The organism is Sphingobium terrigena (assembly GCF_003591655.1).
GTDB lineage: Bacteria > Pseudomonadota > Alphaproteobacteria > Sphingomonadales > Sphingomonadaceae > Sphingobium > Sphingobium terrigena.
Genome location: NZ_QVRA01000005.1, coordinates 162,414 through 219,310 on the forward strand (window position 1 = coordinate 162,414; position 56,897 = coordinate 219,310).

The 56,897-nt window shown below is 63.1% G+C and carries 52 protein-coding genes, 1 tRNA gene and 1 pseudogene (2 of these 54 cut by a window edge); 24 read left to right on the forward strand and 30 right to left on the reverse strand.

The genetic code is table 11. The features are described from left to right. Nucleotides 1-552, reverse strand: the 5' end (the start) of a protein-coding gene (locus D0Z70_RS07515) for a TonB-dependent receptor (RefSeq protein ID WP_119744964.1). Its footprint begins 1,968 nt before the window's first position; the window shows 552 of its 2,520 coding nt (coding positions 1-552); the start codon lies at nt 550-552; its stop codon lies beyond the left edge, outside the window. Nucleotides 553-702: 150 nt separating this feature from the next. Here D0Z70_RS07515 and D0Z70_RS07520 point away from each other — a divergent pair, with 150 nt between their 5' ends. The 6 genes from D0Z70_RS07520 to D0Z70_RS07545 all read left to right on the forward strand — a co-directional run bounded on the left by D0Z70_RS07520 (nt 703) and on the right by D0Z70_RS07545 (nt 6,742). Next, on the forward strand, nt 703-1,914 hold the full coding sequence (locus D0Z70_RS07520) for a Rieske 2Fe-2S domain-containing protein (protein ID WP_119744967.1): 1,212 nt from the start codon (nt 703-705) through the stop codon (nt 1,912-1,914). Further along, nucleotides 1,911-2,783, forward strand: coding sequence for an alpha/beta fold hydrolase (locus tag D0Z70_RS07525; RefSeq protein WP_220475629.1), 873 nt, complete (start codon nt 1,911-1,913; stop codon nt 2,781-2,783). Before D0Z70_RS07520 ends, D0Z70_RS07525 begins: the two co-directional genes overlap by 4 nt. A 172-nt stretch (nt 2,784-2,955) precedes the next feature. After that, nucleotides 2,956-4,173, forward strand: coding sequence for a peptidase dimerization domain-containing protein (locus D0Z70_RS07530; RefSeq protein WP_220475630.1), 1,218 nt, complete (start codon nt 2,956-2,958; stop codon nt 4,171-4,173). After that, nucleotides 4,166-5,107: a DODA-type extradiol aromatic ring-opening family dioxygenase gene (locus D0Z70_RS07535; protein WP_119744971.1), complete on the forward strand. Its 942-nt coding sequence runs from the start codon at nt 4,166-4,168 to the stop codon at nt 5,105-5,107. Before D0Z70_RS07530 ends, D0Z70_RS07535 begins: the two co-directional genes overlap by 8 nt. After that, entirely contained in the window at nt 5,104-5,979 is an 876-nt protein-coding gene (locus tag D0Z70_RS07540) for an alpha/beta fold hydrolase (protein WP_119744973.1), read from the forward strand. The genes D0Z70_RS07535 and D0Z70_RS07540 overlap by 4 nt, the downstream gene beginning before the upstream one ends. A gap of 58 nt (nt 5,980-6,037) precedes the next feature. After that, nucleotides 6,038-6,742 (forward strand): GntR family transcriptional regulator, encoded by a 705-nt coding sequence (locus D0Z70_RS07545; RefSeq protein ID WP_182913883.1) that lies wholly within the window; start codon nt 6,038-6,040, stop codon nt 6,740-6,742. Between the two features lie 115 nt (nt 6,743-6,857). On the opposite strand, the pseudogene D0Z70_RS07550 reads toward D0Z70_RS07545, so the two are convergent. After that, nucleotides 6,858-7,587: pseudogene (locus D0Z70_RS07550) on the reverse strand (IS5 family transposase). 306 nt (nt 7,588-7,893) lie between these two features. Here D0Z70_RS07550 and D0Z70_RS07555 point away from each other — a divergent pair. Genes D0Z70_RS07555 through D0Z70_RS07570 form a run of 4 tightly spaced genes read left to right on the forward strand, consistent with a single transcriptional unit; the run spans nt 7,894 to nt 10,259 of the window. Then, a complete protein-coding gene (locus tag D0Z70_RS07555) occupies nt 7,894-9,090 on the forward strand; it encodes an aromatic ring-hydroxylating oxygenase subunit alpha (RefSeq protein ID WP_119744977.1) in 1,197 nt (398 codons plus the stop codon). A 13-nt stretch (nt 9,091-9,103) separates the two neighbouring features. Next, entirely contained in the window at nt 9,104-9,478 is a 375-nt protein-coding gene (locus D0Z70_RS07560; RefSeq protein ID WP_119744979.1) for a hypothetical protein, read from the forward strand. Continuing rightward, nucleotides 9,475-9,957 carry a nuclear transport factor 2 family protein gene (locus tag D0Z70_RS07565; protein ID WP_119744981.1) on the forward strand — a complete coding sequence of 161 codons (483 nt, stop codon included), beginning with the start codon at nt 9,475-9,477 and terminating at the stop codon, nt 9,955-9,957. Before D0Z70_RS07560 ends, D0Z70_RS07565 begins: the two co-directional genes overlap by 4 nt. After that, the gene (locus D0Z70_RS07570; RefSeq protein ID WP_119744983.1) at nt 9,954-10,259 is read left to right on the forward strand and encodes a non-heme iron oxygenase ferredoxin subunit; all 306 of its coding nucleotides are present in this window, start codon (nt 9,954-9,956) and stop codon (nt 10,257-10,259) included. Before D0Z70_RS07565 ends, D0Z70_RS07570 begins: the two co-directional genes overlap by 4 nt. A 5-nt stretch (nt 10,260-10,264) precedes the next feature. Here the strand turns inward: D0Z70_RS07570 and D0Z70_RS07575 are convergent, their stop codons facing one another. Next, nucleotides 10,265-11,296 carry an AraC family transcriptional regulator gene (locus D0Z70_RS07575; RefSeq protein ID WP_239018847.1) on the reverse strand — a complete coding sequence of 344 codons (1,032 nt, stop codon included), beginning with the start codon at nt 11,294-11,296 and terminating at the stop codon, nt 10,265-10,267. Between the two features lie 290 nt (nt 11,297-11,586). Beyond that, the gene (locus D0Z70_RS07580) at nt 11,587-12,891 is read right to left on the reverse strand and encodes an acetamidase/formamidase family protein (RefSeq protein WP_119744985.1); all 1,305 of its coding nucleotides are present in this window, start codon (nt 12,889-12,891) and stop codon (nt 11,587-11,589) included. Nucleotides 12,892-13,184: 293 nt separating this feature from the next. Between D0Z70_RS07580 and D0Z70_RS07585 the strand changes: the two genes are divergently transcribed. Beyond that, nucleotides 13,185-14,267, forward strand: coding sequence for an LLM class flavin-dependent oxidoreductase (locus D0Z70_RS07585; protein WP_220475631.1), 1,083 nt, complete (start codon nt 13,185-13,187; stop codon nt 14,265-14,267). A gap of 158 nt (nt 14,268-14,425) precedes the next feature. Then, complete coding sequence (locus D0Z70_RS07590; protein ID WP_182913884.1) at nt 14,426-15,292, forward strand: NmrA family NAD(P)-binding protein; 867 nt, start codon at nt 14,426-14,428, stop codon at nt 15,290-15,292. A 118-nt stretch (nt 15,293-15,410) separates the two neighbouring features. On the opposite strand, the gene D0Z70_RS07595 is transcribed toward D0Z70_RS07590, so the two are convergent. After that, nucleotides 15,411-16,166 (reverse strand): aspartate/glutamate racemase family protein, encoded by a 756-nt coding sequence (locus tag D0Z70_RS07595; protein WP_239018849.1) that lies wholly within the window; start codon nt 16,164-16,166, stop codon nt 15,411-15,413. 11 nt (nt 16,167-16,177) lie between these two features. Then, the gene (locus D0Z70_RS25645; RefSeq protein ID WP_119744991.1) at nt 16,178-18,565 is read right to left on the reverse strand and encodes a TonB-dependent receptor; all 2,388 of its coding nucleotides are present in this window, start codon (nt 18,563-18,565) and stop codon (nt 16,178-16,180) included. Between the two features lie 275 nt (nt 18,566-18,840). Between D0Z70_RS25645 and D0Z70_RS07605 the strand changes: the two genes are divergently transcribed. Further along, nucleotides 18,841-19,128 carry a pyridoxal-dependent decarboxylase gene (locus D0Z70_RS07605; protein ID WP_182913885.1) on the forward strand — a complete coding sequence of 96 codons (288 nt, stop codon included), beginning with the start codon at nt 18,841-18,843 and terminating at the stop codon, nt 19,126-19,128. A 273-nt stretch (nt 19,129-19,401) separates the two neighbouring features. Here the strand turns inward: D0Z70_RS07605 and D0Z70_RS07610 are convergent, their stop codons facing one another. Further along, entirely contained in the window at nt 19,402-20,010 is a 609-nt protein-coding gene (locus tag D0Z70_RS07610; protein ID WP_119744995.1) for a TetR/AcrR family transcriptional regulator, read from the reverse strand. A gap of 86 nt (nt 20,011-20,096) precedes the next feature. Between D0Z70_RS07610 and D0Z70_RS07615 the strand changes: the two genes are divergently transcribed. From D0Z70_RS07615 to D0Z70_RS07640, 6 genes are all read left to right on the forward strand, one after another. Then, nucleotides 20,097-21,113, forward strand: a complete 1,017-nt coding sequence (locus D0Z70_RS07615) for a zinc-binding dehydrogenase (protein WP_220475632.1) — start codon at nt 20,097-20,099, stop codon at nt 21,111-21,113. A 37-nt stretch (nt 21,114-21,150) separates the two neighbouring features. Beyond that, nucleotides 21,151-21,537 (forward strand): DUF4267 domain-containing protein, encoded by a 387-nt coding sequence (locus D0Z70_RS07620; RefSeq protein ID WP_119744997.1) that lies wholly within the window; start codon nt 21,151-21,153, stop codon nt 21,535-21,537. A gap of 155 nt (nt 21,538-21,692) precedes the next feature. Further along, nucleotides 21,693-22,517 carry an arginase family protein gene (locus D0Z70_RS07625; RefSeq protein WP_119744999.1) on the forward strand — a complete coding sequence of 275 codons (825 nt, stop codon included), beginning with the start codon at nt 21,693-21,695 and terminating at the stop codon, nt 22,515-22,517. A 248-nt stretch (nt 22,518-22,765) separates the two neighbouring features. Further along, nucleotides 22,766-23,515: a CPBP family intramembrane glutamic endopeptidase gene (locus D0Z70_RS07630; protein WP_182913886.1), complete on the forward strand. Its 750-nt coding sequence runs from the start codon at nt 22,766-22,768 to the stop codon at nt 23,513-23,515. Between the two features lie 28 nt (nt 23,516-23,543). After that, on the forward strand, nt 23,544-24,008 hold the full coding sequence (locus D0Z70_RS07635) for a hypothetical protein (protein WP_119745003.1): 465 nt from the start codon (nt 23,544-23,546) through the stop codon (nt 24,006-24,008). Beyond that, nucleotides 24,005-24,310: a transcriptional regulator gene (locus D0Z70_RS07640; RefSeq protein ID WP_182913887.1), complete on the forward strand. Its 306-nt coding sequence runs from the start codon at nt 24,005-24,007 to the stop codon at nt 24,308-24,310. Before D0Z70_RS07635 ends, D0Z70_RS07640 begins: the two co-directional genes overlap by 4 nt. 282 nt (nt 24,311-24,592) lie before the next feature. On the opposite strand, the gene D0Z70_RS07645 is transcribed toward D0Z70_RS07640, so the two are convergent. The 10 genes from D0Z70_RS07645 to recJ form a co-directional block, all read right to left on the reverse strand. Continuing rightward, nucleotides 24,593-25,009 carry a hypothetical protein gene (locus D0Z70_RS07645; protein WP_119745005.1) on the reverse strand — a complete coding sequence of 139 codons (417 nt, stop codon included), beginning with the start codon at nt 25,007-25,009 and terminating at the stop codon, nt 24,593-24,595. Continuing rightward, complete coding sequence (locus D0Z70_RS07650; RefSeq protein WP_239018850.1) at nt 25,006-25,821, reverse strand: TonB family protein; 816 nt, start codon at nt 25,819-25,821, stop codon at nt 25,006-25,008. Before D0Z70_RS07650 ends, D0Z70_RS07645 begins: the two co-directional genes overlap by 4 nt. Continuing rightward, nucleotides 25,818-26,126, reverse strand: coding sequence for a hypothetical protein (locus D0Z70_RS07655; RefSeq protein WP_119745007.1), 309 nt, complete (start codon nt 26,124-26,126; stop codon nt 25,818-25,820). The genes D0Z70_RS07650 and D0Z70_RS07655 overlap by 4 nt, the downstream gene beginning before the upstream one ends. Next, entirely contained in the window at nt 26,123-26,413 is a 291-nt protein-coding gene (locus tag D0Z70_RS07660; RefSeq protein WP_119745009.1) for a DUF3325 domain-containing protein, read from the reverse strand. The genes D0Z70_RS07655 and D0Z70_RS07660 overlap by 4 nt, the downstream gene beginning before the upstream one ends. Then, entirely contained in the window at nt 26,410-27,963 is a 1,554-nt protein-coding gene (locus D0Z70_RS07665; protein WP_119745011.1) for a PepSY-associated TM helix domain-containing protein, read from the reverse strand. The genes D0Z70_RS07660 and D0Z70_RS07665 overlap by 4 nt, the downstream gene beginning before the upstream one ends. Nucleotides 27,964-27,981: 18 nt before the next feature. After that, nucleotides 27,982-30,453 carry a TonB-dependent receptor gene (locus D0Z70_RS07670; protein ID WP_182913888.1) on the reverse strand — a complete coding sequence of 824 codons (2,472 nt, stop codon included), beginning with the start codon at nt 30,451-30,453 and terminating at the stop codon, nt 27,982-27,984. A gap of 62 nt (nt 30,454-30,515) precedes the next feature. After that, the gene (locus D0Z70_RS07675; RefSeq protein WP_119745015.1) at nt 30,516-31,469 is read right to left on the reverse strand and encodes a FecR family protein; all 954 of its coding nucleotides are present in this window, start codon (nt 31,467-31,469) and stop codon (nt 30,516-30,518) included. 96 nt (nt 31,470-31,565) lie between these two features. Continuing rightward, on the reverse strand, nt 31,566-32,075 hold the full coding sequence (locus D0Z70_RS07680; protein ID WP_119745017.1) for an RNA polymerase sigma factor: 510 nt from the start codon (nt 32,073-32,075) through the stop codon (nt 31,566-31,568). 188 nt (nt 32,076-32,263) lie between these two features. After that, a tRNA-Glu gene (locus D0Z70_RS07685) sits at nt 32,264-32,338 on the reverse strand. Nucleotides 32,339-32,437: 99 nt separating this feature from the next. Continuing rightward, a complete protein-coding gene (gene recJ / locus D0Z70_RS07690) occupies nt 32,438-34,204 on the reverse strand; it encodes a single-stranded-DNA-specific exonuclease RecJ (RefSeq protein ID WP_119745019.1) in 1,767 nt (588 codons plus the stop codon). A 149-nt stretch (nt 34,205-34,353) separates the two neighbouring features. Between recJ and D0Z70_RS07695 the strand changes: the two genes are divergently transcribed. Together D0Z70_RS07695 and D0Z70_RS07700 are read left to right on the forward strand one after the other, a co-directional pair. Next, a complete protein-coding gene (locus tag D0Z70_RS07695) occupies nt 34,354-36,405 on the forward strand; it encodes an autotransporter assembly complex protein TamA (RefSeq protein ID WP_182913889.1) in 2,052 nt (683 codons plus the stop codon). Continuing rightward, the gene (locus D0Z70_RS07700; RefSeq protein WP_119745023.1) at nt 36,405-40,622 is read left to right on the forward strand and encodes a translocation/assembly module TamB domain-containing protein; all 4,218 of its coding nucleotides are present in this window, start codon (nt 36,405-36,407) and stop codon (nt 40,620-40,622) included. Before D0Z70_RS07695 ends, D0Z70_RS07700 begins: the two co-directional genes overlap by 1 nt. Nucleotides 40,623-40,654: 32 nt before the next feature. Here D0Z70_RS07700 and D0Z70_RS07705 read toward each other — a convergent pair whose 3' ends face one another. From D0Z70_RS07705 to dapA, 7 genes are all read right to left on the reverse strand, one after another. Further along, complete coding sequence (locus D0Z70_RS07705) at nt 40,655-41,440, reverse strand: transglutaminase-like domain-containing protein (protein WP_119745025.1); 786 nt, start codon at nt 41,438-41,440, stop codon at nt 40,655-40,657. Nucleotides 41,441-41,877: 437 nt separating this feature from the next. Beyond that, nucleotides 41,878-42,951: a recombinase RecA gene (gene recA, locus D0Z70_RS07710; protein ID WP_006959190.1), complete on the reverse strand. Its 1,074-nt coding sequence runs from the start codon at nt 42,949-42,951 to the stop codon at nt 41,878-41,880. A gap of 99 nt (nt 42,952-43,050) precedes the next feature. Then, complete coding sequence (locus tag D0Z70_RS07715) at nt 43,051-43,407, reverse strand: response regulator (RefSeq protein ID WP_119745027.1); 357 nt, start codon at nt 43,405-43,407, stop codon at nt 43,051-43,053. A gap of 96 nt (nt 43,408-43,503) precedes the next feature. After that, complete coding sequence (locus D0Z70_RS07720; protein WP_119745029.1) at nt 43,504-45,933, reverse strand: hybrid sensor histidine kinase/response regulator; 2,430 nt, start codon at nt 45,931-45,933, stop codon at nt 43,504-43,506. Nucleotides 45,934-45,977: 44 nt separating this feature from the next. Further along, nucleotides 45,978-46,574 carry a DUF2062 domain-containing protein gene (locus D0Z70_RS07725; RefSeq protein ID WP_119745032.1) on the reverse strand — a complete coding sequence of 199 codons (597 nt, stop codon included), beginning with the start codon at nt 46,572-46,574 and terminating at the stop codon, nt 45,978-45,980. Then, nucleotides 46,574-47,056 (reverse strand): SsrA-binding protein SmpB, encoded by a 483-nt coding sequence (gene smpB, locus D0Z70_RS07730; protein WP_006959198.1) that lies wholly within the window; start codon nt 47,054-47,056, stop codon nt 46,574-46,576. Before smpB ends, D0Z70_RS07725 begins: the two co-directional genes overlap by 1 nt. A gap of 126 nt (nt 47,057-47,182) precedes the next feature. After that, entirely contained in the window at nt 47,183-48,061 is an 879-nt protein-coding gene (gene dapA / locus D0Z70_RS07735; protein WP_119745034.1) for a 4-hydroxy-tetrahydrodipicolinate synthase, read from the reverse strand. Between the two features lie 99 nt (nt 48,062-48,160). Here dapA and D0Z70_RS07740 point away from each other — a divergent pair, with 99 nt between their 5' ends. Next, the gene (locus tag D0Z70_RS07740) at nt 48,161-50,248 is read left to right on the forward strand and encodes a lytic transglycosylase domain-containing protein (RefSeq protein ID WP_119745036.1); all 2,088 of its coding nucleotides are present in this window, start codon (nt 48,161-48,163) and stop codon (nt 50,246-50,248) included. Nucleotides 50,249-50,376: 128 nt separating this feature from the next. Further along, the gene (locus D0Z70_RS07745) at nt 50,377-50,862 is read left to right on the forward strand and encodes a GreA/GreB family elongation factor (protein WP_119745038.1); all 486 of its coding nucleotides are present in this window, start codon (nt 50,377-50,379) and stop codon (nt 50,860-50,862) included. Nucleotides 50,863-51,074: 212 nt separating this feature from the next. On the opposite strand, the gene D0Z70_RS07750 is transcribed toward D0Z70_RS07745, so the two are convergent. From D0Z70_RS07750 to aspS, 6 genes are all read right to left on the reverse strand, one after another. Then, nucleotides 51,075-52,679, reverse strand: coding sequence for a GMC family oxidoreductase (locus tag D0Z70_RS07750; RefSeq protein WP_119745040.1), 1,605 nt, complete (start codon nt 52,677-52,679; stop codon nt 51,075-51,077). Nucleotides 52,680-52,755: 76 nt separating this feature from the next. After that, nucleotides 52,756-52,941: a hypothetical protein gene (locus D0Z70_RS07755; RefSeq protein ID WP_006957563.1), complete on the reverse strand. Its 186-nt coding sequence runs from the start codon at nt 52,939-52,941 to the stop codon at nt 52,756-52,758. A 79-nt stretch (nt 52,942-53,020) separates the two neighbouring features. Next, entirely contained in the window at nt 53,021-53,803 is a 783-nt protein-coding gene (locus tag D0Z70_RS07760; protein ID WP_119745042.1) for a polyphosphate kinase 2 family protein, read from the reverse strand. A gap of 1 nt (nt 53,804) precedes the next feature. Then, the gene (locus tag D0Z70_RS07765) at nt 53,805-54,188 is read right to left on the reverse strand and encodes a type II toxin-antitoxin system VapC family toxin (protein WP_119745044.1); all 384 of its coding nucleotides are present in this window, start codon (nt 54,186-54,188) and stop codon (nt 53,805-53,807) included. Then, on the reverse strand, nt 54,185-54,556 hold the full coding sequence (locus tag D0Z70_RS07770; protein ID WP_119745046.1) for a hypothetical protein: 372 nt from the start codon (nt 54,554-54,556) through the stop codon (nt 54,185-54,187). The genes D0Z70_RS07765 and D0Z70_RS07770 overlap by 4 nt, the downstream gene beginning before the upstream one ends. A 36-nt stretch (nt 54,557-54,592) precedes the next feature. After that, on the reverse strand, nt 54,593-56,377 hold the full coding sequence (gene aspS / locus D0Z70_RS07775) for an aspartate--tRNA ligase (RefSeq protein ID WP_119745048.1): 1,785 nt from the start codon (nt 56,375-56,377) through the stop codon (nt 54,593-54,595). A 125-nt stretch (nt 56,378-56,502) separates the two neighbouring features. On the opposite strand from aspS, the gene rnd reads away from it, so the two are divergent. Next, nucleotides 56,503-56,897, forward strand: the start of a protein-coding gene (gene rnd, locus D0Z70_RS07780; RefSeq protein WP_119745050.1) for a ribonuclease D. The gene runs 772 nt beyond the window's last position; 395 of the gene's 1,167 nt are visible here — the first part of the coding sequence; its start codon is at nt 56,503-56,505; the stop codon falls past the right edge of the window.

The following is a 56,897-nucleotide window of genomic DNA, read 5'->3' on the forward strand; positions in this document are numbered from 1 at the left end:
GCCCTGGGGCCCTTTGAGCACTTCCACGCGCTGAATATCGAAGGTGCCGAACAACTGGCCGTTGAGATTGGGAATATAGGTGTCGTCGACATAGGCTGCGACCGGACCCTCGATGAAGTCGCCGAAGTCGTTCTGCACAACACCACGGATAGAGAATTGCGAGTTTTGTCCGCCGGAGGTGCTCGAAATGGAGAGGCCCGGTGTCAGCCTCGCAATGTCGATCGATGAGCCTGCCCCCATTTCCCTCAACTGCTGGCCGCTGAACGCCGTGATCGCGATACCGACATCCTGAATGCTCTGTTCCCGGCGCTGGGCGGTAACAACGATTTCTCCATCGCTGCCGCTCTGATCGCTGGACGTCTGTGCCGTCGCGGATTGAGCGCTGCCGAAGATCATGACTGCAAGCGCTGCCTGTGCGGTGGCGTCGGACAGCCTGCGGGTGATCTTTCCGCATTCACGGACTTGTCGGTCCGACCGTTCAGGTAACCCTCGCCACATATGAGGCGCAAAATGTCTCATCATCCCGAAGTCCCCCTTCTTTTCGCTGGTCATAGCCCTCCTTGAGCAATATGGTGCACCGTATACCGGATTCGACCCGTGTCAAGACGACCAGCGGCTGGCTATTGTGAATTGAGCGGCCTTCTGGTCCTATTTAGGTATTCGGTATACATATATGAGAACGAGCAAGGATAAGAGATCTGCATGAGCGATGCCGACACCGCGCGCCGCAAGGAGGCACGGAAATTCGCTTCGGGCCGAAACTGGGATTCCTGGCCGCAATATCAGGCTGCAGCCGGAGGGTTGCAGAATTACTGGTATCCCGTGGCCTGGTCCGACCGGCTGGGCAGGAAGCCGCTGGCCGTGCAAGTGTGCGGCCTCAACATTGTCCTGATGCGCTCGCGGGCTGGCAAGCCCCATGCGCTGCAGGACAGATGCCCGCATCGCGGCGTCAGGCTCTCACAGGGCAGCCAGCAGTTTCCCGACACTTTGAGCTGCCCCTATCATGGCTGGACCTATCGCCTGTCCGACGGCGAGATGGTGGCGGCGATCACTGATGGTCCGGACTCACGCATGTGCGGTGCTGTGGCGGTGCGCACCTATCCCGCGGAAGATCGGCTTGGGCTCGTCTGGATATTCGTCGGAGATCGCCCCCCGCATCCCCTGGACGATCAGTTGCCGGAAGAACTGGTCGCGCCGCCGCCGTTTGCCGTCGGCGGTCGTATCGAAGAGCGCGAAGGCAACTGGCGTCTCTACGCCGAAAACGGTTTTGACGAAGGGCACGCCAAATATCTGCACCGCACGGCGCTATGGCGCATCTTCAAGGTCATGCCGACCTGGAACAAGATTCACATAGAGCGCGACGGTCGCTGGCTGTACCGCGTGGAGGACGAGCGGCACTGGGAAGCCGATTTTCCGGGTCTCGGCCGATGGACTAACATGCGCTGGTGGAAGCTCAAGCCACGACAAATGGAAGGGAGAATGCTTGGCAACACCGGTGGTTCGGCGCACAACGATCCCTATATCGCGTCGCTTCCGCTCAAGGGCTTCGCATCCTTGTCGCTGCCAGGCGTGCTGCGCATCGCCTATCCGCAGTTCATCCACTATGAGTTTTACGTGCCCGTCGATGAGAATCGCACCCGTTATGTCGGCTTGATGGTGCAGTTCAAGCGAGGCCTCGCCCGGCTGGGATTCTATCTTCACTATCTCACGGTCATCCGCTGGCTCTTTCACGGGCAGTTCTCCGGCCAGGACCACTGGATGGTCGCGGAGACCGACGCCCCGCCCGAGCGCCTCTATCGGCCGGACGTTTCGGTCATCGAGTGGCGCCGCCTGTTTTCTGAAGTCGACCCCGGTTGCGGCAAGGCGTCTGCGCAACCGGCGAACCCCACCGTTTCCGACCGGGGAGAGGCATGATGCAACTCGCACCCACGCCCGCGCCCGCAGGTCGCCTTTTGCAGGTAGATGGCCGGACCTATCATCTTGTGGAAATCGGAGATGGGCCGCCCACGATCTTTCTCCATGGTGGTGGTCCGGGCTGCACCGCCTGGTCAGACTTCGGTGTCGTTGCGCCGCTTTTCGCCCGGGATCGTTGGTGCATCCTTCCCGACCTGCTGCAATATGGCAGGTCTGACAAGGCGCCGATCTTCGGCCCGATGTGGACCTTTCATGCCTGCTCCATCATCGGGCTGCTCGATGTTCTGAACATCGCGCGCGCCGACTTCATCTGCAATTCATGGGGTGGGACGATAGCCCTGTGCCTGGCAGCACAATATCCTGACCGGGTGCGTTCTCTCACGATCACCGGATCGATGCCGGTCTTCTATGGCCCGCTGGCTCCGCTGCCGGAAGGCGGACGGCGCGGTCGCAACGCGCGCGACATCTATTATGGCGGCGAAGGGCCGACGCTCGAGAAGATGCGCCAACTTATCGCGCGGCTGGAGTGGTACGACGCTGATCTGCTTCCGCCGGAGACGGTAGAGATGCGCTATCGTCAGAGCCTGGATCCCGGTGAGATGGCACTTGCCGCCCGATCCGACAGCCCTCGTGGCGAATGGCAGGATCTGGCTGCGGAACTAACCCAGGTGAAGTGTCCGACATTGTTCTGCTGGGGAATGAACGACGCCTTCCTTCAGCCCGATTACCCGCTGATGCTCTCGCGCATGGTCCAGCGCGGGCAGCTTCACATATTGGACGCCTGCTCGCATCACCTCCAGGAGGAAAGACCCGAGCACTATTACCTCATCGTCCGGTCCTTTCTCGATCAGCCCGACGAGCAGGACTGATGGCCTGGCTGAAGCGAAAATTCGTCTATTGGCTGTTGATCTGCGCCAGCGGAACATGGGTCGGCGCGCCCGATCGGGACCGCCGTCCTTGAGTCTGCCGCCCTCCTTGCGCCGATCTTTCGAGCAGGCCTGTTCGCATATCAGTCGCGACCGACTCGCCGATATATTGGCCATGCTTGTCGACACGCCTTCGCCCACTGGCGGGGAAGCGCCGCTCGCCCGGCGCATCGCCGCGCATCTGGGTGGCCTCGGCATTGAAGCGTGCGAGCAGCGGCTGCAGGCGGAGCAATCCAACGCCGTCGGCTGGCTGGGTGGATCGGGCGGCGGCGCTTCCCTGTTGCTCTACAGCCCGATCGACACCGTCACGTCGAACGATGCCGAGGAGGATCTGCCCTGGGCGGGCAACGCGCTGCGGGCCGACATGCGGGCGAACGCATGGCGAGAGAACGATACGTTGTTCGGACTTGGTGCCCAGAACCCGAAGGGGCACGCGGCCTGCATAGTGATGGCGGCGGAAGCATTGGTCCGCGCGAAGGCACCCCTAGCGGGGCAACTCCGTCTAGGATTTGGCGCGGGCGGCATGCCGACCGACAGCCGCAGTAGCAAGGTTAAAGACACCGGCCATGGCGTGGGCTGCGCGCATATGCTGGCAGCTGGTCCACGCCCCGATTATGCGATCATTGCCAAGACCGGCTGGGCTGTGTCCTGGGAGGAGGTCGGCCTCGCCTGGTATGAAGTCCGGGTGCGGGGTACGCACACCTATGTCGGCAGCCGGCATTTGCTGCCCTATGCGAATGCGATCGACCATATGGGCCGCGTGGTCCGGGCGCTTGAACAATGGTTCCCGCTCTGGACCGAGCGGAACCGTTCTGGCCTCGTCGCACCGCAAGGCGTGGTCTCCTTCATCGAAGGCGGAGCTTCGCGAACGGCAGCATTCACACCTGCGGAATGCCGCATCCGCTTCGATCTGCGCCTGAATCCGCGCACGATTCCAGCTGAGGCGGACGAAGCGATCGGCCTGTTCCTCGATGAATTGTCAGCATCTGATAGCGTCGACCTTTCCTGGCGCAGGCTTCTCGCCATACCGGGCACGTCCACGCCGGAAGACAACTGGATCATCCGTTCCACCATAGCAGGATGGGAGGAACTGGAAGGCGGGGTTCACACGGCCATACCCGGACTTTCGGGCGCGACCGACGCGAACATCCTGCGCGCGCACGGCGTGCCGACAGCGCGGGTCGGGCTGCCCAAGGCGCCGCTTGATGATCTCGATTTTCAGCTGGGTATGAACGCTGCCTACTTGCCGCATATGGAGCGATTGACCCGCCTCCTGGTCCACAGTGCGCTCGCGACCTGCAATCGCCCGTCGGACGGAGGGAGGGATGGCTGAGATCGTCCTGGGGATCGGCGCGTCGCACACAACGCTCATGAACACAGCCTGGGAAGTGGTCGACCATCTCGATCGAGCCCATCGGTTCCGTGATGCACTGCGCGAGGCGGCAAGGCGGCTTGCTGTCGCTGAACCGGAAGCCGTCATCATCGTCGGTTCCAACCACTTTCGCGGCTTCTGGCTCGACCTGATGCCGGCTTTCACCATCGGCGTGGACGAGGTTCTTTCCGGTGGTGAACATGGCACGCCCGCTGGAAGCCTGCCCTCCGCCCCGGCCCTGGCCCGACACATCTGCGATTTCCTGGTTGCGCGGGATTTCGACATCGCCTTCTCGACCCGCCTCACGGTCGATCATGGCATCAGCCATGCCTATCAGTGGCTGATAGAAGATCTCTCAGTCCCGATCGTGCCGATCGTCATCAATTGTTTCGCGCCTCCGCTGCCATCCCTCACGCGCGCCCTCTCCTTCGGCGTGAAGCTGCGTGATGCAATATTATCGAGCGATCTCGAACGGGTGGCCGTCATCGGCACCGGTGGCCTGTCTCATACCCTGCCGTTCCCCGACTGGCGCTTGCCCAAAAGCGACGATGATCGCTTCCTTGTCGACTCCTGGCGCGAGGGGCGCGGTCGCTGGCGGGATTTTGAGAGCCGCCGCCGCGTGATCGTGACCGGTGCGCCAGCCACCCTGAATGAGGAATTCGATCGGTCGTTTCTCAGTGCCCTTGAAGACGGAAGATCTGCTGCGTTCGTCGAGGCTCTCGATGATGAGGCTCTTGTTCGCGTGGCCGGCAATGGCGCCGCCGAAATTCGAGCCTGGCTGACCATGGCGGCAGTCATGGCACATAAACCCAGTCAAACACTCGCCTATTCTCCCATGCCGGAATGGCTCACCGGCATGGCGGTGGCCATCATAGCCAATGGAGCATCTTCATGACGATATGGACCGACCTCATCGGTATCGAGTTTTCCCTGAGCTTTGTCAGCGCCGCCAGCGTCCGCACCAGAGCGCTGATTGCAGGCAAGGGTGACGACGTGATCATGCTCCACGGCACAAGCGGCCATCTTGAGGCATTCAGCCGTAACATTGTCCCTCATGTCGAGGCGGGCTTTCGATGCCACGCAATCGACATGTTGGGGCATGGATATACAGACAAGCCGAACGCCAGCAGGGAGATTCCCGACTATGCCCGGCACATACTGGACTATCTCGATGCGCAGGGCATCGAACGCGCACATTTCATCGGCGAATCGCTTGGTGGCTGGGTTAGCGGCTGGATCGCCATCCATCATCCTGAACGAGTAGTAAGTCTCCAACTGGTGGCAGCAGGGGGTACCAAGGCGGACCCCGAGGTCATGAAGCGCATTAAGGAGAGCACGCGGCGCGCAGTGCTGACGGACGACATCGAGCTTACGCGAGGCCGGTTACGCTTGCTCATGCACGAGGCCGCGGATGCGACGGAGGAACTCGTCGAGGTACGACACAGAATCTATCATGAACCGGATTTCGTGGCGAATATTGACCGCCTGTTAGCCCTTCAGGAGTTAGAGATACGCCTGCGTAACATCCTGCGCTCCGCCGACCTCGCCCGCATCGCGGCACCGACGCTCATTGTCTGGGGCCGCAACAATCCGTTCGGCGATGTGCCCGAGGCAACTGCGATGAATGCCGCCATTCCTGGGTCACAGCTTGAACTGTTCGACGCGTGCGGGCACTGGCCCCAGCACGAGCAATCAGACAAGTTTAATACGATGTCCATCGCCTTCCTCCAGCCCCCGCCAAAGCTCATCGAGATCGGTGGCGATTGATTGCCGCTCGTATTCGGTATACGAGCCGCCCTTGACCGGGAACAATAGGAGAAGGAATGTGGCCACCGTTGCAAGGAAATCGGCAACGCTGCGGGAACAGGTAGTGGGTATTTTGCTCGATGAACTGCGCAGCGGGCAATTTGCACCCGGTGATCGCTTGACCGAGCAGGTTCTGGCCGAACGCCTTGAAGTGTCGAGAACGCCGGCTCGGGAAGCGCTCAATCAGCTTACCGAGCAGGGGCTGCTGCGGTCCCGACCGGGCGGCGGTTATATTGTGCCCTCGCCCACGGAGGAGGAGGTTCGGCAAATCATCGCAGTACGCATGTTGCTCGAACCGCCTGCCGTCCGAATGGCGGCAGCGGAGTACGGCCCAGAGAATATAGATGAAATCAACCGAGGTATTGAAGGCGAAAAGCTGGCAGCATCCGATCCCAATCCCGGCCAGTTCGCCCAGGCAAATGAGATCTTTCGCTCGGCTGTTTTCGGGGCCATCTCGAACATTCCCCTCCGCGACTTGATCAGCCAGTTCGCAAACCACCTCAATTTCATTCGCGCATCGACGCTCAAGGACATGCAACTGCGGCATGAAATCGTGAAGCGACAGATCCAGATACGCGACGCGATTGCTGTGGGTGACGGCGATTTGGCTGAAGGTCTCTGGCGTTCCTATCTACGGTATACTGAGGACACTTTGGTCGCGGCCATGATCGAAGCAAGCGAGGAGGTTAAGGAGGCGATCGCCGATGGGGTAGGCGAGCCGTGAACGGCTAACTCTACCGACCTCTCCTGCGAAACTTGACCTGCTCGCGTCATTGATGAGTTCACCTCGAAATCCGCATCACGCCATGCGCAATTTTAGCTTAGGGGTCACGACTCATTCAGCACCAGAAGGCGGCGAGGAAGTTATCGGCGCGTCGGTCGTATCTTGTGGCGATGCGTCGCCAGTCCTTGATGCGGCAGAACATGCGTTCGATGCGGTTGCGACGTTTGTAGGCGATGCGGTCGAAGGGGATTGGCCGGTGCGGCGAGCGCTGGATGGGATGACCGCCTCGACCTGTTGCTGAGCGAGAAGCTGCCTGATTGTATCGGTGTCATAGGCCTTGTCGCCGAGCAGGCGGCGTGGCGGCTTGACGGTGGCGAGCAGCGCCGGGGCGACGCTATTGTCGGCAGTGTTGCCGGGCGTCAGGATGAAGGCGACGGGTCTGCCGATAGTGTCAGCCAGCGCGTGGATCTTGCTCGTCCGCCCACCGCGCGAGCGGCCGATCGCCTCAGTCGTTTCCCCCTTTTTCCTCCGCCTGCGGAGCGATGGACTTTGACGTGGGTGGCGTCGATCGCGAGTTCATCCGGGACGCCTCCGGTACCCGCCACCTGCTCGAATAGCCGGCGCCAGATGCCACGCAGGGCCCATCGATTGTAGCGGTTGTACAGCGTGGTGCGCGGTCCGTACTCGGGAGGCGCATCGCGCCAGCGGCAACCGGATTTCAGGATATGCAGGATGCCCGAGATCACCCGGCGGTCATCCACCCGCCGCGCACCAGGCTCGCCATGGGGAAGATGCGGCTCGATCACCGCCCAGACTTCATCGCCCAGCCAATACAAATCCGACATCAGCCGTCTCCTTAGCTCCCACGGCCATATCGAATCAGAATCAGATAATATAATCAAGATATTAATTGGGTTTTGACCCTAGCCCATCTTCAAAGAGGATTTGGGCTTCACGGCTGGCCTACGTTCGTTCCCTACGGTGATGTTGGCCTGCGGCGGCAGTCGGATTTCTGCACTTGAAGGCTAATCCTTCACCGGCCGGGGCTAGTCCCATTCGCCGTGCATCGTCAAAAATGATGGACATCGAATGCGACAGGTCGGGTCCGCATGGCAACCGCATGCGCCGGTCCATAGCAATGGGAGTGGGCAATGTCCGAAGACGCACATCGCTGGCTTGAGCAATATCCGGAGCTTGGCACCGGCCCAATCTCCACCGAGCCCTATATTTCATCCCAATGGTATGAGCGCGAGAAGGAGAAGATCTTCCGCAAGACCTGGCTCTGTGTCGGACGCGCCGACGAGATTCCGAAGGCGGGAGACTATAAGGTCAAGAAACTCGCGGCGGCGGACACGTCGGTCATTCTGATACGCGGCAAGGACGGCCAAATCCGCGCCTTCCATAACGCCTGCGCGCACCGCGGCAATACGGTGGTGACCGAGACGGACGAGGAGACGTTCGGCGGAGGAAAGGCCGCGATCGTCACCTGCCGCTTCCATGGTTGGGTCTATGATGCGGAAGGCCGGCTGAAACAGGTGCCGAGCGAGAAGCGCTTCTACGACTGCTTCTCGAAGGCAGACAACGGCCTGGCGCCCGTCCATTGCGACAGCTGGGAAGGGTTCATCTTCGTCAATGTCGCGGCGGAACCCGAGACCAGCCTGCTCGACTATCTCGGCGACTACGCCCGGCATTTCGCCGGTTATCCGTTCGAGGCGCTCGACTACGGCTTCACCTACCGCACCTATCTCGACTGCAACTGGAAGGTCGCGCACGATGCCTTCGCCGAAGCCTATCACGTCGATACGATCCACGCCGGATCGTTCCCGAACGTCTTCTCGACGGGGTTGCAGAACGTCAAGCTGATGGGACCGCATCGCAGCTGCGCGGTCTGCCTGACGCTCGGTGCGAAACCCACGCCGATCGCCGCGATCGCAAACGGCCTGGCGCGGGCTTCGCTCGTCTCCCGGAGCGCCGAGACGATGCTTCCACCATCGATCAACCCGGACAAGCGCGGCGACTTCGCCTTCGAACTGAGCGTGCTCTTTCCGAACACCCTGATCCATGTCTCCGAGGGAATCTGGTTCACGCACCAGTTCTGGCCGATGGCACACAACAGGACATTGTGGGAGGGCCGCTACTATGTGAAGGCGCCTAAAACCTGCAGCGAGCGCTGGGCGACCGAGCATGCGATGACGCTGCAGCGCAATGCCTGGCTCGAAGACACGGCCACGATGGAGGACACACAGCGGGCGATGCAGTCGCGTGCGAAGCTCTTCCAGCATCTGCAGGATGACGAGATACTGATCCGCCATGGCGCCGTGATCGTCGATCGCTTTGTCAACGCGTAAGGGGCGGCGCGGAATGACAATGAAGTCGTTGCCCGGCGCGTTCGCCGATCTGGCTCCCTATCTCGATTGGGCATTGCCCAGCGCGGACGAGCGGCAGGCGCATCGCCTGCAGGCCAGCCGCGAGCAACTGCAAGCCTTCTACGACGCCATCCTGCCCCGGATCGGAGCGATACTGGAGGTCATGGATGGTTATCCCCTTGGCGGGCTGCCCGAGGATCTCCACCCTCTGTATCACCTTGCCCTCTCGCTTACCGAAGTCGCGCCGCACATCGAGCTCTACGGCGGATCGCCCGGTGTTCCCTTCGCGTTCGAGGAGTCGCGCTTCGTCGCCGCCCACGGCGCCCAGGACACCGCGCTCGGCCTGCCGCCTGCCGCGTCCAGATCATGAGCGCGACGGTCGAGGAGCGGCTCGCGCTGCTAGAGGCGCGCGCGGAAATCACCGACCTAGTCGCGCGCTATGCGCTTGGCGCGGACCGGCGCAATGATCCGGCGATCATGGGACGGCTTTTTGCGGCGGACGCGAGCTGGTCGGCCGACGGCTTCGGGGTGCTGCGGGGACGCGAGGCGATCGCAGAGGGCCTCGCGGCAATCGCGGCCGAGAAAGTTCTCTGGTCGATCCATTTCATGGTCGCCCCGGTGATCGCGATCGCGACGGACGGACGGAGTGGGACCTGCCAATGGTATCTCTGGGAACTGTGCACGATGCAGGCCGAGGCAGGCCCGCAGGATCAATGGCTGGGCGGCTGGTACGACGGGACGGTCACCCTGACGGAGGACGGATGGAAGTTGCGGAGCGTGGTGCTGCACATCCGGGTCCAGGGCGAAATCGCGCCTGCCTTGTTCTTCAAAAAGCGGGCGGAGGGATGAGGGAACGGCTGTGCGCTTCGGGCGACCTGCCCGAAGGCGAGGTGATCCAGGTCGATCTTGGCGATGGCCGTATGCTCGCGGTCTACCGGCTGGAGGGAGACGTTTTCGCGACCGACGATCTGTGCAGCCATGGGGACGCATCGCTCGCCGACGGTTTCATCGAGAATGGGGAGATCGTCTGCCCCTATCATATGGGCCGCTTCGACATCCGTACCGGTGAGGCGACCGGCGCACCCTGTTCCGTCGCCATAGGAACCTATCGGGTCCAGGAGTGCGATGGCGAGATTGTCCTGATCTCCTGATCGCGTCAGGCCGAACGGAGTGTCTCCGACGGCCGCTCGCCATAGCGTTCATAATAGTCGTGCGCGAACTTACTCAGATGCGTGAAGCCGCAATTGAGCGCGACCTGTGTCACCGACAGGCCGCTCTCCGCCCCGCCCCGTAGCGCGGCGCGGGCGCGGGCAAGGCGGTAGTTCTTGAGATAGCCCATCGGCGTGGCGTCGCGAAAGCGGCGAAAGCCCGTGTGAAGCGAGCGGGCGCTGACGCCCGACACATCGATCAGATCGGTGAGGCTGATCGGGTCCTCGGCATGGGCGCGCACATATTCCTCGACACGGCGGACATAATAGGGCGCCGGGCCTGGAGTTGGCCCGTCGAACAGATCACTATGGTTGTGCGGCACCGCCGCGAGCAGCAGGCGTTTGAGTGTGTCCTCGATCGCTTCGCCCACGCGCGGATGGTCATAGCCGGGCAGACCGCGATTGAGATCGTCGCAGACCAGCCGGACCATATTGGTGAACGTCGCTGCAATACCCTCGACAGGCACCGGACGCGGCGAAAATATGAGCTCGCCGGGCCGAAAGCCGAGTTCCCGGACCAGCAGCGCCTGCAGATCGCTCTTCGGGATTTTGACGGTGAAGTGACGATAGCCCTCGGCAAAGGTCTGGCGGATGCGCGAGTCCGAGCCCAGCACGCACATTTCGCCTGGCCGCAGCAGGTGGGTCTGGTCGCCCTGGGTGATCGCGGCCAGTCCCGAGAGGGAGAATTGCACGAGGTAGATATGCTCCATCGGCGGGATACCGACGACGATCCGACCATAGGGATTTCCATAGTCTGTCGCATTGAAGGTCAGGGACCGCAGCGACGTCTGGTGATGCCGGAACAGGATCGGCGGCACCCCGCCTTCAATGTGCAGATGGTGACGGCAGAAGACCGAACTCATATGCGCATGCACCGCGTCGATGTCCGTCGTGACAAGCTTTGCACATTCCTCGAGCGGCAAGGCATTACCGTTCCACGCATCGACGTTCGATGCACAACCTTCTTGCAAGAGCATCATATCGCCGCCTCCCATGCCAAAGGCGAAGCCCGTGCCCGCCTGGATGAAGACCGTGTCAGGCAATCCCCTCTGAGAAAGATGTGCTGTTCTGCCATGAAGCTGCGCGATCCAACGATCGGCGCTAAGCCTAGCAGTGTCTCGTAAGCGCTGAACCTAATCAAGGATGAATTGCACGTCCGGGTCAACAAGCTCCTGGTCCGGCCTGTTATGGTGTTTGGACGGTGACGCTGGTCCGCCATGCGAAAATGCAATTGAGCGGTACTGTCAGATGTTGCCGCTCCAGGCATATGCTATGGATTGCCATATTGCGCGTCGACCAGGTGGGCGATGCCCATCCGCTGCAGGATCGCCCTGGGACAAAGGAAGGTTACGCGCACGACGCCAGGCAGCCGGCTGATTTCGATCGATCCAGCGATCGTCGCCCGGTTGAGAATCTCGTCATAGGGTAGCCCGGTAACTTTCGCGGCACGTTCAAGCCCGTTCTTCGTCGCATCGTTGAGGGTGACTCCCGAGCCGATGAAGGTGATCGGCCCGTTGTCCTCGATCGTCTTCTGGCCGTAGCGCGCGGCCAGCGCTTCCACGGCGCCGCGTTCCTTCGCGGTCAGCGGCTGGGCGAGCAGCGGCAGATCCTCCGGCACCTGGAGAAGGATGGGACCATCGATTGCAAGGCCCTTGATGACCTCGACTTCCAGCTCGACCTCTCCCGAGACGTCGGTCGCGTGGCCGGCAATCTCTCCATTGCCCTGCTGGGCATGCATGTCGCCCATGTAGATGCCGCCGCCGGGAATCTTCACCGGGCAGATCAGGACCGCGCCCTGCCGGACCGAGTTCGTGTCCATATGCCCATCGGTCTTGTGCTGTTCGAGTTCCTCCTGCGTCATGGCGTAATCGTGCGGCGCGCCGACCAGAAAGGAGCCGAAATCGCCGGCATTGTGCGAATCCGGCAGGTCACACGAGGGGCTGGTGCCGATATTGCCCAAGAATGGACGCATCCGCGCGGTCAGCCCGGCGATGTCGGCGCGGGCGAGCGAAAGGATCGAGTGCTGGCTGGAAAGGTCCGGGAGCGCGGCCATGATCTCGGCGTCGCCCGCGATCCCCTCGGCGATGTCCTTGTCGACGGTGAGCGAGACCGCGTTGTCACGGTCGAGTACGATCACATAACCGTTCGAGAAGCGGAAGGCGCTGACCTCCGCGCCGCATTTGTCGCAGCGCACCGCCTCGTCGCCGATGCCCTCGACACGGCTCGGTGGAGCGATCGCGCCGCAAGCCGAGCATTGCTTGGCGACGAAGGGATCGCCCAGATAGCGCCCCTCGACAAATTGCATGACCCCCGACGAAGTGGCCTGGGATGTCACGCGGACTGTCCTGAGCTTGATCGCGATCGCGTCACCGATCTCTGCGCCCTCGACCAGCACCGGCCGGGTCACTTCATGGCCGCCCTGGAATTTGGGCGTGATCATCGGCCCCCAGCATCCCGGCGGGGTTCCGCTGCGAATGGTGCCGCCGTCCTGCACGGTTCCGGCTGGCGCCATTCCAGGACCGACGATACCACCGCTATATTCGAAGACTTCGACAACAGGCTTGGCTTCGGACATGGTTGGAATTCCTGCAGGCTACGATCCGCCAAGGATTGCCAGCGGGCAGCCAACAGGGAAGAGCAATTGTACGCGAGCCGCGATAGCCCGCCATTATGCTGCGGAATCGTGAGATTATGTGCAGCGACGGGATAAGATCTTGTCCCGCGTCGATGGTAAGCACATCGGGCGCCCGGACATTGATGCAAACGAAGGCTCAGGTTCGCAGTGGGAGGATAGTGTGATCCGGCAATGACGGATAGCATGCCGGTAGACCAGAACGGGGGAAACGGATGGGCTATCCACCCAATCGCATGACAGGATCTAAACGGTTCAAGCTTGGAACATTCTCTTCCAATTGCTCGGGCGGCATGTCGATTACGACGGTGCCTGAGAAATGGCGCGCGAGCTGGGACAATAATCTGGCTCTGGCGCGCATGCTGGATGCGGCGGGCATGGATTTCATGCTGCCGGTGGCGCGCTGGATCGGCTGGGGCGGCGAGAGCGGCTTTCATGGCGAGGTCCTCGAAACCCTGACCTGGGCCGCCGGGCTCCTTGCGGCCACCCAGAACATAAGCGTCATCGCGACGGTCCACGCGGCCGCGTTCAATCCGGTCGTGCTCGCCAAGCAAATGGCGACGATCGACCAAATCGGTCACGGCCGCTCAGGTATCAATATCGTCGCGGGCTGGAACAAGCCGGAGTTCGAGGCGCTCGGCCTGAGCCTGCCGGACGATCATGCGGTGCGCTACGCCTATGCGCAGGAATGGTTCGAGATCGTTCGACGCCTGTGGACGAGCGAGGACCCGTTCGATTTCGATGGCGAGTTCTTCACGCTCAAGGCCGTCCATGGGTCGCCACTGCCGTTTGACGGACCACCCCCGGTCCTGAATGCCGCAGGCTCCGGGATCGGTCGCCAGTTCGCCACCCGGAACGCCGATTTCCTCTTCACGCCCGCCATCGATCTGGATCGCTCGAAGGAGGAGATCGCCGAGTTGAAGGCGCTCGCCAACACCGCGGGCCGATCGGTCGATGTCCTGACATTTTCGCATGTGGTGTGCCGCCCGACAACGAAGGAGGCGGAGGACTATGTCCAGTATTTCGGCTATGAGCATCGCGACGACTACACGCTCGATCGCGTCATCGAGATGCAGTTTGCGCACGCGCAGTCCTTTCCCCACGATCTGCTGACGCTGATCCGCAACCGCTTTGCCGTCGGTCATGGCGGCTATCCGCTGATCGGCACGCCGGAGCAGGTCGCCGATGGCATCTGCGCGATCCATGAGGCCGGGTTCGGTGGCACAACCTTGTCGTTCGTCGATTATGTCGCCGAATTCCCTTATTTCCGCGACACGGTACTGCCGCTCCTCGACGCCCGCGGATTGCGACCGGCCTAGTCAAGCGCCCTGGGAAAGCCGGAAAGGCGGTTGCGCCAGGCGGAGCGACACGACCCCGTTGCCTGCGGCCTGTGCATCAACGGCCGGCGCGCAGGGGCTTCAGGACCATCAAGGGGCATATGAACCATTTGGCCGGAACATCAGAAAGGAAGTCGGAAATGACAGCGTCTCTGGTCACCGTGTTCGGCGCGACGGGTCTTGCCGGCGGCGCGGTCGCCCGCTCTTTCGCGAAGGCGGGGTGGACGGTTCAGGCCGCCACGCGCGACACGGAAAGCGAACAGGCCCGTGCGCTTGCAGCGTCGGGGATCGTGCCGGTCTATGCCGACCTCGATGAGCGGGCCAGCATCCGACAGGCGATCGAAGGCTCGGCAGTCGTCTACCTCTCGGGGCCGTCCCTGACCAATCGGTGGGATGTCGGCCAGGCGGTGCAAGGCATCAACGTCTGCGACGCGGTGGCGGAGGTTGCGACACCACATTTCATCTACCAGTCCGCCATGGTTCGCGAAGCGCGCGGCGTATTGGGCTTTGGTTCAAAGCGTGCGATCGAGGAGCGGATCGCGGAACTGGGTATCTCCGCAACCATAAGCCGACCCGGCATATTCATGGACATTTTCCTCGAACGGTTTCCCGTGCGTCGAACGAACGAAGGATATGAGCTCGTTTTTCCCCTGCCGGCCGATTGCCTACTCGACCTGATCGCGGTGGAGGATGTCGGCCGCGCCGCGGTTGCGGTCGCCACGGATCCGGACAAGCATGTCGGGCAGACATATGAACTTGTCGGTGACAATATCTCCTTTCGCGATATCGCCCGAACCCTCACCGAGCAGCTGGGCGCGCCGGTCAAAGCCGTGTCCCTTCCTGTCGAGCAATTGGCGCAGGCCTGGCCACAGGGCGAGGGATTGTTCCGGTGGTTCGCGTCCGCAAGGACGCTCGCCTCCCCGGATGAGGGCCAGGCGCTCGTCGGATCGATGCAGGACTTCCGGACTTGGGCGATCATGCATGGGGACGCGCTGTCGCGCTTCTGATTCAGTGCCTGTCCGCGATAGGGCTTCCACCCGGACCGAACCGTCAGCGAGCGCAACCCTGATCCGATCCAGATTTTTGTGACCATCGACCCGAGGGTCAGGCCCTGCCCGCAGCCGATCAGGTGTCAAACAGCGGAGGAATGGGGGCGAACAGCCCGTCATTGACGACGCCGGGAGACGGCCATGCGAGCTTGCTATGGCTGATGCCGATATCGAGCATCGTCTCGCACGCCTTATACGCGGCGACACCCGGATTGACGACAGGGCATGGGAGAACCGACACGAGATGGCTGTGCGATTGATACATGGTGGTGGAGCCAAGCACGATCACGTCGGCCCCGTCCTCTTCGATAGCGGCGCGGGCCTGCTGCTCCAGCCTGGCGAAGACGATCTCCTCCTTGCCGGCCAGCAATTCCTTGGTGTTCGGTTCGACGTCGATGTGCCGCACCGAGGCGAAGCGCGAGGACAGGCCGTATCTGGCGATCTTCTCGCGCACCATCTGCGCCCAGGGCGCCCACATCGTGACCACCGAGAAGCGATGGCCGATCTGGGTGGCCAGTGCGAACGCGGATTGAGCCGAACCGATCACAGGAATGGAAAGACGGGATCGCAGGGCGGCAACGCCGCTGTCGCTCATCGAGAAGCTGCATATGGCCGAATAGCCTTCTTCCTCCGCCCGGCATCCCGCATCGAGCACGAAGGCATCGGCGAGCGTCGTTTCATAGTCGCTGTCCAGCCATGCCGCCCCGGACCGGCATCCGGCAAAGTCTATCTGTATGTCCGGCCGACGCAGCGATGCCGGAATCTGCGCGGCGAAGTTGGCGATCGCCTCAGCGGGAAGCGGCACCGGCAGGATCATTTTCAGGCGCTTCACGCTGCTCCCCTTCAGTAGGTGTAGGCGAATTTGAGATTCCACCAGCGCGGCGTACCGTAGCTTTCTTCATTGCATCCGCACAGAGTCGCCAGATTGTAGGTCACCGTGCGATACCGCTTGTCGAAGATGTTATCGACGCCGACGCCGATCCTGTAATGGCTGTCGTCGCTCAGCCAGTAGATATGCGCATTGGCGAGAAAGTAGCTTTTGATCGTGTCCGCGTCGAAATTGCGGATATTGCCGTAGACCTTCGAACGCCAACTGGCGTCACCGCCGATGCTGACGGCGCCGCCGCCGACGTCGGCGGGGATCGTATAGGCGATCTGTCCGGCGACCTGCGTGGTCGGCGTGAAGGTCGGCTTGACGTCGCGCGTGAGGCCCGGCGCGATCGACATGTCCTTCACTTTGGCGTCGAGAACGGAGATGCCGAGCCCAAGATGCATGCCCTCGATCGGGCGCGCGTTGAGCGAGAGTTCCGCGCCATAGGTGCGGGCATCATTGTTGCTCACGATTCCCGAGACATTCGCGAAGGTGAACGCCTGATAGTCCCTATAATCGTAATAATAGACGGAGCCGTTCAGCGTCAGCCTGTTCTGGGCAAGGGTCAGTTTGAAGCCGCCCTCATAGGACATCAGGGTTTCCGGCTTGTAGGGAATCTGGCCCGGCGTCAGCACCGTGCCGTCGGGCAGAGCGGCATTATAGGCGCCACCCTTCACGCCGCGGTTGACACCGAAATAGAGCAACGTGTCGCGGTTGGGGCGATATTCGATCTGCGCCTTGCCGGCCCACATCGTCTTGCTGCGCCGATCCGAGAATGGAGTTTGCAGGGGAAAGAGGGGGGAACCCGTGATGTCGAACGCATAGTCGTTGACGTTGTTGTACGCCAGCGACGAGAAGGCATAGTTCTGCTTCTCATGGATCAGGCGACCGCCAAGGACGAACGTCCATTGCGGCACGAATTCATATTCGACGTTCGCGAAGGCGGAGTAGGAATTCGTCTTCAGCACGATGTCGTTGACCAGATCGATCCCGGACGCCTCGAAGCCCGGAAAGCTGGCAGCGAAAATCGAGTTGCTCGGGGCGGCGAAGCCATTGTTCACATGGGAGTTGATATGGAGATAATAGGCGCCGGTCACCCAGCGCAGGCCCTCCCGTCCGCCCGAAAGCCGGACTTCCTGTGAAAAGCTCTTTTGCAGGCTGTCCGAGATGAAGTTGATCAGATTCTCGGCGCCGGCATCGACGTCGGTGCCGTTGAACTTGTCGAAGCGGCGATAGTTGCTGATCGCGACCAATTCCGCGCCGCCGAAATCATAGGCGATATGCAGAGCGCTGTCATAGCTGGTCATATGATTGAGGTCGTCGAGCGCCCAGTCCTTCGAGATATTGAGGCTCCTAGCGCTTGGCGCGACGAACCCGAACAGGTCGCCCCCAGGGGACGGGCGGGTAGCGGTCGTCGGCAAGCCGCCCAGCGCGACATTCTCGCCATTGGGGCCGATGGCGATGCGTGTCTCGTTCGCATCGGCGAAGAGGACGTTCACCAGGCGTTGCTGGTCGTCATAGACGGCGATGGTCGACACCGCGTTATAGGGGTTCTCGCCGAACCGCGTGCGGGCGACCGAGCCGGTCAGGCGGATCGTCAGATCCTCGGTCGGCTTGAACTGGATCTGTCCGCGCACCGCCAGCGTGTCGTCGTTCCACAGATCCTCGCCATAGTCGGGTCGTGGCGGGGTCGATCCGAGCGGCGTGCCGAGGCCTGCGGAATAAATATTCTTCAGGATCGGGTCGAACCGATTGTAGAGGCCCGACAGACGAAACTGCACCTTCTCGCTCAGCGGAATGCCGATCGCGCCCTCGACGCGCACATGGTTGAAGCGGCCATAGGTCATGTCTAGATAGCCGTCTGGCTCGTCGCCCGGCTTCTTCGGCACGAAATGAACGAGGCCGCCTGTCGCGTTGCGGCCGAACAGCGTGCCCTGCGGACCTTTCAGCACCTCCACCCGGTCGAGATCGAAGGTGCCGAAGATCTGGCCGTTGAGATTGGGGATATAGGTTTCGTCGACATAGACGGCGACGGGAGCCTCGATGGCATCACTGAAATCGTTCTGCGTCACGCCGCGGATGGAAAACTGCGAATTCTGGCCGCCCGCACTAGCTGAGATCGACACGCCTGGCGTGAGGCGGGCAATATCGACGGACGAACCGACGCCCATCTCCCGCAGCGCGTTACCGCTGTAAGCGGCTATGGCGATGCCGACATCCTGGATGTTCTGGTCGCGCCGCTGCGCAGTGACGATGATTTCTCCGTCGCTTTGCGCCTGCTGAGCAAAGGCGGACGTGAAGGATCCGGAAGAGGCGATGGCAATGCTGCCAAGAAGAAATCGTTTCTTTATATGTTTCATGCTGTCTTCCCCCTCAATAATACTGGAAAACTCCCTGGTTCTGCGATGAATCTCCTTTGGTCGCGGCTTACCGCGCCAACATGTGTCCCCGCCCGCCAAATGGGCGGGCCAGGATGGTCTTCATCTGAATGGCGATTGTTCCAGATCGGAGGGGACATCGATCATCGATTTCCGCAGTCATTCGCCTCTGAGCGCAGGAAACAGACCCCTTTGTGAGGCCCGCTGGTCTGCCGGGGATGGATCGACAATGGTCGGGGCTGGCCGCCAAATCGGCAATGCGGAGCAAAGACTGGATCCCCGAATTCTCTCCCTCGGCGCAGGGCGTTGAGGTTTGGGTGGCGCTACGAAGCCTCGGGCGAAAAGGCGGTGCCAATCTGGTCGACCGATGCTCCCGCCTGGCACGCCTGTTCGTCGACGAATTGCAGGCGGCGGGCTTCGAGATTCTCAATGACGTGGTGCTCAATCAAGTCGTGACAACTCTACCTGGGCGGGAAGCGCGGATGCCGGAGATCGCGGCCAAGCTTCGGGCCAGCGGCGAGGCATGGTTCGGGCCGACCAGATGATGCGGGGTGGATGCTATCCGGCTCAGCGTATCTTCCTGAGTCACGCCGGAGGGAGATGTGCATCGCACGGTCACGGCGATCAGGGCGGCAGCCTCATGATGCCTCCACTCTTTAGACCCTGTTTGAGAAAAGCACCGGCCACCAAAATGCGCACCTTCGCGCATTTTTCAAACGGGCTCTTAGCGCTCTTGGACTGTGGGCAGAGGGGGTAAGGTGACGACCCCGATGGGCTTGTAGCCTTGAGTAGCTACGCGACGACGCAATCGAAGCCGATCAATCAACCACCGGCCAGGCTGCCATCGCCGTGTCCGCCATGTGCAGCAGCCTTTCGCGGCAAGCGCCGTCGCAGGCGAGCACCGACATGCCCTCGACCACCGCGCTGAAGAAATCGGTCAGCGCCTGCGGCGAGACATCCTTACCGAGTTCTCCCTCCCTGCGGGCGCGCTCGATCCGCAGATGTACCGCCTTGGCCGAGAGCCGGCGAAGTTCGGCCGTGGCCTCTTCGATCACCCTGTTCTCGCCTGCGCAGCGCAGCGCGCCAACGCCCACCATGCAGCCCGGAGGCAGGTCCGGTTGGGTGAACGCCTTGGCCGCGCTCCGCAGCATCGCATGGACGCCTTCCTTGGCGCTGGCGCTCTCTTGCAGGCGTTCGATGCCGAGGCGACCCAGGGAGAGATAGAACCGCACGGCCTCGCGATAGAGCGCCTCCTTGGACCCGAAGGCGACATAGAGGCTTGCCGGCGCGATCCCCATCGCCGTCGCAAGCTGGGCGACGGGCACGCCGTCATAACCATGCCGCCAGAACAGCAGCATCGCCGTCTTCAGGGCTTCGTCACGGTCGAATGCGCGGGGTCGTCCGCGCGGTCTCTGGCTGTCCGTCATTTTTTGAGTGATCCGAAAACAATTCTTGTCAGGGAGGCGTTTGAATGTTTTTATAGTGCTTCGAAAATAATTCACGAGGCCGTCGAATGGAAGCCCTCGAAATGCATGTGTCCAAGGCGGGCGACGCGGGCGTTCTCCAGCCGCGACAGGTCATCTTGCCGCCGCCTGGGCCGAGTCAGGTGCGGGTGAAGATCGAAGCCGCTGGCGTCGCCTATGCCGATATCGTCATGCGACGCGGGCTTTATTCCAGCGCTAAACCGCCGGTGACACCGGGCTATGACTTCGTTGGCAGGGTGGAGGCGGTCGGAGCCGAGGGTTCCGCATTCCAGATCGGACAGCGCGTCGCTGGCGTCACCGTGTCCGGCTCCTATGCGGATCGTCGCAACGTCGAGGCCCGCTGGCTCGTGCCCGCGCCGGAAGAAGCCGATGCCGCTGCATTGGCTGCCGTCGTGCTCAACGGCGTCACCGCTTGGCAGATGCTGCATCGGGTCGCGCAGGCAGGGGCGGACGAATGGATTCTTGTCCATGGTGCAGCCGGCGGCGTCGGAAGTCTGCTGCTCGATTTCGCCCGCCTTGCCGGGATAAAGGCGATTGGCGCGGCGTCGCGCGGCAAGCACGATACCGTGCAAAGCCGGGGCGGCGTGGCACTGGACTATCAGGCCGAAGATGTGGCGGCCCGCGCACGGGCCATCAGCGGTGGCGGCGTCGTGGCGGCTTTCGATCACATCGGCGGGCGGCATTTCAGGAAAGTCTCGCTACTAGCCCTCAAGCCGACCGGCGTTGGCGTCCTCTATGGCGGCTATGACGCGACGCGGGGCGGCAAGGTCCACCCGCTCGCCATCGCCGACATGATGTTGAACAGCCGCTTTTCCGCCTTTGCCCTGTTCGGCAAGAGCCAGAGTGTCGCGACCTACGCCATCCCTGCTTGGCGCGATTTGCGCGCGCAAATCTATCGGGACGATCTCGCAACCGTGCTCAAGCTCGTGGCCGAAGGCGCAATTTCACCGCTCGTCGGCGAAGTCCTGCCGCTGCGCGACGCCGCAAAGGCCCATCGCGCGATGGAGAGCCGGTCGGTGAGCGGGAAGATCGTGCTCATCCCATAGCAGCCTATGTTCACACTCAACATACGGAGAAATCCAGATGCCTATCCTCAATATCGCGACTTACAGCCTCACCCTGTTGCTCCTCCTGGCCCAAGCGGCTCTCGCGTTGCGAGGCATTTTCGATCCCGCCGCCGGAGCGCTGGGCTTTGGGCCGGCAGCCGATAGCAAGGCGGCGGAATTCTATCACGCAGTCTATCGCGACCGGAATCTGGTGATCTCGGCGATCGGCATTCTGCTCCTTGTCTTCGGCATGTGGCGCGCGCTTGAGATTGTCTTCACGGTAGGCATCACGTTGCCGCTCTACGACATCATCGCGCTGAAGATGGCCGGCGTTCCCGTGCTGCCGGTGCATTACATCACGCTCGTTGTGCTCATCGTGCTCGCCGGATTGATTATCGCGCGCGCCATACAAGCGCCGGTGTAGCTGGCTTTCCGACCTTGCGCTGTGGACTTCCGGCCTGTTCTCTGCTGCACGACGTGAAAGCGTGTCCGCCTCCGGGCCGGTGCCGTGTCCTTACCCTTCGGCACGGCCAATTTCGCCGGAAAGGATCGGCCGTCAGGAATACAACGGTGCAGCTTATGGACGTGATGATCTATGCAGCCAATGCCGGTGACAGAAATGAACGGGGGATGCTGGGGGCGTTAAGCCTCGGAGCCGAAATTGCCCATCGGCTCGATGCGGAAGCGCGGACAATCGGTTCGCCCGTCGCCATTGTCGAGGGCGGCTGGGTCGATCAGTTGAAGGCCGCAACACCCACTCTTCGTCTTCTGGCGCGCCGCGTCGCCGAACAACTCGGGGACAGTGGCTCATTCATTCTCACGATGGGCCGTTGCGCCGCCGGCATCGCCACGCTGCCGCCGGTCGCGAGCCGCTATCCCGACGCCGCGATCGTCTGGTTCGACGCGCATGGGGATTGCAACGTCCCGACCGAGGACGGGGCCATGCGCTATCTTGGCGGCATGGTCATATCCGGGGCCGCTGGCGAATGGGATACGGGCTTCGGCCACGGCGTCGATCTGGCGAATGTCATCCTTGTCGGCGCGCGCGACCTCGATCCGCCCGAGCTGGAACGGATCGATGCCGGCCAGATTGGACTGGTTCCGGTCGGGCCTGACCTTGGCCGGCGGCTCGCACGGGCAATCAGGGGGCGGCGGGTGTACGTCCACCTCGATTGCGATGTCCTCGACGCCGGGTTGCTGGCAACGGAATATCAGTCGCCAAACGGCCTGTCATATGCCGACCTGCGCGAAGCGTTTGAAATCCTCGCCGAACATGACGTGCTGGGGCTTGAGATCGCGGAATATGAAGCCAGCTGGCCCGATGGCCGACCAAACCCGCCCGACCGGCTGATCGACGCCATCTCGCCCGTGGCTGAAGCCATCCGTTCCCGTTGGAACTCATGATTTAGGGGCAGCTGTCCCGCCCCGAGCGCGCAGGGGTGTTTACCGCTCTTCGTAAACCGAGACGCGCGGCGGCGGATAGTTCGGGGCGGCCAAGATACACTCCGCCCGGTTCCGAAAGACCGCGACCTTGGTGCGGGAACACGCGCTACCGAGCCACCGGCATCATTTTCCAGCCTGGAAAATCATTACTTGCCAGATCGGAAAGTAATGTTATGTCTTTCCATATTGGAAAGCGATGGAGGCTGCTTGTGCCGCATGCTCTGCTTCTGCTCCTTGTGCTCGTTGTGCTGGCATGGTGGGCCTTTGCCGACGCTCGTGCCTATCGCGCCTTTTGCCTGGTCGATGACAGCGCAAGGCGGCGCGCCTTCTACCGGCAATGGACCCTGACATCCTTCGTCCTGTTCGGACTGGGCGGGTTGGTGCTGCTTGCGGCTACCGGCTCGCTGGGCGATCTCTGGCGGATGCCCTCCGAATTCGCGCAGCTTGCGCCAGCGTCCGCCATAGCAGAGGCTGGCGCCGGAGGCGGAGCGGACTATGTCATCGGCGTGCTGATAGGCATTGGTGCAATGCTTGCTCTTTCGGTGCTTCTCTGGGCTCTTCAGATTCGCAAGATGACGCTGCCCGCGATCGGCGACATCGAACCGCTGCTTCCTCGCAATGGAGCCGAGATCGTCGCCGCGCTGCCGATGGCGATCAATGCGGGCTTTTCCGAGGAACTGTTTTTCCGTCTCGCCCTACCGTTGCTGGCAACCCGGGTTACCGGGTCGGCATTAGCGGGGTTCGCGATCGCCACCGGCGCCTTCGCACTCGCCCATTGGTATCAAGGCTGGAAGGGAATGCTGGTCGTGCTCGAGATTGGTGCCGGGTTCGCGTGGCTTTATCTCTCCAGTGGCTCGCTGCTGCAGCCGATCCTGGTCCATGTGCTGGTCGATCTGATCGCCCTTGTGGTCCGCCCGGCCATTGCATTGCGATGGCACGCACAGATAGCCCCAAACTGATGGCCCGTATCCTTCCGAGGAGGTTCGCATGACCAGTGAACTATTGAACCCCGAAGAGGCTCGCGCAGCACTCGACGGCATCGCCGACATACGGCGCGAACTGGCGTTGAAGGCGACCGACTGCCCGTTCTGGCGTCATGCCGTCTTCGCTGCCATCATGGCCGTCATGGTGTTCGCGTCCGGTCTGAATCTGTTGCCGCAGGCCGCGCTGAGCATTGCCGGATTGGCAGGGGTCGCCTGGGTCGCCATGGACGACCGGCGCCGCTACGGCATGTTCATCAACGGCTATCGCAAGGGACGGACGCTGCCCGTCTCTCTGGCCCTGCTCGCGGCGACGCTCGGCGCGGTGGCGTTCGAATATCATGCGCGTTTCGCCGGTCTGTCTCTCACGGTGAAGCTCGCGATCGCGGGAATCGCTTTCCTTGTGGCGCTGGAGGCGAGTTATGCCTGGAATCGCGCCTATCGCCACGAACTGCTCGATGCCGCCGCATGAGCGTGGACGGAATCGACATGGTGCTGCACCCGCCGAGCAGGCTGCAGATCGCCGCACTGCTCGCCAAGGTCAGCGAGTTGGAGTTTGCCAAGCTGCGTGAACTGACAAAAGTCAGCGATTCAGTGCTGTCAAAACATCTCACCGCCTTGGGGGACGCAGGCTATGTGCGCCTCCGCAAGGCGGCAGTCGGAGGTCGCCAACGCACCTGGGCGTCACTGACATCGGCAGGCAAGCGGGCCCTTGACCGCCACGTCGCTGCTCTGCGTGCGCTCGTTGCCCATCTCCCGGCAGCGGCGGAATAGGAAGTCAGTCGGACAGGGCGCTTTGCTACTCGACAAGACAAGCTACACCGGCTCGGCGCCACGGCAACTGACGCGTTGACGGTCTCAGGCCCCGTTCGGATTGCTGCGCCCAGCCGCTGCGCAGTCTCGCTGGCCTCCCGTTGGTTCGTCACTCAGCGCATCGGGCAACGGAGCGGCCCGGATTCGGGCGAGCGAGGCAAGCAGATCGGATTCGGCCTCATAGCATCCTTCTTGCGGACACCAGGCTTTTTCGCATTCGGTTCGACCTTCATCTGTTCGTAGTCAGACGGTCATGCCGTTCTCCGCCTGGCCGGTGCATGAGGCGATCGGCGAAGGCGAGAGGTGCAACCGCACGCCCAGGGCGTCGAGCGTGCCCGCGCAATGCACCACGGTCATGGTCAGAGAAGGATCGGGATGGAAGGATTGCCGGTAGCTCGCGATCCGCTGCGCCAGCGCCAGCCAGCCCAGCAGGGTGAGTTCACCGGGGCTGAGATACGGCGTTCCGGGCCGGTGGATCACCAGCACATTGCGGGTAGCGAGATCGCGCAGCCTGGCGAATTGCATTGCGGGCATGGCGTCGCGCCCTTCCTCTGCTTCGCCCCGGATCAGGTGAATGACCCGCTGCTCGACCAACGAGCGGCGGCGCAGCACCAGTCTTGCGGGACGTGGAGCGCTGGCGGAGGTCGTCGCTCGATTCATCGCCGTGCCGCGCTCAAGAAATATTCGACCGGGACCATCAGCTCGAGCGTGTCGCCGGGTTTGTCGTCGGGCGGTTTGGGCAGCGGCGATGCCCGTTTTGCGAGCGCAACCGCTTCCCGGTCCAGTTCCGGGAAACCGCAGGACCGTTCCAGCCGTACCGACAGCACCTTGCCGTCGCGGTCCATGACGAAGCGGATATAGGGCACGCCCTGTTCCCGCCGCGCCATCGCCGCACGGGGATAGCGGCGTTGCTTCTGCAAGGCGGCCAGAACGCGGCCTTCCCAAGCGTCCGGGCCGTTGCTCGCTACCTGCGGAGCCGGCGGCGCGGGCACGGTTTTGGGCGCGGCCGTCTCCGGCTCCACCGGGCCGGGATCGACGGGTTTGGGCGTCACGACCGGGATCGGCACGGAGACCTCCGAGATCGGAACGAGGGTGCGTTCGACCGGCTGAACCTTTGGCGGCTGGGGTTGCTTCTCCTTCTTCTCGACCGGCCTCGGCGCTTCCTTTTCCTCCGGTGGGGTTTCTTGCGGTGAAGCTGGCAGGGTCACGTCGAACACGCTCAAGGCCGGCTTTGCGGGCGGCGCGGTATAGGTGTGCCATGTGAGCAAGGCGCCGCCGAGGACCAAGAGCGCGATCACCGAGACGCCGCCCATGCCGAACAACCGCGTGCCGAGGCTCATGGGTTGATCGGCATAGCGCGTCGGTTGCCGGACAGGTTCCGGCGTAGGCGCAGGAGGCATGTCCGCTGCCGCACTGTCATCCGGCACGGCCTCGCGCTCGGCGCGCTGGGGCTGTGGCGTGATCAGGGTCATCCTTTCGCCCCCGGCAACATCAGCATCACCGCAAGACCTGTCGGAACGGCGAAGGCCAGCAGCCAACCCCAGGCGCGGGCCGCGCTGCGGACGTGGAATGCCGCCATCGCGATGGCGGCGAAAATCGCAAAGCTCGCCAGCGTCGCGGCTGTCACGGCTTCCACACGATCCATGCCGATCAGGGCGAGCAGCAGCGACAGGGCCACGGTGACGAGCGAGGTCAGGCCATAGCCCCCCAACGTGCCCGCCAAGGTGCGGAAGGCAACCGACCAGCGCCCGCGTGCCTGTTCGCTCAGGCGCATCATGGCCGGACCTTCCGTCTGAACCGGTCGCGATTGGTGTTGACGACAACGACCAGCGCGGCCGCCACGGTCAACCATCCGAACCAGGCCACCGCGCCATAAGCCCACCCACGGCCGGACCCCGCCACGACGAAGGCGAGCGCCAGCATCGTGAAGCCCGAGAGGCGTAAGGCGCGGCGCTGCATGGGAAACAGCTTGCGGCCAAGCCAATCCTGCTGATGGCGGGGCATGGCGAGCAGCAGCAGGGCGAGGCCGCCCAGCGACACCAGGAAGGTTGCGATATGGATCATAGTACCTCCAGCAGTGCGCGCGTCTTGCGGCGGGTTGCCGCCTTTGGCTTGTGAGCCGCGACCTTCCATGCCGCGAGCGTGAAGGCCGCGGCCGTCGCCAGCATCATGAGGTCGAAGCCAACAAATAGCCAATCGCGGGCGATCAGGCTGGAGATCAGACCGCGCTCCGTGGTGAAGGCGCTGACGATCGGCACCAGCGCATAGAGGATCGCGCAGACGGCCAGCGCCTCGATCCATGCGTGCCTGGCCGGGCGCGCGATCGTCCAGACGAACAGGCCGCCCCAGGCGATGAACAGGCTGTTGATCTCCCAATCGGCGCGATGATCGAGACCGCCAGCCAACAGCCGGTTGGCGAGGAAATAGACCGCGATTCCGGCGGGAGCGCCAGCGATCACGCCAATGTTCAGCCGCTCGACCAACCGAAAACCGAAATGCGGGTGAGCCGGATCGGCCAGCTTCGCGCGGCGCTTGACCGTCCAGAGGACAAGGCCGCTTGCGATCATCACCGTGCCACCCGCACCGGACAGGAAATAGAGCCAGCGCAGCGCCGGATTGGCAAAGCGTCCCGCATGAAGGCCGATCATCACGCCGGCGGTGGCCGATGCCGGCCCTGGTTGGGGCGGCCGTTGCAGAATCTCGCCGGTAACGCCGCTCAAATAGAGCGTGCCATATTCATAGCGGATTTGATCGGGAAGCAGCTGTATCTCGACAATGGCGGCCGCGTCGCCGGGGTTCCTGATCGTGACGTAGCCGGGCGTGAAACCGTCCCTTGCAGTGTGGGCACGTTCGACCAATTCACCTAGCGGCGCTGACGGCGCGGCTATCCCGCTCGCCTTGCTCTGCGGTCCCGATGGCAGAGCGGCTTCGGCAAAGGTTTCCGGGTCCGGGAAATTGGCGCTGATCGCCCAGGGCATCGCCATGAACAGCAGTGTCGCCAACCCGGTATAGGTAATCATCAGATGGAACGGCAGCGCCAGGACGCCGGTCACATTGTGCGTGTCGAGCCAGCTTCGCTGTCCCTTGCCAAGCCGCAGCAGGAAGAAATCGGCGAAGATCTTCTTGTGCGTGACGACGCCGGACAGCAGCGTCACCAGCATCGCCAGCGCGGCCAGGATCACCAGATAACGTCCCAGCCACCATGGCATATAGTGCAACTCATAGTGAAAATTGTAGAGGAACCCGCCGCCCTCCGTGTCGCGCAAGACGACCTCGCGCCCGCTGACCGGATCGAGCGTTGCACCGCCGCCTTTCCCTGCGCTCCCTTCGCGTGGCTCCCAGGAAACCCACAACCCACTACCTCCGTGCAAGGGTGGCAGGGCCAGGCTCCAGCTTGCCGCATCGGGAGCACGAGCGGCCAGGAAGCGTGACGCATTATCGAGCGCCGCGTCCTTTACCTCGCCGCGCCCAAGCTCCGGCCGCATCCATTCCGAAATCTCCCGCTGGAAATAGGCTGTAGTGCCGAACAGGAAGATGATGAACATCAGCCATCCCGGCACCAGCCCGGCCCAGCTATGGAGCGATGCCATCGACTGGCGGAAGCCCGGCTTCATCTCGGCCTCCTGCCACGATCAGAAATCGAACGTCGCCGACAGCAGGAATGTTCGCGGCTGCGAAACCGTCAACGCACCGAAGGGATACCAGTAGTCGCTGCCAGCGACGTTCTGGACATCGAAACGGACGGTTATCGGTCGATCATCCCAAGCCTTGAAGGCATAGCGCGCGCCAAGGTCAACCCGTGTGGCGGAAGGAAGCACTTGCGTGTTGGCGGCGTCGTAGAACGACTTGCCGGTGTGGTTGACGCGCCCGGTCAGGGTGAACCCGGACAAGGGCGTGTCCCATTCGCCGCTGAGCGCGAAATTGACGGTCGGCGTGCCTACCGGCCTGTTTCCGTCATAAGCGCCATCCTGGGTTTTCTTCAATTCCGGGTCCATGAGCATGACGCCGCCCTGCAACCGCACGCCTTTTACCGGCTCCCCGAAGACATTGATCTCGATGCCGCGATTGATCTGTTTCCCATCCAGAGTCAGCGTCGGCAAAGAGGTTCCCGGGACCGAGATGTAACCCGGAACGGTGATCTCGAAGGCGCTGATGGTAGTGGCCAGCATGCCCCAGTCGGCCTTGATGCCGACCTCATGCTGCTTGTACCTGTTGGGTGGGAATGTTTCGCCGGCGTTGGCATATTCGACACCAGCAATCTCGCCGCCCTCCAGACCTTCGATATAGCTTGTGTAGAGCGAGATATTCTTAAGTGGCTTGACCACCAGCGCATAGATCGGGGTCCAAGCTTTGGCGTCACCAACCTCCTGACGACGCGCGCCAATTGTCAATTGCACGCGCTCTTCCAGGACCGAAACGGTATCCGCGATACCCACGCCAGATTGATTGGTCGTAGCAATATATTCTGCCGGATATATTATCGCTCCCTGATCCGGGACATTCGATTTTTCATAGATATTGGTTTCAAAAGAGGCATAGTCATAATTGCCGGAGAAATAATATTTGTGCGTGAATTTCGTGAAATCGAAATTCAGCTTGTGGTGGAGCGGCCCGGTGTCGAATTCTGACCTGATTCCAGCTTGCCACGTGTAAATTATCGTCTTCTCATGCTCTGCGAAGGCCGAGCCATTCGCATCGCCATCTATATTATATATTGATGAAATGAATCCATATTCGGACCATTCATTGTTGCTGGTCGCGAATGAAGCAAAGGCCGTTACATTGTCGATTATATCGACTTCTCCCTGGACCATCCCATATTTTGTCTTTCTATCCTGATAGGTCCAGGGCGGGGAATAGTTGCTGCTCGATTCAGGGGCGCGCGGAACCGGAACGCCGCTGTCCACAAAGAGAAACCGCCTCACTCCGTCTATTCTTGCATCGTCATAGCCCAAATCGGCAGTGAGGCGCACCCGTTCACTCCGATAATCCAGCCCGAGGCTCGCCATGCCGAGCTTCTCGCTGTTATGCTCGAGTGCGGTGTCGCCGGCGCGATATCTCCCGTTGAAGCGGAGGCCGAACTCCTTGTTTTCACCAAAGCGGCGGCCGAAATCGAGATGTCCTCCGAACTCCGCGTCGGAGGCGTAGGTTGTCGTAAGCCGGGTTATCGGCTCATCCGGCGCGCGTTTCGTCACGAGATTGATCGTGCCGCCCACGGTGTTGCCCGTTGGCCCCGTCCCGTGCAAGAACGCACTCGGCCCTTTCAGCACGTCGACCCGCTCTAAACTCTCGGGGGCGACGCCCAATATGCCGTAGACCCCGTTGACCGTGGCGCGTCCGTTGTTGGTGCCGTTGTTGGTGAAACCACGAATGGTGACTTCCTCGAAGGCGCCGCTGCGATAGCTGTCAATGGTGACCGAAGGATCGTTGGTCAGCAGGTCCACGATCGACTGGGTTTGCTGGTTTTCGATGAGCTTCGACGTGTAGCTGCTCTGGTTGAACGGCGCGTCCATGAAGTCGCGATTGCCGAGAACACCGAGCCGCCCACCGCGCGCGACCAGCCCTCCGGCATAAGCTTCGGGTTGGTTGCCGATCACCGCTTGTGGCGGGACATAGGCGCCAGCTTCTCCGCTGGCTCCCTCGACCCGGACAGGGCCGAGCTGGATCGCGCCTTCCGCCGATCGCGGGGCCGCTTCCAGCGTGAAGATGTTCGCCCCTGTCTGGCGGAAGGTCACGCCCGAGCCGGCGAGCAGCCGGGAAAGACCTTCCGCCACGCCATATTGTCCTTGCAGCCCAGCCGAACTGCGGCCCTGGGTCAGGGCGGCGTCATAGAGGATTTGCGCGCCGCTCTGCTCGGCGAAGCTGTTGATCGTATCGGCGAGCGAACCGGCTGGAATGTTGTAGCTGCGTGCCGCCTGCGCTGCTGCCGGGCTGGGAATGGCAAGAACGGCCGTTGCAAGGCCCGTGGTAGTGAGAAGGAGCGCACCCAGTGCGGAACGCCATGGGCGGGCATGGGTGGTTTGGCTGGACTTTGAAATCACGCTGGTGGTTCCCCCGACTGCTGTAATGACGCGGGCACTTTCGCTAATGCGAATTGCCCTCATTAAGACAGACTGTCGGGGTCGCGATTTGGAAACCTTGCGCGGAAAATTTTCCGGACCACCCATCAGGCGTGAAGCAGGATGATCCGATCGGTGAGGCGGGTCGAACCGATGCCCAGCGTGCGTTGAAGAACGTCGATCGCCCCCACCGGATCACGGATGTCGAATGTGCCGCTGACGGGACGCCGGGCCACATCCTCGCCGACCACGCGGATATAGCCGCGATGATAGCGGGCGATTTCGGCGACGACCTCACCCAGCGGACGATTGACCACCCGTATGCGCCCACGGGTCCAGGCATCGGCGTCGGCCACCACGACCCGCTGTGGCTGGTCCAGGCTTTCCGCATCGTAGCCGATCGCTTGCCCTTCGCGCAGCACGGCCGATTGTCGGGCTATCGCGACCCGCACACTATGTTCCGTGACGGTGACGCGCGCGCCATCGCCGGCCCGGCGTACGATGAAGCGCGTGCCCAGCGCCGTGCTGGTGCCGCTGCCCGCATTCACGGAGAAAGGATGCCGGGGATCGCGTGCGACCTGAAAGGCGGCTTCCCCCTTCAAAAGTCGCACCGTCCGTCCATCGGACGTAAACGTGATGGCGCTGTCCGTGTCGAGCATGGCGGTCGAGCCGTCCGGCAGCCTGATTTCGCGAATCTCGCCCGTCGCGGTTATGGCATCGGCCCGCAAGCGCGTCGCGATGTCGCTGTCCATGATAGCGACCAGTGCGAGGCTGGCCGCAAGCGCACCGCCGATCCATTGGCGATGACGCCCGCGCGTCAGCTGCGGCCAGCGCCTTTTACTCCGGCGCTCAGCGGATGGGGTAGGCGCAAGCGTCTCCGCATTCAGGAAGCGCCACACCGCCTGCGCCCGCCCATAGGCCTCGGCATGTTGCGGATCCGCGGCCAGCCATCGGACGAAGCGCGCTTCGTCCTCGGGGGTCATGTCGCCGGATTCCTGCTCCGCGAACCATTGTGCCGCTTGCCTGTTGATTTCGTTCGGGATGGGCTGCTCCCCATGCATTACGGTGTCTCCGGCAGCGGGGCGCTGTTTGCACGCCGCCAACCCTCATTTCCTATGACGACCAAGGGCAGGAAATGGAAACCCGCTCGCCCGGATTCATGCGTCCGTATCGAGCCGGTCGAGACAATGCGTCATGGCCTGCGCGATATAGCGTGTGACCATCTGGCGGCTGATCCCGAGCCGGGAAGCGATTTCGCCGGGAGCCAGCCCCTCCACGCGCCGCATATGCAGAATCTTGCGGCAGCGCGGCGACAATTCCTTCACCGCCGACTGCACCAGATCCAGCGCCTCACGATCGAGCAGCATCTTGTCCGCAAGAGGCCTGTCGTCCGCCACATTCTCGGACGGCATTCCTTCCGCGAACAGTTCGCCATGACGCCGATCGGCTTTCGCGCGATCTACCGCTAGGTTGGTGGCCAGCCTGAACAGATACGCCCGCTTGTTGGCGATCGGCGGATCGTCCTCAATGCGCTGGACGCGCAGCCACAGGCTCTGTGTCACGTCCTCCGCCTTCGGCCTGTCCCGCAAGATGCGCTCGCTCAACCGCAGCAGCGACGAGCGCTCGGCAAGCAGCAAATGCGTCAGGGCAACAGCGTTGGTCGGCATGGACCAAAATGACTAAGCATGTTGCGATTGATTCGCAAGAATGCGGGCGCCCGGATTTCGCTTAAGCATGTCCCAGCAAGCCCCGAATCGTGTCATCGCCCCCCATACAAAATGTGGGAACAATTGTGGTGGGCGATTGGCCAGCCAGGAAATTTATTGTATAAAGTCAACGCGATAAATCGCTTGACTGGTGACCCCTACGGGAATCGAACCCGTGTTTCAGCCGTGAAAGGGCCGCGTCCTAACCGCTAGACGAAGGGGCCGTTGGCGGCGCCACCGGATGGCGCTGCGAAGCGAGGCGGGCATTAGGAGGAGACGGCGCAGGGGTCAACCCCTTTTGCACCATGAAATCGCCATCGGCTTCAATCTGCCCAGGCCGCGTCCTCCAGATGGAGCTCGGCGGCCGGGCGACTGCCCCAATCGTCGATCTTGGCCCGGCCCGCGACCCATAAGCGCCGGTCGCGCGGCGCGCCCAATATCGCCTGCCCCAGATCGGTTTCGGCCTGCCGGAAGGCGATGGTCTTGAACGACCGGCCATCCTCCCCGCCCATGATCGCACGCAAATGGCCATTGCCCACGATGTCGGCCTTGATCACCCGCATAGGCCCGGCGGCGATGCGGGGGGCGGGCCAGCCTGCGCCATAGGGACCGCCTGCCTCGATCGCGGCGATGAAGTCGGGATTGACCCCGGCGGGGGCCAGTACCGCGTCGATCAGCAGCGCCCGATCGTCACGCGCCCGCGCCACGGCGGCGGACAGGCGATCGTCGAGGAAATCGGCCAGCGCATCCACCCGGTCCGCTGCCACGGTCAGCCCCGCCGCCATGGCGTGGCCGCCCCCCGCGACCAGCAGGCCGCTATCCTTGGCTGCCATCACCGCCGCGCCCAGATCGACACCGCTGATCGATCGGCCCGATCCCTTGCCCACGCCTTCCTCGTCCAGCGCGATGACGATCGCGGGGCGACCTGCTTTCTCCTTGATGCGCCCGGCGACGATGCCGATGACGCCGGGGTGCCAGCCCTGCCCGGCGATCACCGCGACGGCGCGATTGCCCTGGGCGGCCAGCAATGCCTCGGCCTGTTCCTGCACGGTCGATTCGATCGCACGCCGTTCTTCATTATACTGATTGAGCTGCTCGGCGATCCGTGCGGCCTCGGCTGGATCGTCGGTGGTCAACAGCCGCACCCCCAAATCCGCCTGCCCTACACGCCCGCCCGCATTGATGCGCGGTCCCAGCGCAAAGCCCAGATCATGGCAGAGCGGCGCGCGAGTCAGGCGGCTGGCGTCGATCAGCGCGGCGAGGCCGATATTGCGGCGCTTGGCCATGACTTTAAGCCCCTGCGCCACAAAGGCACGGTTCAGCCCCTTGAGTTGCGCGACGTCCGCCACGGTCCCCAGCGCGACGATATCGAGCAATTCCATCAGCGCCGGTTCGGCCCGCGTCGCGAACCATCCCCGCGCCCGCAGCAGCCGCACCAGCGCCGCGCCCAGCAGGAAGGCGACGCCAACCGCGGCGAGATGGCCATGGGTCGCCGCCTCATCCCCCTCGTCCAGCCGGTTGGGATTGACCAGCGCCAGCGCCAGGGGCAGCGCGGCGCTGCATTTATGATGATCGACCACGACGACATCGACCCCGGCTTCGCGCGCCATAGCCAGCGCCTCAAACGCCTGCGCGCCGCAATCGACGGTGACGATCAGGGTCGCGCCCTCGCCCGCCAGCCGCACCAGTGCCTCGCCCGACGGGCCATAGCCCTCCATCAGCCGGTCGGGGATATAGGGCTTTGCCGCCAGCCCCAGATCGCGCAGCAGGCGAATGAGCAGCGCCGCGCTGGTCGCGCCGTCGACGTCATAATCGCCGAAGATGCGGACATCCTCGCCGCGCTGCACCGCGTCGGCCAGGCGCTCGGCGGCGGCATCCATATCGCGGAACAGGCTGGGATCGGGCATGAAGGCGCGGATGGTGGGGTTGCGATGCGCCTCCAGCGCGTCGCGCGGGCAGCCGCGCGCCAACAGCAATTGGGTCACCAGATCGTCGGGCAGATAGCCCGGCTCGCGCGCGTCCGCCCCCTCCCCCCGCCACTTCCAGGGCTGGCCAGTGATCGAGCGGGAGATGTTGAGCGCAAATGTCATGCCGCCGCTCTAGACTCTGGGAAGCATGGAGGGAAGCGCGGGCCGTCGCGGCGAATCGTCCGCTCGACGGAACCCCCGCAACCCCTTGAGCGTATTGCAGGTTCGTCGGCCATCTATAGGGCTGGCGACCAAAGGGGCATGACGGACATATGATCAGACGACAGGCGCATCATGTCCGGCACATGTTGGGCCTCCTCATCGCGACCGCATCCCCCCTGCCGTTGATGGCACAGACAGCGACGCCGCCCGCCGCGGAAGAACCGATCCTGCCCGACGACCAGTTTGACGCGCGCCTGCCCTCGATCGACAGCTGGATCGACCAGCAAATGCCGCAGACCAGTGCGACAGCAGAGCTGCCCGCCGCGACGGAGCCGGTGCAGGAGCCAGAACTCGCGCAACCTTTGCCCGCGCTCGACAGCGTGACCGTACCCGCCAATGTCGCGGCCGACACTGACCCGAACACACAGACGCCCGATATTCGTTATGCCACCCGGATCGAGGGTTTCGGCAAAACAGGTCTGGAGGACGCGTTCCGCGACGCGTCCGCGCTGATCGACGGCGATGGCAAGGCGGAGACCGCCGCGATGGTGCAGGCGCGGGCGCAGGAGGATGAGAAGCTGGCGGTGCGGCTTTTCTATTCCGAGGGCTATTATGACGCGACCGCACTCGCCAGCCTGGACCAGACCGGTGACGGCACGCTGACTGCTGTGGTTTCGGTGACGCCGGGCAAGCGCTATAAGCTGGGCGATATCGTGGTGACGGCCGGGCCGACGGTGCCGCCGGGACTGGCGCGTGACAGCCTGCCGCTCAAGACCGGCGACTATATCGTCGCGGCGACGGTCGAGGGGGCCGAAGCCAATGTCGCGCTGCGGCTGCCCGAACAGGGCTATGCCTTTGCCAAGGTGGGGGAGCGCGACATATTGCTCGATCCCGCGACCGTAACCGGTGCCTACACGCTGCCGGTGGACACCGGCCCGCGCGGCACGTTCCGCAAGATCATCACCAGTGGCGAGAAGCAGGCCTTCGGTGCCGATCATATGGAAGTGATCCGCCGCTACAAGCCGGGCGAGATTTATGACAGCCGCAAGGTGGACGACCTGCGCAAGGCGCTGGTCGCGACCGGGCTATTCTCCAGCGTCGCAGTCGATCCGGTGCGGACGAACGAAGCCGGGCCGGACGGCACCGAATATGTCGATCTGCATGTCGAACAGGATGCCGGGCCGCCGCGCACGCTGGCGGGCGAGCTGGGCTATGGCACCGGCCAGGGTTTCCGCGCGGAGGGGACATGGACCCATCGCAACCTGTTCCCGCCCGAAGGCGCACTGGTCGCGGGCGTGGTCGCGGGTACGCAGGAACAGGGCGTATCGGGCACCTTCCGCCGGTCCAATGCGGGCAAGCGCGACAGAACGTTTCAGGCAGGCGCGCTGATCAACCATCAGAAATATGACGCCTATGAAGCGTTCACGGCGGGCCTGAACATCAGCTGGGCGCGGCAATCGACGCCGATCTTCCAGAAGCGATGGACCTATAGCTATGGCGCGGAAATATTGCTGTCGAACGAACAGACGACGATCGACCCGGCGACCGGCCAGAACAAGCGACTGACCTATTTCATCGGCGCGCTGCCGGTGCAGGTCGGTTATGACCGGTCCAACGATCTGCTCAATCCGACCAAGGGCTTCCGCGCCAGCGTGCGCGTGTCGCCCGAAGCCTCGTTGCAGGGCAATGTCTCCCCCTATGTGCGCGGCACGTTCGACCTGACCGGCTATTATCCGGTGTCCGATGCGCTGGTCATTGCCGCGCGCACCCGGCTTGGCACGATCAGCGGCGTGGGGCGCGACGATGTTGCGCCATCGCGGCGCATCTATGCAGGCGGGGGCGGATCGGTGCGCGGCTATGGCTATCAGGAACTGGGGCCGAAGGACGCGAACAACGATCCGGTCGGTGGCCGGTCGGTCAATGAATTTGCGGTCGAGGGCCGCTATCGCTTCGGCAATTATGGCGCGGTCGCCTTTGTCGATGCAGGCCAGGTCTATGACAGCGCGATCCCCAAATTTTCCGACATGCGTTATGGCGTGGGCATAGGCGGGCGTTTCTACACCAATTTCGGCCCGTTCCGCGCCGACATTGCGATGCCGATCAACCGGCAGCCGGGCGAATCCAAATTCGCCCTCTATATCGGCATCGGGCAGGCTTTCTAATGACGCAGGATGACACCCCTACCCAGACTATCCCCGCCCAGACCGTCATCGTCCGTGAGGGTCGCCCGTTGTGGCAGAAAATCGCGGTCGGGGTCGTGGGCCTGATCGTCGCGCTGGTGATGCTGGCGGCGGGGCTGCTGCTGGGTCTCAACTCCCAGCCGGGCAAGCGCTTCCTGATCCAGCAGATCGCTGCGCTGAAGCTCGAATCGGGCATGGCGATCGAGGTCGGACGGATCGACGGGTCGGTCTATAGCGACATGGTGATCCACGACCTGATCCTGCGCGATCCCAAGGGCGTGTTTGCGGTCAGCCCGCGCGTCCATGTGGTGTGGAAACCGTTTCGTTATGTGAACAACCATATCTCGGTCAGCCTGCTGGAAACTCCGCTGGTCGTGCTGGCGCGCAGCCCGCAGTTCAACGCTACCCCGACCGATCCCAACGCGCCGATCCTGCCGGACCTGGACATTGACGTCGACCGGATGAAGATCGGCAAGTTCATCCTCGCCAGGCCGGTGATCGGCCAGAAACGCGAAATCGCGATCGACGGCGTGACCCATATTGCCGATGGCCGCGCCATCCTGTCTGCCGACGCGATCGTCGATAGCGGCGACCGGTTGCAGGCGAAGCTGGACGCGGTCCCCGCGCAAAATCGCCTGGCGATGAGCGGCACGCTGACCGCGCCCAAGGGCGGGGTGATTGCCGCCATGTCCGGCCTGACCGACGGGATGACCGCGACGCTGGATGGCAAGGGAACGTGGCAGGCCTGGGACGGGCGCATCATTGCGACCAGTCCCAAGGGGCAACTCGCCAACATCGCCATCGCCGCGCGTGATGGGGCGTTCACCGCCAAGGGGCCGGTGCGCCCCGGCCTGGTGATGGCAGGCACGGTCGATCGCCTGACAGCGCCGCAGCTGGACGTCGATCTGTTTGCAGGCCTCAACGAACAGCGGGTGAATCTGAAAGGCACGGTGCGATCGCCAGCCCTGACCGCCGATGCGCAGGGGATCATCGACCTTGGCACCAGCCGGTTCAGCGCACTCAGGATCAACGCGGCGCTGCTGACCCCCGGCGCGATCATGGAGAAAGTGAAGGGCCGCGACGTGCGCGCCGCGATCATCCTCGACGGGCCGATGGCGACCCCGTTTATCGACTATGACATTACGGCGAAATATCTGGCGTTTGACGCGACCGGGATCGAGAATCTGAAGGCCAGCGGTCGGGCGGTCATCGACGCCGATCGTATCCGCATTCCCGTCAGCGCAACCGCAAGCCGGGTAACCGGCCTGAACGCAGCCGCGGGCGGGCTGATGAACAATCTGCGGGTGAAGGGCGACTTTGCCTATGCGGGCGGCAAGCTGATCAGCGACAATCTCAAGATCGACAGCGACAGGGTCGATGCCACCGCGATCATATTGGCGGACCTCGACAACGCCCTCTATCGCGGGGCGCTGAAAGGCCGGGTCAATGATTACCGGATCGACGGGGTCGGCATCGTCAACCTGAACACCGATGTCGAGCTGGTCCCCGGACCCAAGGGCGGCTTTGGTCTGTCGGGTCGCTTTGGCCTGTGGACGGCGCGCTGGGACAATGCGTCCGTGCGCGATTTTCTGGGCGGCAATGCGGTCGCCACCGGGCGAATCGGCATGACGCCGGAGGGCAAGTTCATACTGGCGGGGTTGAAGGGTGCCGCGCCCAATTTCACCATCCAGTCGGGATCGGGCAGCTACGACACGGACGGTCGGATCGCTTTCGACGCGACTGCTTCGTCCCGCCAATATGGGCCGCTGGCCTTGACCGTGCGCGGGACGATGGAGCGGCCGCAGGCGGTGCTGCGCGCGGCGCGGCCCAATGTCGGGGTGCAATTGTCCGACGTGGTGGCGAAGCTGAATGGCGAGGCGGCGGGCTATCGGCTCGAAGCGACCGGCGGATCGCCTTATGGTCCTTTCTTCGCCAATGTCCTCATTCGCACCGCAAAGGGGCCGTTGACGATCGATGTTGCCAAGGCGCGCTTTGCCGGGGTGGATATGGCCGGCACGGTGCAGCAGAGCGCCGCTGGTCCCTTCACCGGGCAGCTCAGCATGAACGGGTCGGGCATCACCGGCGCGGTGCGACTGGCCGCGGTTGGCAAGGCGCAGGGGGTGGACGTCAACGCGACCGCCAGCAACGCCAAGCTGCCGGGCGACGCGGAGGTCATCATTGGCCGGGCCATCGTGACGGCCTCCATGGTGCTGACCGATCAGCCGCGTATCGTTGCCGATGTGCAGATCGCCAACGCCGCCTATGGCGATTATGTCGTCCGCACCGGGCGCGCCAAGATCGACTATCAGGGCGGGCGCGGCAAGGCGCAGCTGGTGGCCGACGGCTCCAGCGGCGTGCCCTTCTCGATCGCGGCCAATGCGGCGTTGCGGCCCAATCTCTATGCCGTGGCGTTGCAGGGCAAGGCGGGCAATATCCCCTTCCGTCTCGCCAACCCGGCGATCATCCGCACCGAACCGGCGGGCTATCGGTTGGAACCGGCCACATTGGTACTACCGCAGGGCAAGGTCGATCTGGCGGGACGCTTTGGTGGCAGCACGGCCATGCAGGCGCGGTTCAAGGATTTTGACCTCGCCATCATCAACATCGCTGCGCCGGGGCTGGGTATTGGCGGCAAGGCCACCGGGACGCTGGACTTTGCGCAGAGCGGCAATGCCTTCCCGACCGCGACCACCCGGCTGGCGATCGCTGACTTCCGCCGGTCCAGCCTGACCGCCGTGTCCGATCCGGTGTCGATGAGCATGGAGGGCAAGCTGTCTGGCGCGGGCGGCGATCTGCGCGGGCTGATCCGGCGGGGCACGTCCACGCTAGGCCGGTTCGTCGCGACGCTCGCCCCACCCGGCCCCGGCGCCAGCTGGAGCGAGCAGTTGCAGGCGGCACCCCTGGGCGGGGGCATCCGCTATGCCGGGCCAGCCGATATTCTGTTCTCTTTTGCGGGGCTGGCTGACCAGCAGCTGACCGGCGGCTTGGCGGTTGCTGCAGATTTTAGCGGGCGGCTGACTGACCCGCGGGTCAACGGCATCGTCCGCGCCAATGCGCTGACCTATGAGAATGAGACGTTCGGCACGCGCGTTACCCAGATGCGACTGGACGGCCGCTTTACCAACGACCGGCTGGAGATACGCGATTTTTCGGGCCGCGCGGGCGATGGCACGGTCAAGGCGTCCGGCTCCGTTGGTCTGGCTGCCGACAGCGGATTCCCGATGAACATCGCCATCGCGCTCGACCGCGCGCGCCTCGCCCGCAGCGAAGCGATCACCAGCGTGGTCAGCGGGACGATGGCGATCACCAACAGTCCGGCCAATGGCGGCCTGATCAAGGGCGACCTTACCCTGCCCGAAACCCGTTACAAGGTCGCCTGGCAGGGTGGCACCGACATCCGCCAGTTGCAGGGCGTGCGGCGCAAGGGCGAGGGTGTGGATATTCTGGACCAGCGCATGGCCGCGCGGCAGGCGGCGGCGAAACCGGCCGACTGGAAACTCGATATAAGGCTGCGGGCCGACAATGAGATTTACGTGACCGGCATGGGGCTGGATTCGGAATGGAAAACCGCCATGCGGGTGACCGGCACCACCGCCAATCCGCGCGTGGTCGGCAGGCTGGAAGTGCTGCGCGGGCGTTACAGTTTTTCGGGCAAGCAGTTCGATCTGGAACAGGGCGTCATCACCTTTAACGGGCCGATGCTGAACCCGGTGCTGGCGATCAAGGCGCAGACCCGGATCGACACGGTGACCGCGGGTATCCAGGTGAGCGGATCGGCGCAGCAGCCCGGCATCGCCTTCATCTCCACCCCCACTCTGCCGCAGGATGAAATCCTCTCGCGCATATTGTTCGGCGATAATGTCGCCAACCTGTCAGCGATGCAGGCGGTGCAGCTGGCGGCGGCGCTCAATGGCCTGCGTGGCGGTAGTGGCGGGCTGAACCCGATGGGCAAGTTGCAGGGCGCGTCAGGGGTCGATCGTATCGGCATCGTCGGTGGCGACGAGGCGACCGGACGCGGCACGTCGCTGGCGGTCGGGCAGCATATCTCGAATAATGTCTATGTCGAAGTGATTACCGACTCCAAGGGCTTTACCGCCACCCAGCTGGAGATCGCTTTGTCCAAGACGCTGAGCCTGCTGTCCAAGACGGGGACCAATGCCGGGTCGTCGGCGAACCTTCGCTATTCGAAGGATTATTGAGGGAGCGGGCAACTCCGCCCCCTCAAACTGTCTTATTCGTCCATGCGGGAAACCAGGATGGACTGGGCGTTCATCATCGCGTTGCCGAAGGCGGTCATGAAGGCGATGTCGGTCGCGTCGCGGCCTACGGCGATGCGGACCATGGTTTCGACCGGGGCGAGGCCGGTTGAATCGACGATGTGCCATGCCCCGTCGAGCCAGACCTCGACGACCGCGTGAAAGTCTGGCGGGTCGAGGCCGAGGGCATAGACCGACACCAGACGGGCGGGAATGTCGCGCGAGCGGATCAGCGCGGCGGTGAGATGGGCATAGTCGCGGCAGACGCCCTGCTGCGCGACGAAGGTGTCGGCGGCGGTGGTCGCGCCATCGGAACTGCCCGGTACATAGATCAGATTATCATGAACCCAGTCGCGCAGCGCCGCGACCAGCGCGCCGCCCTCCAGATCGGGGAAGTGGCCGCAGACGAAGCTGACGAAGCGGTCGGCCTCGCAATAGCGGCTGGGCCAGATGAAGGGCAGCACCTCTTCCGGCAGGCTGGGCAGCGGGCTTTTGTTGAGGCTCGCGAGATCGATCACCGGCCGATCGACATCGACCGTGGCGCGGTAGGTGCTGAGCATCCGCCCGGTGCCGGTGCGGGTCCAGGTACGCCGCCCGACGCCGCTGCCGCCGACCTTGTTGGTCAGCGGGCCGGCATTGTTGATGATATGGGACTGGCTGACGATATGCTGGTCGGGCAGCGCGGCAGCCTCCACCGCCAGCAGCACATCGGTCGGTTCGGCGAAGTCATAATCCAGTATCGCCTCGATCGCGACGCGCATCAGGGGAGCCTTTCAGGGGAGGGAAGGAGACGCGGTAACGCGCGAGCAGGGATTAGGGTGCAGAGCATTGCGATGCTGCAGGCAGAGCGCAAGCCGCCAATAGTTTCAGCCACGCAGAGCGTCACAATTTGAGGTGGCAACTCGCCCTCCGTTCGTTTCGAGCGACGTCGAGAAACCAGTGCGGCACGCTTCTCGACGTCGCTCGAAACGAACGGATCAAGCAGACATGATCACGCTTAACTTCGCATATTTCCCGGTGAATCGGACATTATCTTGCGCTATCCTGATCCTATCGGAAAGTCAGCACGCTGGATCAGGACGGTAAAAGGCCCGCTGCGCAAGGGTTACGCGGCGGGCCTTTTCAGTGCGTGAAGCGAGAGGCGGACGAGCCGCGTCAGAGGCTGTTCCGGCTGATCCGGCCGGACAGGCATCCGCGCTTATTCGTCATCATCCTCCGCTTCGGGTCCGGCCATCAACGCTTCGGCAACCACGTCGGTCTTGCCCCGGATCGCCTTTTCCAGACGGTCCGCCATTTCAGGATGCGTTTTCAAAAATGTCTTGGCGTTTTCGCGACCCTGGCCGATGCGGACCGAGTCGTAGGAGAACCAGGCGCCCGATTTCTCGACGATCCCGGCCTTGACACCCAGGTCGAGAATCTCGCCGATCTTGGAAATGCCCTCCCCATACATGATGTCGAATTCGACCTGCTTGAACGGCGGGGCGACCTTGTTCTTGACCACCTTCACGCGGGTCGCGTTGCCGACAATATCCTCGCGATCCTTGATCTGGCCAGTGCGGCGAATGTCGAGGCGGACCGAGGCGTAGAATTTGAGCGCATTGCCGCCAGTCGTGGTTTCCGGGTTGCCGTACATCACGCCGATCTTCATGCGCACCTGGTTGATGAAGATCACCATACATTTGGAGCGCGAGATCGAGCCGGTCAGCTTGCGCAGCGCCTGGCTCATGAGGCGCGCCTGAAGCCCAACATGGCTGTCGCCCATCTCGCCCTCAATTTCCGCGCGCGGCACCAGCGCGGCGACCGAGTCGATCACCAGCACATCAATGGCGTTGGAGCGCACCAGCGTATCGACGATTTCCAGCGCCTGTTCGCCGGTGTCGGGCTGCGACACGATCAGTTCGTCAATATCGACGCCCAATTTCTTGGCATAGCCCGGATCGAGCGCATGTTCGGCGTCCACGAAAGCCGCGGTGCCGCCGCCCTTCTGCGCTTCGGCGATGACGTGGAGCGCCAGCGTCGTCTTGCCGGAGCTTTCCGGGCCATAAATCTCGATGATCCGCCCCTTGGGCAAGCCGCCAATGCCCAGTGCAATGTCGAGGCCGAGCGATCCGCTGGAGATCGCTTCAATCTCCAGCTTCTCGCGCGAACCCAGCTTCATCGCGGAGCCTTTGCCAAATGCCCGGTCGATCTGGGCGAGCGCGGCGTCCAATGCTTTTTGTCTGTCCATAGTCCCGTTCTTCTTGGAATCGATGAGTGTGAGCATAGCGGACATCGGCCTATTCCCTGTCAAGCGGACTGCGCCGATTCTCTCGACGCCTGGCGATGATGTATCCTGTTTGTTCTAGTAGAACAAGGGGGGAACGGAAATTTCCTATTCGCCCAATATTTTTCCCAAAGCGCGCTCGACCGCACCAATGGTGAAGGGCTTGGCCAGCGTCGGCCGGTCGGCATGATGGGACGGCAGATCGTCAGCCATACCGCCGGTCGCAAAGACGAAAGGCACGCCCTTCTGCACCAATATGTCGGCGACGGGCCAGCTTTTCTCACCCTGCAAATTGCAGTCGAGCAGGGCCGCGTCAAAGCCGCCTTCCCGGGCATGGGCGCAGGCTTCGTCGACCGAGGCGGCAACCGCGTGCAAGCGGTAACCCAGCGCGTCGAGATAATCCTCCAGCATCATGCCAATCATCGCTTCATCTTCGACGATCAAAATGCTCTTAGCCGCCGACATGCCTTCGCAATCCCCTGTTGATACGCCTTTGCGCTAACCCATCGTTACGGGAATAGACAGGATAATCACCTTGATCGAGCGCAAGTTATTGGGGGGTCATTCCGCCACGGGCCGCATCGCCAGCGCGTCGCGCGCCGCTTCGGCCAGCTGATTGACCGAGAAAGGCTTGGGCAGGAAGGCGACGTTGGCGATGTCGATCGACTTGCGCAACTGCTCCTCGGCATAGCCGGACATGAACAGGACCGGCAGGTCCGGGAAAGCGCGGCGCGCCTGCGCCACCATGGCGGGACCGTCCATATTGGGCATCACCACGTCAGAGATCAGCAGGTCGATGGTCACGTCCCCGGCCAGCACTTCCAGCCCCTGTTCGCCGTCGCTGGCGGTCAGCACGGTATAGCCCTGCCGCACGAGCGCCCGTTCGGCGACGGCGCGGACCATATCTTCATCCTCGACCAGCAGGACCGTGCCGGTGCCCCATGTCTCGCTGCGCTTGACCGGCGGTTTGACCGGGGCGACATCCTTGGCATCGGACCCGGCATAGACCGGCAGGTAGATGACGAAGCTGGCGCCGCGTCCCAGTTCGGATTCGGCAAAGATGTAGCCGCCCGATTGCTTGACGATGCCATAGACGGTGGAAAGGCCAAGGCCCGTCCCCTTGCCCAGTTCCTTGGTCGTGAAGAAGGGCTCGAAAATCTTGGCCAATATGTCGGGCGGGATGCCAAGCCCGGTGTCGGACACACGCAGTGCGGTATAGTCGCCCACGGGCAGGATTTGCTGGCGCATCTCGCGCACCTTGATGGCGGGAACGCCATAGGTCTGGATATTGAGCGTGCCGCCTTCGGGCATCGCGTCGCGGGCATTGACCGCCAGATTGACGATCACCTGCTCCAGCTGGCCGGGGTCCGCGCGCACCGCGCCCAGATTGCGGCCATGGCTGACGTCCAGCTTCACATTTTCGCCCAGCAGGCGCTTCAGGAGATTGGAGACGTCCGCGACGATGTCGGGCAGTTGCAGGATTTGCGGCCGCAATGTCTGCTGGCGCGAGAAGGCGAGCAATTGCCGGGTCAGCCCGGCGGCGCGATTGCTGTTCGACTTGATCTGCTGGATGTCGTCATAATCGCTGTCGCCGGGCGTATGACGCATCAGCATGAGGTCGCAATGGCCGATGATCGCAGTCAGGATATTGTTGAAATCATGCGCGACGCCGCCCGCCAGCTGGCCGATCGCCTGCATCTTGGTCGCCTGCGCGACCTGCCGCTTGAGCTTGGATTCTTCGCTATTATCCTTGAGGGAGAGCAGCACCGCCGCCTCGCCAAGGCCGCGCACGCCCGCGAGGCTAAGAGCGATCGGTTCGTCGGGTTGGTCGCGCATCCGCACCGCAATGTCGCCCGACATTTGCGGCCCGACGGCGAAGCGCCGCACCGCGTCGGCCACCGCCGCCTGATCTTCCCGCACCACCAGATCGCCGGGATAGCTGGGCTTGTCGCCGGGTTTCAGGCCTGCCACCCGCGCAAAGGCATTGTTGACGAACAATACCCGTCCGTCACGGTCTGCCATGGCCAGGCCAAAAGGCAGCAATGAGAGCAGGGTTTCGATATAGGAGAGCGCGGACGTGCCGCCGCCGCCCGCCGGTTCGTCGATCAGCAGCAGCAGCATCGGGCCGTCCTGCGCACTGGCCTGCGCCGATACGCCATTGCCCTGGCTGGCGCGCTTCAACGGCACCTGCAACAGGCGCAGCGGCAGGCCGCCCTGCTCCTCGCGCGCCAGGAACAGCCGCCCCTTGTCATCCACCCGCATATGGCTGGCGAAATCGCGGCCAGTGATATTGGCGTCGATCCGACCGGCGGCGCGCAGCAGGAAAGCGCCGTTGGCGGCGCGGATACGGCCTTCGCCGCCGATCATCACCGCCATCACGCCCGCCTCGCCCATCTGGCGGCCCGCTTCGCCGGTCAGGAAGCGGTTGACGTCGTCCAGCGCGCTGGGCTGGCGCACCGGGGTGAAGCGCCAGAGCAGATAATCCTCCGCCCGGCCGGTGCGCACCACTTCCACGTCCAGCCGGAGCGCGCCCTGCACGATCCCGCCCACCTTCGCCTCGCCATCGCGCCAGGCGGCGCGGGCGGCGACGGACAGGCTTTCGGTGAGCGCCGCGTCGCCGGTGATGCCGGGCGGGGTGGGATAGCCGGGGAACCATTCGCCAAACAGGTCGCTGGCGCAGACCAGCCGCCCCGCGCGATCGGTGACGGCGATCGCCATGCTGGAGGCGTCGGCGGCGGCGCGGGCGACGGTCCAGTCGGGAATCGCTTCCTTGTCAGAGAGTTGCGGCGGATAGAGGCGGCGATACCAGGCCATCAGCGCCGCGATGGTCAGGATGGTCGCGGCGAAACCGGCGGCCAGCAACCAACTGCCAATCGCATAGAAAACCAGCCCGGCCGACAGGGCAGCGGCGAGCAGCAGGAGCGGCAGGACCAGCCCCGATCGCGACTGGGTCAGCCACGCATCCCCATTGCTGTTTACCCGCGCGGCCATGGACGGCCTTCCCCCTGCATCGACACTGAATAGACCCCCCTGCCTTAAAGGACAGAAGCGGCTTTCTCCAATGCGCTGCTTTCATGGACCTTGCCAATCCTCAATTTGCGCGCCTGCCATTTGCGGCCCATGCGGTGACGCCAGAACCAGTCGGCGATGACATAGCCGATGATCGCCGCCCCGACCGAGATGATGGAGAGGCCGAGCAGCATGGCGGGTGCCGCTTCCGACACCAGCCAGGCGGTCCATTGGCCGATCGTCGCGTGATGATCGACCAGTGCCATGAAGCCCGATGCGTCGGCGCTGCGGCCCAGCATCCAGTTGCCGATATAGACCGACAGCCACAGGATGAGCGGGGTGGTGGCGGGGTTGGAGAGGAACGTCATGGCGGCCGCAACCGGGATATTGGCGCGAAAGGGCAGCGCCAGCAGCGCGGCCCCCGCAATCTGGATGCCGGGGATCAGCAGGAAGATGCCGACCAGCAGCCCCAGCGCCACGCCGCGCGGCACAGAGCGACGGGTAAAGCGCCACAGCGACGGCTCCAGCACGCGGTGCGCGACGGGGGCGAGGAAGCGGTTATGCTCCAGGCTTTCGCGCGTCGGCGCATTGGCGTGCCACCAGCGGCTGAGGCGGTTGTCCATCAGCCCTTGTCCCGCATGATGCGCTGCTGGTCGCGCTTCCAGTCGCGATCCTTGATCGTCTCGCGCTTGTCGTGATTCTGCTTGCCCTTGGCCAGCGCCAGCTCGATCTTGGCGCGGCCCTGGCTGTTGAAATAGACCATCAGGGGCACCAAAGTCATGCCTTGGCGCGACACGGCGCTGTGCATCTTGTGGATCTCGCGCTCATGCAGCAGCAGCTTGCGGGGGCGTTTGGGCTCGTGATTTTCGCGGTTGCCATGACTATATTCGGGGATGTTGCTGTTCACCAGAAACACCTGATTGCCCTTCACCTCGGCATAGCTTTCGGCGATGGAGCCTTCGCCGCCGCGCAGCGCCTTCACCTCTGTCCCCTGCAGGGCGATGCCTGCCTCGAACACATCTTCGATAAAATAGTCAAAGCGCGCGCGCCGGTTTTCGGCGACGATCTTTTTCTTGTCGAAGGTAACGGGACGGGGGCGGGCCATAAATTAATCTATACCTAAAATCTCAACAACCGTTCGGGCTGAGCGAAGTCGAAGCCTTCTACTGAGCGCAGCGAAGTGGCTTCGACTTCGCTCAGGGCGAACGGATAATATGGGGCTTCGTCACTCTCAAACCAGCCCCGCAATTTCCAGCGCGCGATCGACCGCGGCCCGGCTGGATTCCGACGGCCAGGTGATCGGCAGGCGGACGTCGCCGGGCATGTCGGGCCGAACGCGCGTGAGCGCATATTTAACCGGGCCGGGTGAAGAATCGCTGAACAGGGCATCGTGCAAGGGATAGAGACGATCCTGCAACGCCAAGGCACCATCCCAATCGTGGCGCGCGCAGGCGGCCTGAAAATCGGCGGTAAGGCGCGGCGCGACATTGGCGGTGACGGAGATGCACCCTTTGCCGCCCATGGCGTTGAATCCCAGCGCGGTTTCGTCATTCCCCGACAGCTGGCAGAAATCCGGGCGGCAGGCGAGACGCTGTGCGGTGACGCGCCCCAGATTCCCGGTGGCGTCCTTGATCCCCACGATCGTCTGATATTCTTCGGACAGGCGGTGGATCACCGGCACGCCAATGTCGGTGATGGTGCGGCTGGGAACATTATACAGCACGATGGGCAGGGAGCAGCGTTCGGCGAGGTAGGCGAAATGCTGATAGACGCCGTCCTGATTGGGCTTGTTATAATAAGGCGCGACCACCAGCGCGGCGTCCGCCCCCGCGCCTTGCGCGGCATACATATGTTCCAGCGCAATTCGCGTGTCGTTGGAGCCGCAGCCCGCAATCACCGGTACGCGCCCGGCGGCCTGATCGACACAGATGGCGATGACCCGATTATGCTCCTCGACCGTCATGGTCGCGCTTTCGCCGGTGGTGCCACAGGGGACGAGCGCGCTCGATCCTTCCGCGATTTGCCAGTCGACCAGCGCGCGAAACGCCGCCTCATCCACCGATCCGTCGCGAAACGGGGTCACCAGAGCCGGAATCGAGCCGGAAAACATGATTAAACTCCTTCAATTCTCCGGCCGGCCGGGGCATGATCGGTCAAGCGGCGCGCTATAGCGCGTCATTCAGGCGCTGATAAGGATGCATTTGCGATAATGTCCAGCATGGCGACGCCCCGCATTGTCGAAAGTTATTGGATCCGTATGCCTCTTATTGCTCTTTTGCTGCTTGCCGCTGGCGCGAGCGCCCAGACCGAAGGCCCGGCTCCTGCGGTCGCGCCCGCCTACCCGCCCGGCGCAGTGGTCCAGCCATTGCCGGGGCAAGCCGCGCCATCGAACCAGTGGGACCAGGTTGCCAGCCGCGTCGGCATGGCCAGCGATTCGGCGATCGGCGCGACCATCAGCCAGTGGCGCACGCTCCAGCAGAGCGATGGCCTCGGCTTTGCCACCTATGCCAATTTCATCACCGCCAATCCCGGCTGGCCGGGCGAGGACCGGATGCGGCGGCTGGCGGAAACGGGGATCAACCCCGACAGCTATGATCCCCGGCAGGTCAGCGCCTTCTTCGCCCGCTTCCCGCCGCGCACCGCGACCGGCCATGCGCGCAACGCCACCGCATTGGTACAGATGGGCCGGATGGACGAGGCGCGGGTCGCCGCGCGCAATGCGTGGATCGGCGGATCGCTCAGTGTCGCGGACGAAGCGCGGTTGCTGTCCCTGTTCGGCTCCGGCCTGACGCCCGCCGACCATGACCAGCGCGCCGACATGCTGCTGTGGGGCAATGATACGGCGGGCGCGGCGCGGATGCTGGCCTATGTGTCGCCGGGTCGTCGCGCCGTCTATCAGGCGCGCATCGCCTTCCGTCGCAAGGCACCCGATGCCGCGATGCTGATGCAGGCCGCCGAAGCGGTGGGCGCGAGCGATGGCGGATTCGTCGCCGACAAGGCGCTGTGGTTGCGGGACAGCGGCAACTGGGTCGCGGCGCGCCAATATCTGGCGAATCGCACAGCGCTCACCTACCGCCCCGCCAACGCGGAGAAATTTTACGAGGTGCTGCTGGGTCAGGCGCGCGCTGCCGCCAATGATAGCCAGTGGAGCTTTGCCTACGGCATCGCCAGCAAGATTGACGACGCGGTGCCGCCGGGCATCGACCTGTCCGATCAGCCGATCGGCGTGCGCGACGATTATACCAGCCTTGCCTGGCTGGCCGGGTCCACGGCCTTCTACAATCTCAATCGCCCCACCGACGCGGTGACGATGTTCCGCCGCTATGCCGATGCGGCCAAATCGCCCCAGACCAAGTCGAAGGGCTATTATTGGGCCGGTCGCGCGGCGCTCCAGTCGGGCGATGCGGCGACGGCCAACAGCTATTTTGCGCAGGCGGGTGTCTATCCCGACCAGTTTTACGGCCAGCTGGCGCTCGAACGATTGGGCCGTCCGATCCCGCCGCCTGCCACGGTCGAGCGCCCGGTGCCGATTTCCGCCGCCGAGCGGGCCGCGTTCGAGCAGCGGTCGGTGGTGCGCGCGGTCAAGGCGCTAGGGCAGATGGGCTATTGGGAGGATCAGGGCAAATTCGCCCGCGCCATCGCCAATAATGCCGACAGCGACACCGACCATTATCTCGCCGCCGAACTCGCCGAACGGATCGGCCGTACCGACATGAGCGTGATGGTTGGCCGTCGCGCCGTGTCGAGCGGCCTGACCGGCTATGGCACCAGCGCCTTCCCGCGCGTCCCCGTGCCGCCCACCGCGCAATATAACTGGACCATGGTCCACGCCATCGCGCGGCAGGAAAGCCAGTTCGACAAACAGATCGTCAGCCATGCAGGCGCTCGCGGCCTGATGCAGCTGATGCCCGGCACCGCGCGCGAACAGGCGGGCAAGCTGGGCCTTGGCTACAATCCTGCCTCGCTCAACGATCCCAGCTATAATATCATGCTGGGGTCGGGCTATTTTCAACGGATGCTGGACTATTATGGAGGCAGCTATCCGCTGGCGGTCGCGGCCTATAATGCCGGGCCGGGCAATGTGAACAAATGGATCGCCGCCAATGGCGACCCGCGCCTGCCAGGGGCCGATATGCTCCGCTGGATCGAGCAGATCCCGATTTTCGAGACCCGCAACTATGTGCAGCGAGTACTGGAAAATGCTGTCGTCTATGAAGCGATGAACCCGGAACGGGCGAAATTTCGGGGGACCAGCGCGGTGCTGAGCCGCTATCTGGGGAAACAGACGCCGGGTTGAGGCCGCCCCCTCCCTCCGTTCGCCCTGAGCGAAGTCGAAGGGTTCTGCTGAGCCGCAGGTGAAGCACCTTCGCTCCGCTCAGGCGAGGGCTTCGACAAGCTCAGCCCGAACGGTTATGGGATAGACGGATGACCACCCCGTATCCCAATTATATCTCGCCCGAAGGCTTCGCCAAACTGCGCGCCGAATATGACCATCTGCTGGGCGTCGAGCGGCCCGCGATCGTCGAGGTGGTGAGCTGGGCGGCGGGCAATGGCGACCGGTCCGAAAATGGCGACTATCTTTATGGCCGCAAGCGGATGCGGGAAATCGACTTCCAGCTGAAACGCCTGTCGAAGAAGATGAAGGACGCCAGGGTCGTCGATGCCCGCGTTCAGCCGGACAAAGCCCGCGTCTATTTCGGCGCGACCGTTACCATCGCCGACGAGGATGACAATCATCGCACCGTCACGCTGGTCGGCGATGACGAAACCGATATCGATGCAGGCCGGATCGGCTGGTCCTCCCCTATCGCCCGCGCGCTGCGCGGCGCAGCGGTGGGCGACCTGCGCCGTGTGATGCTGCCGTCGGGCGAGAAGGAATATGAGGTGACGGGGATTACATATCCGGGGTGACAATCCCTAAATCTCCCCTGCAAGGGCAGGGTAATCGCATAAGAACACTCGTCATTTAACTTCGTCATGCTGAACTTGTTTCAGTATCCATCATGCCCCAAAAGCCACCGTTCAGAACGAGAAATGGATCCTGAAACAAGTTCAGGATGACGATGAAGGAGGGGACAGTTTCATATGTGATACCCTGCCTGCAACGGGACAATCAGCACACCCTACCCCCGCCCCAGCACCATCGCCGCTGCCTTTTCCGCGATCATCATCACCGGCGCATTGGTGTTGCCCGATGTGATCGTGGGCATCACCGACGCATCGACCACGCGCAGACCGTCAATGCCATGCACCCGCAACTGCGCATCCACGACTGCGCGCGCCCCCGTGCCCATCGCGGCGGTGCCGACGGGGTGGAAGATGCTGCTGGCGATTGCGCCGACGCCTTCCAGTATCGCCGCGTCATCCTGCCGATCCGAGCCGGGGCGAAATTCGCGCGGGGCATAGGGGGCCAGCGCGGCCTGGCCCACGATCGCGCGCGTCACCCGCACCGCCTCCACCGCGACCTGTTGGTCCTCGGCGGCTGACAGATAATTGGGCCGGATCGCGGGTGGGGCAGTCGGATCTGCTGACCCCACCCACACGCTCCCCCGGCTTTGCGGCCGTACATTGCAGACGCTGGCGGTGAAGGCGGGAAAGGGATCGAGCGCACCGCCGAAGGCGGCCAGGCTCAAGGGCTGGACATGATATTGCAGGTTTGCGGTCTCGAACCGTGGGCTGGATTTGACGAACAGCCCCAACTGGCTCGGCGCCATTGCCATCGGGCCGGACCGGCGGGCGAGATATTCCATCCCCATCCATGCCTTGCCCAGCAGCGATGACGCCCGCGCATTGAGCGTCACCGCGCCAGTGACTTGCCAGGCACAGCGTATCTGGAGGTGATCCTGCAAATTCTCGCCCACGCCGGGCAGGTGATGGACGCAATCGATGCCCAGCGCGGCAAGTTTGCTGCCGTCGCCAATGCCAGACCGCTGGAGGATGGCCGGTGATCCGATCGATCCTGCGCTCAGCAGCACTTCACCCTCCGCCCGCGCCTCGCACGCCTCACCGTCCAGCAGGAAGCGCACGCCGGTTGCGCGCCGGTCCTTGATGATCAGCCGGTCGATGCTGGCGCCGGTGACGACGCGCAGATTGGGTCGTTTCATTGCCGGGCGCAGGAACGCATCCGCCGCGCTCCAGCGCCGCCCGCGCTTCTGCGTTACCTCGAAATAGCCCGACCCCAGATTGTCGCCGCCGTTGAAATCATCGCTGTGCGGCACGCCATATTGCCGCGCGGCTTCGCGAAACTGCTCCAGCAAGTCCCAGCGCAGCCTTTGCCGCTCGACCCGTATCTCGCCGCCTGCGCCATGCGCGTCGCTTGGCCCGCCGAAATGATCCTGCGCGCGCTTGAAATAGGGCAGCACATCGTCCCAGCCCCAGCCGATATTGCCCGCCTGCCGCCAGCCATCATAGTCGCGCGCCTGACCGCGCATATAGATCATGCCGTTGATCGAGGAGGAGCCACCCAGCACCCGGCCACGCGGATAGCCGATCGACCGGCCACCCAGCCCCGCTTCCTCCTGCGTCTTGAGGCACCAGTCAGTGCGTGGATTGCCGATGCAATAGAGATAGCCGACCGGCACCTTGATCCACAGCCAGTCGTCCTTGCCGCCCGCCTCCAGCAGCAATACGCGGGTTGACGGGTTGGCGCTCAGCCGGTTGGCCAATACGCACCCCGCGCTGCCCGCGCCCAGGATGATATAGTTATAGGCGCCGAAATTGCGGGGCATAGCCTCTCCCTCTCCGCCCGCGACCATGGCGCGAAAAGGTCGCCCGTCGCAAGCCGGGCGGGCGATATGTCGCCCGCTAATCGTGCGGGCGCAGCGACCGGTTGAGGCTGTCCAGCACTTCGGCGATCGGTTCGGTCACGGTCACGCTGCGCCCTTCGCCAAAGCGGATGCGGGTGCCGTCATTGACCGACGAGACGAAGGTGACTTGCGACGCGTTGACGGCGGTTTCGGTGCGGTCAGTGCCCACGAACATGACGAGCATGGCTTCCTCTCCTTTTTATGGATGCACAGCCTATCGCCATTTGCGCGCGACGCCAGAGGGATTTGCAGTCAGCGGAAAATCAGGCCGGGCGGTAGCCAAAGGCGTCCTGCGCCAGCTTCACCACCGCCGGGTCAGCGACCGGAAAATCCATCGGCACCAGCGCCTCCAGCCGTTCCGCCACATAGGTGAGCGTGGCGATGCGGCCGCCCTTGCGGTGATTATTGTCGATGACATGCCAGGGCGCATGTTTCGTGTCGGTCTTTTTGAACATGGCGTGCATCGCGTCCAGATAGTCCGCGCGTTTCGCCCGGTTGCGATAATCGTCCGCGCCGGTTTTCCAGCGCTTCCACGGCACATCAAGTCGCTCGGCCAGTTGCTTGTCCTGCGTTTCCTGGGTGATGTGGACGAACAGTTTGACGATGTTCATGCCCGCGTCGATCTGCTGCTTTTCAAACGCATTGATCTCGTCATAGCCGCGCTTCCAGTCGGCCTTGCTGCAAAAGCCCTCGACCCGCTCCACCAGCACCCGGCCATACCAGCTGCGGTCGAAGATCGCGATATTGCCGCTGGCGGGCAGGCGCGTCCAGAAGCGCCAGAGGAAATGATGGTCGCGCTCCACCTCATTGGGGGCGGCGATGGGATGGACCTGATAATAGCGCGGGTCCCAGTCGGCCGACATCCGCTTGATGATGCCGCCCTTGCCCGCTGCGTCCCAGCCTTCCAGCAAGATGACGCTGCGGCGCTTGTGCAGGATATGCGCGACCTGAATCTTGGCCAGCCGCTGCTGGAGCGCGGCCAGCGTCGCGTCATAATCGCCGTCAAATTTCGGCGCGGATTCATGGGTCGCAAGGTCGATGGTCATATCAGCTGATTCCAATGCAGGGGACGCCGTAAGCCGTCATTTGCCGGTCGTTCGTCATCAGCGTGGCTCCTTCGGCCTGGGCCTGCGCCAGAATGAGGTGGTCAAAAGGGTCGCCATGGTGAAAGTCCAACATTTCGACCGCAGCGACATGCGCTGACGTGACGGCCAGCAAATCCACATTCTGTTCGCGCAAGACATCGGCAAAAGCAGAGCCAGGCAGATGCATCTTGCCAACCCGCCATTTGATGGTGATTTCCCAAAGGGACACTACGGACGCTAGGACCACATTTTGCGGGTTGGACAAGCGAAAACGCGCCTTTTGGCCCAAACGCGGACTATCCTCCAGCCACCAGATCAATATATGGGTATCAATAAGGAGCTTCATTTATACCAGTTTTTTGCGGCGTCCGTATCTTCGCCATATATGGCGTCCAAAAATCCTTCAGGCCATTCGTCCCAATCGTCCGCCATCTGGATCTTGCCCCGCAAGGCACCCGGCTGGCGCGGCTTGCCGTCCCGCGTATAGACCCATTTGCCATCGACCAGCCATGGCGGGCCGTCCGGCTGAACGACCTGCGCTGGCGGCGCCATATATGCCATCGGCATGTCCCGCACCTCCTGCGTTTCGCCTGCGTCGTTCAGGCTGGTCAGATAATCCTTCACCAGCGCCGATAGCGACGTGCCGAGTTCCGCCGCACGGATACGCGCCTTGCGGTGGGTTTCGTCATCCAGAGCGATGGTGACATTCTTCATGCCCCACGCAGTATCACAGTTTCACAGTAGCCGCAATCACCCCTTGGCCTGCGGCTCCACCACCCGGACATGCAGTTCGCGCAGCTGCTTGAACTCGGCGGCGCTGGGCGCGCCCATCAGCAGGTCCTCCGCCTTCTGGTTCATCGGGAACAGCGTGATTTCGCGCAGATTCTGCGCGCCGCACAGCAGCATCACGATGCGATCGACGCCTGCGGCCATCCCACCATGAGGCGGTGCGCCATACTGGAACGCGCGATAGAGGCCGCCGAAGCGATCCTCGACATCCTGTTGGGACAGGCCGACCAGCTCGAACGCCTTGACCATCAGTTCGGGCGACTGGTTGCGGATCGATCCCGACGCGATTTCGAACCCGTTGCAGACCATGTCATATTGGAACGCGTTGATGGTCAGCGGGTCCTGGTTGTTCAGCGCATCCAGCCCACCCTGCGGCATCGAGAAGGGGTTGTGCGCGAAATCGACCGACTTTGTGTCCTCATCATATTCGTAGAAGGGGAAGTCGACGATCCAGCACAGGTCGAACCGGTCCTTGTCGATGAGGTCGAGCGTTTCGGCCACGCGGGTGCGGGCGAGGCCTGCCAGCTTGGCGGCCTGCGCTTCCTTGCCAGCGGCGAAGAATACGCCGTCATTGGCACCAAGACCCAGCGCCGCGACCAGCTTGGCGGTCGCTTCCTCGCCATGATTCTTGGCGATCGGGCCGCCGGGAACGCCATCCTTGATGTTGATATAGCCAAGGCCCGAATAGCCCTCGCCCCGCGCCCAATTGTTCATTTCATCAAAGAATTTGCGGCTGCCAGCGCCAGCGCCCGGTGCGGGAATCGCGCGAATCACGCTGCCGCTCTCGACCAGCGAGGCAAAGATGCCGAAGCCCGACCCCACAAAATGATCGGTCACGTCCTGAATGATGATCGGGTTGCGCAGGTCCGGCTTGTCGCTGCCATATTTGAGCAACGCCTCGGCGTGCGGGATGCGCGGGAAGCTGCCTGCCGGGGTCACCGGCTTGCCGTCGGCAAATTGCTCGAACACCTGGGCGATCACCGGCTCCATCGTGTCCCACACTTCTTCCTGGGTGACGAAGCTCATTTCCAGATCGAGCTGGTAGAATTCACCCGGCAGCCGATCGGCGCGCGGGTCCTCGTCGCGGAAGCAGGGCGCGATCTGGAAATAGCGGTCGAAACCCGCGACCATCAGCAACTGCTTATATTGCTGCGGCGCCTGCGGCAGGGCGTAGAATTTGCCCGCATGGATACGGCTGGGCACCAGAAAGTCGCGCGCGCCTTCCGGGCTGGACGCGGTCAGGATCGGCGTCGAATATTCGGTGAAGCCAGCCCCTTCCATGCGGCGGCGCATGTCCGAAATGATTTTCGTGCGCTTGACGATATTGGCGTGCAGCGTCTCGCGCCGCAGGTCGAGGAAGCGGTAACGCAGGCGGATATCTTCGGGATAGTCCTGCTCGCCTGCCACCGGCAGCGGCAGTTCCGCCGCCGTGGACAGCACGGTCACCGCGTCGGCGACGACCTCGATCGTCCCGGTTTCCATCTTGGGATTGGTCGCTTCGGGACCGCGCGCCACGACCGCGCCGTCGATCGTCACCACTGATTCGAGCCGCAGCCCCTCCAGCACGGCCAGCGCGTCGCTGTCCGCCTTCGCCACCACCTGGGTAATGCCATAATGGTCGCGCAGATCGACGAACAGCACCCCGCCATGATCGCGCTTGCGATGCACCCAGCCGGACAGGCGCACGGCCGTGCCGACATCGGCTTCACGAAGGGCGCCGCAGGTGTGGGTGCGATAGGCGTGCATGGCGTTTTGGTCTTTCAGCTTCGTTTTACGGAAATGACAAAGCCCTGACGGCAGGCTATGGGCATAAGGTCACTACGACCAGCCCGCCAGGGAGCGGGCCTGCCCATAATAAGATCGATGACCATATGCAAATCCATCCGCTGATTACCGACAGCAAGACACTTTCCGATTTTTGCGCCCGCATCGCCAAATCCCCCTATGTCGCCATCGACACGGAATTCATGCGGGAAAACAGCTATTGGCCCGAACTCTGCCTGATCCAGGTGGCCGACGCCCATGAAGCCGCCGCCATCGACCCCAAGGCACAGGGAATAGATCTGAAGCCGCTACTCGACCTGATGGTCGATAATGAGGATGTGCTGAAAATCTTTCATGCCGGCGGGCAGGACATTGAGATTGTCCACAACCTGACCGGCAAGACCCCGCATCCGATGTTCGATACGCAGATTGCAGCGATGGCATTGGGGCTGGGCGAACAGATTGGCTATGGCAATCTGGTCGAGGCATGGCTGGGCGTGCA

Bases quoted from the DNA above. Each gene is read 5' to 3' on its own strand.
- D0Z70_RS07520 (WP_119744967.1), top strand. From the start codon at position 703: ATGAGCGATGCCGACACCGCGCGCCGCAAGGAGGCACGGAAATTCGCT.
- D0Z70_RS07525 (WP_220475629.1), top strand. From the start codon at position 1,911: ATGATGCAACTCGCACCCACGCCCGCGCCCGCAGGTCGCCTTTTGCAG.
- D0Z70_RS07530 (WP_220475630.1), top strand. From the start codon at position 2,956: ATGCTTGTCGACACGCCTTCGCCCACTGGCGGGGAAGCGCCGCTCGCC.
- D0Z70_RS07535 (WP_119744971.1), top strand. From the start codon at position 4,166: ATGGCTGAGATCGTCCTGGGGATCGGCGCGTCGCACACAACGCTCATG.
- D0Z70_RS07540 (WP_119744973.1), top strand. From the start codon at position 5,104: ATGACGATATGGACCGACCTCATCGGTATCGAGTTTTCCCTGAGCTTT.
- D0Z70_RS07555 (WP_119744977.1), top strand. From the start codon at position 7,894: ATGTCCGAAGACGCACATCGCTGGCTTGAGCAATATCCGGAGCTTGGC.
- D0Z70_RS07560 (WP_119744979.1), top strand. From the start codon at position 9,104: ATGACAATGAAGTCGTTGCCCGGCGCGTTCGCCGATCTGGCTCCCTAT.
- D0Z70_RS07565 (WP_119744981.1), top strand. From the start codon at position 9,475: ATGAGCGCGACGGTCGAGGAGCGGCTCGCGCTGCTAGAGGCGCGCGCG.
- D0Z70_RS07570 (WP_119744983.1), top strand. From the start codon at position 9,954: ATGAGGGAACGGCTGTGCGCTTCGGGCGACCTGCCCGAAGGCGAGGTG.
- D0Z70_RS07575 (WP_239018847.1), bottom strand. From the start codon at position 11,296: ATGATGCTCTTGCAAGAAGGTTGTGCATCGAACGTCGATGCGTGGAAC.
- D0Z70_RS07580 (WP_119744985.1), bottom strand. From the start codon at position 12,891: ATGTCCGAAGCCAAGCCTGTTGTCGAAGTCTTCGAATATAGCGGTGGT.
- D0Z70_RS07585 (WP_220475631.1), top strand. From the start codon at position 13,185: ATGACAGGATCTAAACGGTTCAAGCTTGGAACATTCTCTTCCAATTGC.
- D0Z70_RS07590 (WP_182913884.1), top strand. From the start codon at position 14,426: ATGACAGCGTCTCTGGTCACCGTGTTCGGCGCGACGGGTCTTGCCGGC.
- D0Z70_RS25645 (WP_119744991.1), bottom strand. From the start codon at position 18,565: ATGAAACATATAAAGAAACGATTTCTTCTTGGCAGCATTGCCATCGCC.
- D0Z70_RS07605 (WP_182913885.1), top strand. From the start codon at position 18,841: ATGCGGAGCAAAGACTGGATCCCCGAATTCTCTCCCTCGGCGCAGGGC.
- D0Z70_RS07610 (WP_119744995.1), bottom strand. From the start codon at position 20,010: ATGACGGACAGCCAGAGACCGCGCGGACGACCCCGCGCATTCGACCGT.
- D0Z70_RS07615 (WP_220475632.1), top strand. From the start codon at position 20,097: ATGGAAGCCCTCGAAATGCATGTGTCCAAGGCGGGCGACGCGGGCGTT.
- D0Z70_RS07620 (WP_119744997.1), top strand. From the start codon at position 21,151: ATGCCTATCCTCAATATCGCGACTTACAGCCTCACCCTGTTGCTCCTC.
- D0Z70_RS07625 (WP_119744999.1), top strand. From the start codon at position 21,693: ATGGACGTGATGATCTATGCAGCCAATGCCGGTGACAGAAATGAACGG.
- D0Z70_RS07635 (WP_119745003.1), top strand. From the start codon at position 23,544: ATGACCAGTGAACTATTGAACCCCGAAGAGGCTCGCGCAGCACTCGAC.
- D0Z70_RS07640 (WP_182913887.1), top strand. From the start codon at position 24,005: ATGAGCGTGGACGGAATCGACATGGTGCTGCACCCGCCGAGCAGGCTG.
- D0Z70_RS07645 (WP_119745005.1), bottom strand. From the start codon at position 25,009: ATGAATCGAGCGACGACCTCCGCCAGCGCTCCACGTCCCGCAAGACTG.
- D0Z70_RS07650 (WP_239018850.1), bottom strand. From the start codon at position 25,821: ATGACCCTGATCACGCCACAGCCCCAGCGCGCCGAGCGCGAGGCCGTG.
- D0Z70_RS07655 (WP_119745007.1), bottom strand. From the start codon at position 26,126: ATGATGCGCCTGAGCGAACAGGCACGCGGGCGCTGGTCGGTTGCCTTC.
- D0Z70_RS07660 (WP_119745009.1), bottom strand. From the start codon at position 26,413: ATGATCCATATCGCAACCTTCCTGGTGTCGCTGGGCGGCCTCGCCCTG.
- D0Z70_RS07665 (WP_119745011.1), bottom strand. From the start codon at position 27,963: ATGAAGCCGGGCTTCCGCCAGTCGATGGCATCGCTCCATAGCTGGGCC.
- D0Z70_RS07670 (WP_182913888.1), bottom strand. From the start codon at position 30,453: ATGAGGGCAATTCGCATTAGCGAAAGTGCCCGCGTCATTACAGCAGTC.
- D0Z70_RS07675 (WP_119745015.1), bottom strand. From the start codon at position 31,469: ATGCATGGGGAGCAGCCCATCCCGAACGAAATCAACAGGCAAGCGGCA.
- D0Z70_RS07680 (WP_119745017.1), bottom strand. From the start codon at position 32,075: ATGCCGACCAACGCTGTTGCCCTGACGCATTTGCTGCTTGCCGAGCGC.
- recJ (WP_119745019.1), bottom strand. From the start codon at position 34,204: ATGACATTTGCGCTCAACATCTCCCGCTCGATCACTGGCCAGCCCTGG.
- D0Z70_RS07695 (WP_182913889.1), top strand. From the start codon at position 34,354: ATGATCAGACGACAGGCGCATCATGTCCGGCACATGTTGGGCCTCCTC.
- D0Z70_RS07700 (WP_119745023.1), top strand. From the start codon at position 36,405: ATGACGCAGGATGACACCCCTACCCAGACTATCCCCGCCCAGACCGTC.
- D0Z70_RS07705 (WP_119745025.1), bottom strand. From the start codon at position 41,440: ATGCGCGTCGCGATCGAGGCGATACTGGATTATGACTTCGCCGAACCG.
- recA (WP_006959190.1), bottom strand. From the start codon at position 42,951: ATGTCCGCTATGCTCACACTCATCGATTCCAAGAAGAACGGGACTATG.
- D0Z70_RS07715 (WP_119745027.1), bottom strand. From the start codon at position 43,407: ATGTCGGCGGCTAAGAGCATTTTGATCGTCGAAGATGAAGCGATGATT.
- D0Z70_RS07720 (WP_119745029.1), bottom strand. From the start codon at position 45,933: ATGGCCGCGCGGGTAAACAGCAATGGGGATGCGTGGCTGACCCAGTCG.
- D0Z70_RS07725 (WP_119745032.1), bottom strand. From the start codon at position 46,574: ATGGACAACCGCCTCAGCCGCTGGTGGCACGCCAATGCGCCGACGCGC.
- smpB (WP_006959198.1), bottom strand. From the start codon at position 47,056: ATGGCCCGCCCCCGTCCCGTTACCTTCGACAAGAAAAAGATCGTCGCC.
- dapA (WP_119745034.1), bottom strand. From the start codon at position 48,061: ATGTTTTCCGGCTCGATTCCGGCTCTGGTGACCCCGTTTCGCGACGGA.
- D0Z70_RS07740 (WP_119745036.1), top strand. From the start codon at position 48,161: ATGTCCAGCATGGCGACGCCCCGCATTGTCGAAAGTTATTGGATCCGT.
- D0Z70_RS07745 (WP_119745038.1), top strand. From the start codon at position 50,377: ATGACCACCCCGTATCCCAATTATATCTCGCCCGAAGGCTTCGCCAAA.
- D0Z70_RS07750 (WP_119745040.1), bottom strand. From the start codon at position 52,679: ATGCCCCGCAATTTCGGCGCCTATAACTATATCATCCTGGGCGCGGGC.
- D0Z70_RS07755 (WP_006957563.1), bottom strand. From the start codon at position 52,941: ATGCTCGTCATGTTCGTGGGCACTGACCGCACCGAAACCGCCGTCAAC.
- D0Z70_RS07760 (WP_119745042.1), bottom strand. From the start codon at position 53,803: ATGACCATCGACCTTGCGACCCATGAATCCGCGCCGAAATTTGACGGC.
- D0Z70_RS07765 (WP_119745044.1), bottom strand. From the start codon at position 54,188: ATGAAGCTCCTTATTGATACCCATATATTGATCTGGTGGCTGGAGGAT.
- D0Z70_RS07770 (WP_119745046.1), bottom strand. From the start codon at position 54,556: ATGAAGAATGTCACCATCGCTCTGGATGACGAAACCCACCGCAAGGCG.
- aspS (WP_119745048.1), bottom strand. From the start codon at position 56,377: ATGCACGCCTATCGCACCCACACCTGCGGCGCCCTTCGTGAAGCCGAT.